The 57,671-nt window shown below is 63.3% G+C and carries 46 protein-coding genes and 1 pseudogene (2 of these 47 cut by a window edge); 15 read left to right on the plus strand and 32 right to left on the minus strand.

Features of this window, described 5'->3' with window-relative positions:
* From NFG57_RS12005 to NFG57_RS12015, 3 genes are all read right to left on the minus strand, one after another.
* A protein-coding gene (locus tag NFG57_RS12005; protein ID WP_348814403.1) for a hypothetical protein crosses the window boundary here: on the minus strand, nucleotides 1-241 show its 5' portion. Its footprint begins 218 nt before the window's first position; only the first 241 of its 459 coding nucleotides appear in the window; the start codon lies at nucleotides 239-241; its stop codon lies off the left edge, out of view.
* An 82-nt stretch (nucleotides 242-323) separates the two neighbouring features.
* Nucleotides 324-842, minus strand: coding sequence for a hypothetical protein (locus tag NFG57_RS12010; protein WP_348814404.1), 519 nt, complete (start codon nucleotides 840-842; stop codon nucleotides 324-326).
* 117 nt (nucleotides 843-959) lie between these two features.
* Nucleotides 960-1,436 (minus strand): hypothetical protein, encoded by a 477-nt coding sequence (locus tag NFG57_RS12015; RefSeq protein WP_348814405.1) that lies wholly within the window; start codon nucleotides 1,434-1,436, stop codon nucleotides 960-962.
* A gap of 314 nt (nucleotides 1,437-1,750) precedes the next feature.
* Here NFG57_RS12015 and NFG57_RS12020 point away from each other — a divergent pair, with 314 nt between their 5' ends.
* Both NFG57_RS12020 and NFG57_RS12025 read left to right on the plus strand, forming a co-directional pair.
* A complete protein-coding gene (locus NFG57_RS12020; RefSeq protein ID WP_348814406.1) occupies nucleotides 1,751-1,990 on the plus strand; it encodes a site-specific integrase in 240 nt (79 codons plus the stop codon).
* Nucleotides 1,991-2,131: 141 nt separating this feature from the next.
* Nucleotides 2,132-2,740: pseudogene (locus NFG57_RS12025) on the plus strand (tyrosine-type recombinase/integrase).
* 445 nt (nucleotides 2,741-3,185) lie between these two features.
* Here the strand turns inward: NFG57_RS12025 and NFG57_RS12030 are convergent.
* The 14 genes from NFG57_RS12030 to truA all read right to left on the minus strand — a co-directional run bounded on the left by NFG57_RS12030 (nucleotide 3,186) and on the right by truA (nucleotide 18,135).
* Entirely contained in the window at nucleotides 3,186-4,445 is a 1,260-nt protein-coding gene (locus NFG57_RS12030) for a D-amino acid dehydrogenase (RefSeq protein WP_253028817.1), read from the minus strand.
* Nucleotides 4,446-4,663: 218 nt separating this feature from the next.
* A complete protein-coding gene (locus tag NFG57_RS12035; RefSeq protein WP_348816179.1) occupies nucleotides 4,664-5,962 on the minus strand; it encodes an MATE family efflux transporter in 1,299 nt (432 codons plus the stop codon).
* Nucleotides 5,963-6,145: 183 nt separating this feature from the next.
* Nucleotides 6,146-6,727, minus strand: a complete 582-nt coding sequence (locus NFG57_RS12040) for a YceI family protein (RefSeq protein ID WP_108448841.1) — start codon at nucleotides 6,725-6,727, stop codon at nucleotides 6,146-6,148.
* A gap of 142 nt (nucleotides 6,728-6,869) precedes the next feature.
* On the minus strand, nucleotides 6,870-7,454 hold the full coding sequence (locus tag NFG57_RS12045; RefSeq protein ID WP_045992461.1) for a cytochrome b: 585 nt from the start codon (nucleotides 7,452-7,454) through the stop codon (nucleotides 6,870-6,872).
* 235 nt (nucleotides 7,455-7,689) lie between these two features.
* A complete protein-coding gene (locus NFG57_RS12050; protein ID WP_260425408.1) occupies nucleotides 7,690-8,880 on the minus strand; it encodes an O-succinylhomoserine sulfhydrylase in 1,191 nt (396 codons plus the stop codon).
* A 110-nt stretch (nucleotides 8,881-8,990) separates the two neighbouring features.
* On the minus strand, nucleotides 8,991-10,508 hold the full coding sequence (gene purF, locus NFG57_RS12055) for an amidophosphoribosyltransferase (RefSeq protein WP_045992459.1): 1,518 nt from the start codon (nucleotides 10,506-10,508) through the stop codon (nucleotides 8,991-8,993).
* Nucleotides 10,509-10,577: 69 nt separating this feature from the next.
* Nucleotides 10,578-11,180 (minus strand): CvpA family protein, encoded by a 603-nt coding sequence (locus tag NFG57_RS12060; protein ID WP_071211105.1) that lies wholly within the window; start codon nucleotides 11,178-11,180, stop codon nucleotides 10,578-10,580.
* Entirely contained in the window at nucleotides 11,180-11,857 is a 678-nt protein-coding gene (locus tag NFG57_RS12065) for an SPOR domain-containing protein (RefSeq protein ID WP_348814407.1), read from the minus strand. The genes NFG57_RS12060 and NFG57_RS12065 overlap by 1 nt, the downstream gene beginning before the upstream one ends.
* Nucleotides 11,854-13,227 carry a bifunctional tetrahydrofolate synthase/dihydrofolate synthase gene (gene folC, locus NFG57_RS12070; RefSeq protein ID WP_348814408.1) on the minus strand — a complete coding sequence of 458 codons (1,374 nt, stop codon included), beginning with the start codon at nucleotides 13,225-13,227 and terminating at the stop codon, nucleotides 11,854-11,856. The genes NFG57_RS12065 and folC overlap by 4 nt, the downstream gene beginning before the upstream one ends.
* 3 nt (nucleotides 13,228-13,230) lie before the next feature.
* Complete coding sequence (gene accD / locus NFG57_RS12075) at nucleotides 13,231-14,298, minus strand: acetyl-CoA carboxylase, carboxyltransferase subunit beta (protein WP_348814409.1); 1,068 nt, start codon at nucleotides 14,296-14,298, stop codon at nucleotides 13,231-13,233.
* A gap of 73 nt (nucleotides 14,299-14,371) precedes the next feature.
* Nucleotides 14,372-15,175 carry a tryptophan synthase subunit alpha gene (gene trpA, locus NFG57_RS12080; protein ID WP_108133029.1) on the minus strand — a complete coding sequence of 268 codons (804 nt, stop codon included), beginning with the start codon at nucleotides 15,173-15,175 and terminating at the stop codon, nucleotides 14,372-14,374.
* A gap of 15 nt (nucleotides 15,176-15,190) precedes the next feature.
* On the minus strand, nucleotides 15,191-16,405 hold the full coding sequence (gene trpB / locus NFG57_RS12085) for a tryptophan synthase subunit beta (protein WP_181248630.1): 1,215 nt from the start codon (nucleotides 16,403-16,405) through the stop codon (nucleotides 15,191-15,193).
* Between the two features lie 81 nt (nucleotides 16,406-16,486).
* On the minus strand, nucleotides 16,487-17,125 hold the full coding sequence (locus tag NFG57_RS12090; RefSeq protein WP_348814410.1) for a phosphoribosylanthranilate isomerase: 639 nt from the start codon (nucleotides 17,123-17,125) through the stop codon (nucleotides 16,487-16,489).
* Nucleotides 17,125-18,135 (minus strand): tRNA pseudouridine(38-40) synthase TruA, encoded by a 1,011-nt coding sequence (gene truA, locus NFG57_RS12095; protein WP_348814411.1) that lies wholly within the window; start codon nucleotides 18,133-18,135, stop codon nucleotides 17,125-17,127. The genes NFG57_RS12090 and truA overlap by 1 nt, the downstream gene beginning before the upstream one ends.
* A 441-nt stretch (nucleotides 18,136-18,576) precedes the next feature.
* On the opposite strand from truA, the gene NFG57_RS12100 reads away from it, so the two are divergent.
* Both NFG57_RS12100 and NFG57_RS12105 read left to right on the plus strand, forming a co-directional pair.
* Nucleotides 18,577-25,206 (plus strand): tandem-95 repeat protein, encoded by a 6,630-nt coding sequence (locus NFG57_RS12100; protein WP_348814412.1) that lies wholly within the window; start codon nucleotides 18,577-18,579, stop codon nucleotides 25,204-25,206.
* Between the two features lie 742 nt (nucleotides 25,207-25,948).
* On the plus strand, nucleotides 25,949-27,499 hold the full coding sequence (locus NFG57_RS12105; protein ID WP_348814413.1) for a hypothetical protein: 1,551 nt from the start codon (nucleotides 25,949-25,951) through the stop codon (nucleotides 27,497-27,499).
* Nucleotides 27,500-27,610: 111 nt separating this feature from the next.
* On the opposite strand, the gene NFG57_RS12110 is transcribed toward NFG57_RS12105, so the two are convergent.
* From NFG57_RS12110 to leuC, 5 genes are all read right to left on the minus strand, one after another.
* On the minus strand, nucleotides 27,611-28,198 hold the full coding sequence (locus NFG57_RS12110) for a uracil-DNA glycosylase (protein ID WP_348814414.1): 588 nt from the start codon (nucleotides 28,196-28,198) through the stop codon (nucleotides 27,611-27,613).
* Nucleotides 28,199-28,405: 207 nt separating this feature from the next.
* Nucleotides 28,406-29,518, minus strand: coding sequence for an aspartate-semialdehyde dehydrogenase (gene asd, locus NFG57_RS12115; protein WP_348814415.1), 1,113 nt, complete (start codon nucleotides 29,516-29,518; stop codon nucleotides 28,406-28,408).
* 127 nt (nucleotides 29,519-29,645) lie between these two features.
* The gene (leuB, locus tag NFG57_RS12120) at nucleotides 29,646-30,716 is read right to left on the minus strand and encodes a 3-isopropylmalate dehydrogenase (RefSeq protein WP_045992649.1); all 1,071 of its coding nucleotides are present in this window, start codon (nucleotides 30,714-30,716) and stop codon (nucleotides 29,646-29,648) included.
* Nucleotides 30,717-30,810: 94 nt separating this feature from the next.
* Nucleotides 30,811-31,464: a 3-isopropylmalate dehydratase small subunit gene (gene leuD / locus NFG57_RS12125; RefSeq protein WP_045992650.1), complete on the minus strand. Its 654-nt coding sequence runs from the start codon at nucleotides 31,462-31,464 to the stop codon at nucleotides 30,811-30,813.
* Nucleotides 31,465-31,467: 3 nt separating this feature from the next.
* Nucleotides 31,468-32,913 carry a 3-isopropylmalate dehydratase large subunit gene (gene leuC / locus NFG57_RS12130; protein WP_045992651.1) on the minus strand — a complete coding sequence of 482 codons (1,446 nt, stop codon included), beginning with the start codon at nucleotides 32,911-32,913 and terminating at the stop codon, nucleotides 31,468-31,470.
* A 265-nt stretch (nucleotides 32,914-33,178) separates the two neighbouring features.
* Here leuC and NFG57_RS12135 point away from each other — a divergent pair, with 265 nt between their 5' ends.
* The gene (locus tag NFG57_RS12135; RefSeq protein WP_348814416.1) at nucleotides 33,179-34,084 is read left to right on the plus strand and encodes a LysR family transcriptional regulator; all 906 of its coding nucleotides are present in this window, start codon (nucleotides 33,179-33,181) and stop codon (nucleotides 34,082-34,084) included.
* A 33-nt stretch (nucleotides 34,085-34,117) separates the two neighbouring features.
* On the plus strand, nucleotides 34,118-35,434 hold the full coding sequence (locus NFG57_RS12140; RefSeq protein ID WP_348816180.1) for a hypothetical protein: 1,317 nt from the start codon (nucleotides 34,118-34,120) through the stop codon (nucleotides 35,432-35,434).
* 56 nt (nucleotides 35,435-35,490) lie between these two features.
* Here the strand turns inward: NFG57_RS12140 and NFG57_RS12145 are convergent, their stop codons facing one another.
* Nucleotides 35,491-36,003, minus strand: a complete 513-nt coding sequence (locus tag NFG57_RS12145; RefSeq protein ID WP_045992653.1) for a zinc ribbon-containing protein — start codon at nucleotides 36,001-36,003, stop codon at nucleotides 35,491-35,493.
* Nucleotides 36,004-36,234: 231 nt separating this feature from the next.
* On the opposite strand from NFG57_RS12145, the gene leuS reads away from it, so the two are divergent.
* The 7 genes from leuS (at nucleotide 36,235) to NFG57_RS12180 (ending at nucleotide 43,672) form a co-directional block, all read left to right on the plus strand.
* A complete protein-coding gene (gene leuS / locus NFG57_RS12150) occupies nucleotides 36,235-38,811 on the plus strand; it encodes a leucine--tRNA ligase (RefSeq protein WP_348814417.1) in 2,577 nt (858 codons plus the stop codon).
* A 109-nt stretch (nucleotides 38,812-38,920) separates the two neighbouring features.
* Complete coding sequence (gene lptE / locus NFG57_RS12155; protein ID WP_124803682.1) at nucleotides 38,921-39,412, plus strand: LPS assembly lipoprotein LptE; 492 nt, start codon at nucleotides 38,921-38,923, stop codon at nucleotides 39,410-39,412.
* Between the two features lie 7 nt (nucleotides 39,413-39,419).
* Nucleotides 39,420-40,481: a DNA polymerase III subunit delta gene (gene holA / locus NFG57_RS12160; protein ID WP_045992656.1), complete on the plus strand. Its 1,062-nt coding sequence runs from the start codon at nucleotides 39,420-39,422 to the stop codon at nucleotides 40,479-40,481.
* A gap of 199 nt (nucleotides 40,482-40,680) precedes the next feature.
* A complete protein-coding gene (locus NFG57_RS12165) occupies nucleotides 40,681-41,757 on the plus strand; it encodes a GGDEF domain-containing protein (RefSeq protein WP_348814418.1) in 1,077 nt (358 codons plus the stop codon).
* Between the two features lie 148 nt (nucleotides 41,758-41,905).
* On the plus strand, nucleotides 41,906-42,295 hold the full coding sequence (locus tag NFG57_RS12170; RefSeq protein ID WP_045992681.1) for a PA2779 family protein: 390 nt from the start codon (nucleotides 41,906-41,908) through the stop codon (nucleotides 42,293-42,295).
* A 13-nt stretch (nucleotides 42,296-42,308) separates the two neighbouring features.
* A complete protein-coding gene (locus NFG57_RS12175) occupies nucleotides 42,309-43,253 on the plus strand; it encodes a PA2778 family cysteine peptidase (protein ID WP_348814419.1) in 945 nt (314 codons plus the stop codon).
* Nucleotides 43,250-43,672, plus strand: coding sequence for a DUF488 family protein (locus NFG57_RS12180; protein WP_108132829.1), 423 nt, complete (start codon nucleotides 43,250-43,252; stop codon nucleotides 43,670-43,672). Before NFG57_RS12175 ends, NFG57_RS12180 begins: the two co-directional genes overlap by 4 nt.
* 154 nt (nucleotides 43,673-43,826) lie before the next feature.
* Here the strand turns inward: NFG57_RS12180 and sthA are convergent, their stop codons facing one another.
* From sthA to NFG57_RS12225, 9 genes are all read right to left on the minus strand, one after another.
* A complete protein-coding gene (sthA, locus tag NFG57_RS12185) occupies nucleotides 43,827-45,218 on the minus strand; it encodes a Si-specific NAD(P)(+) transhydrogenase (RefSeq protein WP_348814420.1) in 1,392 nt (463 codons plus the stop codon).
* Nucleotides 45,219-45,331: 113 nt separating this feature from the next.
* Nucleotides 45,332-45,589 (minus strand): (Na+)-NQR maturation NqrM, encoded by a 258-nt coding sequence (gene nqrM, locus NFG57_RS12190; RefSeq protein ID WP_045992660.1) that lies wholly within the window; start codon nucleotides 45,587-45,589, stop codon nucleotides 45,332-45,334.
* A 327-nt stretch (nucleotides 45,590-45,916) separates the two neighbouring features.
* Nucleotides 45,917-47,149: an NADH:ubiquinone reductase (Na(+)-transporting) subunit F gene (gene nqrF / locus NFG57_RS12195; protein WP_045992661.1), complete on the minus strand. Its 1,233-nt coding sequence runs from the start codon at nucleotides 47,147-47,149 to the stop codon at nucleotides 45,917-45,919.
* Between the two features lie 63 nt (nucleotides 47,150-47,212).
* Nucleotides 47,213-47,830, minus strand: coding sequence for an NADH:ubiquinone reductase (Na(+)-transporting) subunit E (nqrE, locus tag NFG57_RS12200; RefSeq protein WP_045992662.1), 618 nt, complete (start codon nucleotides 47,828-47,830; stop codon nucleotides 47,213-47,215).
* Between the two features lies 1 nt (nucleotide 47,831).
* On the minus strand, nucleotides 47,832-48,500 hold the full coding sequence (locus NFG57_RS12205; RefSeq protein ID WP_045992663.1) for an NADH:ubiquinone reductase (Na(+)-transporting) subunit D: 669 nt from the start codon (nucleotides 48,498-48,500) through the stop codon (nucleotides 47,832-47,834).
* Between the two features lie 2 nt (nucleotides 48,501-48,502).
* Nucleotides 48,503-49,321, minus strand: coding sequence for a Na(+)-translocating NADH-quinone reductase subunit C (locus NFG57_RS12210; RefSeq protein WP_108132830.1), 819 nt, complete (start codon nucleotides 49,319-49,321; stop codon nucleotides 48,503-48,505).
* Nucleotides 49,321-50,547 (minus strand): NADH:ubiquinone reductase (Na(+)-transporting) subunit B, encoded by a 1,227-nt coding sequence (locus tag NFG57_RS12215; RefSeq protein WP_045992665.1) that lies wholly within the window; start codon nucleotides 50,545-50,547, stop codon nucleotides 49,321-49,323. The genes NFG57_RS12210 and NFG57_RS12215 overlap by 1 nt, the downstream gene beginning before the upstream one ends.
* Nucleotides 50,547-51,896, minus strand: coding sequence for a Na(+)-translocating NADH-quinone reductase subunit A (locus tag NFG57_RS12220; protein WP_108132831.1), 1,350 nt, complete (start codon nucleotides 51,894-51,896; stop codon nucleotides 50,547-50,549). The genes NFG57_RS12215 and NFG57_RS12220 overlap by 1 nt, the downstream gene beginning before the upstream one ends.
* A gap of 294 nt (nucleotides 51,897-52,190) precedes the next feature.
* The gene (locus NFG57_RS12225) at nucleotides 52,191-53,648 is read right to left on the minus strand and encodes a glyceraldehyde-3-phosphate dehydrogenase (protein ID WP_045992667.1); all 1,458 of its coding nucleotides are present in this window, start codon (nucleotides 53,646-53,648) and stop codon (nucleotides 52,191-52,193) included.
* A gap of 183 nt (nucleotides 53,649-53,831) precedes the next feature.
* On the opposite strand from NFG57_RS12225, the gene mfd reads away from it, so the two are divergent.
* Both mfd and NFG57_RS12235 read left to right on the plus strand, forming a co-directional pair.
* Nucleotides 53,832-57,281 (plus strand): transcription-repair coupling factor, encoded by a 3,450-nt coding sequence (gene mfd, locus NFG57_RS12230; protein ID WP_124803688.1) that lies wholly within the window; start codon nucleotides 53,832-53,834, stop codon nucleotides 57,279-57,281.
* Between the two features lie 117 nt (nucleotides 57,282-57,398).
* Nucleotides 57,399-57,671, plus strand: the start of a protein-coding gene (locus tag NFG57_RS12235) for a L,D-transpeptidase family protein (protein ID WP_108132833.1). Its footprint extends 783 nt past the window's final position; only the first 273 of its 1,056 coding nucleotides appear in the window; the start codon lies at nucleotides 57,399-57,401; its stop codon lies off the right edge, out of view.

A 57,671-nucleotide genomic window follows, 5' to 3' on the forward strand; every position in this document is an offset into this window, starting at 1 on the left:
GATTGCCCGTTGATATGCCAATGAACTGGTTAACACACACATTGCCAACATAAGTCTTGTTGCCATTGAACTGATTCTGGATATAACAAAGTTCTTTGATTGCCTGGCCACATGGACAATGATTCCAGTCTTCCTGTATCTCAATGCCAACAAGCTTCCACTCATTTTTGGCCGCAAAGAAATCTTGAGAATTAGAGAGCAGCAAAATATGTTCTTTTAGCCTCTCAAAATTATGCTCCATAGTTTCTCCTCAGCACGAGTACACGTAACGCCTAAAGCAGCGGCGCTGTTTTTTGCGTCCGTTGCCTTTACTTGTTAACTGGTTAAGGCCACCCATTCTCTTCAGAGTAGCCAGATTGTCTTTGCAGGTCTTCAATTAGGTTTTCTATGGCATCTAGATCAGTTGATCCCATCTTAACCCCGTGGATCAATCCATCTAAATCCGATTTCTTCAACGGAGCCTTGTACTTGGAACTCCATTGAACAGAAGTCGATAACCGTTCTAGAAGTACCGAGTGGTCTGGCTTTAAAGAAAGCCCTAACCGAGAAGCAACGTCATTGAGGTCGTGGGCTTTCTCATGAAAGTGTTTTGCACTAAGCCGCTCCTTCGACAAATCGGGGGCGTTTTTATATACATAAGCCCCCTTAAGTGCATTCTCCGCAGCCAGCCCCAACAAAAGCAATGCCCCCTTCAGTGATCCAGACTGTCGCTGCGTATCTCGCTCCGATAGTATCGGCTCCTTTTCCAGGAGACTTTCCCAAAGAACCGAGGCCGCCTCAAACATTTGCCATGATTGAGCAAACCAGTTTTCTGGATTAAGGACTCGCTCGAAATAATCCATCTCAATTTCCAGTTAACGCCGTTGTTCAGCGGCAGCCTTGGCAGAGCGGAGCGGCGACAAGGCTGTCCTGTGGAGGGCCCTCGGGCCCGGAACGAAATGCAACAATTTGTTAGAAAGCTATGAGCTGTGCGGATCTTTCCAGTGCCCTCTAGCCTGATACGCAAAGTCCGAAGTCGCACTTTCCAAGTCATTTGAATTCAAATCAACCACGAGTTCACTTGGCGTGGCATGTTTGGCTTTAACTCGATTTATTTCACCCGACAAATCGAGTGATGGCTCTGTGGTAAAAGCTGCAGGAAATGGAACTCTCACCTCATTTTCATTGCCCGCGGTAAACTGCCCTTTGCAGATTTGTTCACCATTACTGTACCTAAACCACTCTCCATCGGAATTACTGCCGCTTTCAACAAGGCTGTTGTTGACGACATAGTCTTGCACTAGCTTCGACAATTCCTCTTGCGAGGGTTCGGTTTCCGGCAGACTGTCAATCAGTGGCCTTGCCCACTCGGGCGCATTCTTTGACGAGTTGCGATGATAAATATGCGTAATCAACCACGACGCAAATGCACCGGCAAAAAATAGTACAAACTCCATACTTAAAACATCCTCCGGTCGGAATTTCTAACATTTTTAATCGTATGCGTGCTTAAATTGACGCCGCGCGGATCTGCACAAGGTGCTTCACATCTTCTTGATACTACCAAGAAATTCATCCTATGCCTTCTTCGCCCTTAGTCGCCAACACCCGCATGCTCGAATTCCTGCGAAAGTGTGCGCGACATTCCACCGGACTCTGCTCACATCTCTCTGATGTTCTGCCTTTTTTCTAGAATTTGTGCGGAGAAAACATGCGTTCTTCTGTTGCTTTCCAGGCGCGTCAGCTGGACGCTTCTCGATATACTGTATGAATGTATAGTTACCGTATTTTGGAGGTTGCACATGAGCAAGAGCCCGTTCCTGGAGTCCATCCGCCGAGATCTACGCTTGCGTGGCTACAGTATTCGAACAGAAAAACCTACCTGCACTGGATCAAGCGATTCATCTTGTTTCACCAACGCCGACATCCTGCTGAGATGGGTGCACCCGAGGTGCGCGTCTTCCTGACATCGCTCGCCAACGACAACGGTGTCTCGGTCAATACGCAATAGATTGCGTTGAATGCTCTCGCCTTTCTGTACCACAAGTTTCTTGGTGTCGAGTTGGGACCGCTCGACTTCAAGCATGCTCGCCAACATCGCAGGCTCCCCACCGTACTGACGCGTGCCGAGGTCGCAGCGATCCTGTCGTGCATGTCGGGACGAAACTGGCTGATCTTCTCTTTACTTTATGGCAGTGGGCTACGTATCGCGGAATGTCTGCGACTGCGTGTCAAAGACGTCGATTTCGATACAGGGGGCTTGACCGTCGTCAGCGGCAAGGGAGGCAAGGATCGCAAGACATTGCTGAGTACAACCCTGATGTCTGAACTGACTCGGCAGATGGATACTGCCTAGTCCCTTCAACGCGAAGATGTCGCACGGGGGGTAGGCCCTTCGCTGCCCTTCGCGCTGGGCAAGAAATACCCTGGCGCCTATCGCCAGCCTGCCTGGATGTTCGTTTTTCCTTCCACTGGCCTGTGTGCCCATCCTGTTTCGGGCATTCTGTGTCGACATCACCTCCACGACTCGGTCCCTCGCAAGGCGCTGAAGGTGGCGGTGAAACAAGCAGGTATCGTGGATAAACGGGTCGGCTGTCATACCTTCCGACATTCCTTTGCCACCCACCTGCTTGAGGCAGGTCAGGACATTCGTACGGTGCAGGAATTGCTGGGCCATACCGATGTCCGAACCACGCAGATCTATACCCATGTCATCGGCAAACGGTTTGCTGGCACATCCAGCCCGTTGGATCTGCTATAGCATCGACACAGGCCCTGGGTGGATATTCCGGCTGCCGATTACCCTTCAGGCAGGCTACCGCAGGAGAATGTCATGCAGACACGCCCCTCCCTTGGCGATTGATGCCACACCCTTCTATGAAATCAGCACTACCCCACCAGACTTGAATAAGGCGTCCTGGCTTCCACGCCCTGATGTATCTGGACTGTCTGTCATTCTGGCTAAGTTTAGTTGTTGCCTTTCAGCATATACCGACATATCCGGGGATTCGAGCTTTGCCTCGACGTCGCTGAGTGCGCCCCACCCTTTTCCTAGTTTGGCCACGATTTGACGACGCGCCGTGGTCGAATACCACAAACGACGACACCCCGGCGGGCAAGTCCCGTCGGGGTGTCGTTTGGTGGCGGCTGTGTCTTGGCGTTATGCCTCGGCGTTATGCCTTGTCTTCCCTCTACAGCCTCAGGCTTCAGGCGGCGTAGCGGGACACGGCCAGACCATCGGGGTTGATGGCGGGCGTACGACCGTCGATCAGGTCGGACAGCAGCTGAGCACTGCCACAGCTCATGGTCCAGCCCAGGGTGCCGTGGCCGGTATTGAGCCACAGGTTGTCGTACTTGGTAGCGCCGATGATCGGTGTGGAGTCCGGAGTCATCGGGCGCAGCCCGGTCCAGAATTCGGCCTTGGCCAGATCACCGCCTTCCGGGAACACATCGCGTACGACCATGGAAATGGTGGCACGACGCTTCTCGGCCAGGCTGAGGTCGTAGGATGCTAGCTCCGCGGTGCCGCCGACACGGATACGGTCGTCGAAGCGCGAAATCGCCACCTTGAAGGTTTCGTCCATGACGGTGGACTGGGGCGCGCCGCCGTCATCGACCACCGGCAGGGTCAGGCTGTAGCCCTTGACCGGGTAGATCGGCAGACGGATGTCCAGGTCACGTGCGAGGAACGGCGAGTAGCTGCCCAGCGCCATCACATAGGCATCGGCCGTCAGGGTGCCGGCACTGGTGTGCACCGCCTCTACCTTGCCGGAGACCCGCGTCAGCCGCTCGATGGTGGTGTTGAACATGAACTCGACGCCGAGCTTCTCGCGGCAGTAGTCGGCCAGGCGATTGGTGAACAGGTGGCAGTCACCGGTCTGATCGTCGGGCAGATGCAGGCCACCGACAAACTTGCCAGGCACACGGGCAAGCGCCGGCTCCACCTGGGCGATGCGGCTTGCGTCCAGCAGTTCATGACGCACGCCGCACTGCTCGAGGACCTTCATGTCCTTGCCCACCGCTTCGACCTGTTTGTCGGTGCGGAACAGCTGCAGCAGGCCACGCTGGCGATCTTCGTAGCGCAGCCCGGTCTCGTCACGCAGCGCATTGATGCAGGCGCGGCTGTGCTCGGCGACGCGGACCATGCGCTCCTTGTTGAGGGCGTAGCTGTCGGGATTGCAGTTGCTGAGCATCTGCATCATGAAGCGGCCCATGTTCGAGTCCATCTTGGGCTGGATCTTGAGCGGCGCATGCTCCTGGAACATCCACTTGACCGCCTTCTGGGGGATGCCCGGGGCGGCCCAGGGGGAGGAGAAGCCGAAGGATACCTGGCCGGCGTTGCCGTAGCTGGTCTCCATCGCCACGGAGGGCTGACGATCGACCACCTTTACCTCGTGTCCCTGACGGGCCAGATAATAGGCGGTGGTAACCCCTACGACACCCGCTCCCAGTACCAGTACCTTCATGTCGCCACTCCTCTGTTCTCGTTGTCGATGGCCCGTCCCGATCCCGGGCGTTGAGCATGAGATAGGCCGTGGCCAATGGCCACGGCCTGCAATAAGAGGAGTATAGGGTCGAGTACGAAGTGTTTTATTCTTTTTTACTCACCTTTTGCGAACGGTGACATCGAATTTGTCACCATCAGCAGGTTTTACGTTCTTCCGCCGACCGTAATATAGTTGATTCAACCACCCTGGATTTCGCCCTTGCCGCTACGCTTCGGACGCGACAGGGTCCGCCGCAGCAACAGGTAGGCGCCAATTCCCGCCAGCAGGTTGCCCACCCCTGCTCCAAGCCCAAGGCCGGTAACACCGCCCATCAGCGTTACACCGAGCCACAGGCACGGCAGGTAGAACACGAACAACCGCGCGGCAGACAGCAACATGGCGCGCATCGGCCAGCCGAGGGCATTGCCGGCCGACACCACCAGCATGCACACCCCGAGCGCGGCATAGCTCGGCAACATGAAGCGCATCAGCACCATCAGCGATTCGCTGACCTCCGGCGTGCCGGCCAGGGCACGGGCGACCCAGGGCGAAGCCAGTGCCAGCGACACACCCAGCATCAACTGCCACACCACCACCACCTTGAGGGCAAGGCGCATCAGGCGGTGCACCTGGGCCCAGTCGCCGGCGCCGTAGCAGCGGCCGAGCCAGGGTGGCAGCGACATGGTCAGCGCCAGCACCACCATCAGCGACACCGTCTCCAGACGGCTGGCAAGTCCCCAGGCCGCCACGGCGGATTCGCCCAGGCGTGACACCGTGGAAATCGCCAGCATCGCCGCCAGTGGCGGCATCAACTGGCTGACCATGGCGGGACAGGCGACCCCCGCAAACGACCGCCCCGATAGCCGCCATTCCTCCCGGAGGCCTTCGAACGCGAGCCATTGGCGCCCCTTCAACTGCCAGCCGAGCAAGGCAAGGCCGCTGCCAAAGGCAATCACCGTGGCCCAGGCGGCCCCGGGCAGGCCCAGCCCGTCCCAGTTGCCGATACCAAAGATCAGAATCGGATCGAGACACAGGTTCACCAGGCTGGTCAGCACCATCATGCTGCCGGGAAAGCTGGTGTTGCCGTGGGCACGAAATAGGCTGTAGCCGAAGTACACCACCGCCCCCAGCCAGGCGGCGACCAGCTGGGGTGCCCAGTAGGCGCGAATCAACTCCCGCGCGTGAGCGTCGGCCCCAAGGGCCCCGAAGATGGGACTCTGCAGGGCCCATAACACCAGCGCCAGCAGGCCGATGGCGACTGTCCCCATCATCAGCGACAGACTGCCAAGACGCTGGGCGCGGTCGTCTTCGCCCCTGCCCAGCGCCCGGGAAATCAAGGCGGCAATGGCGATCCCCATGCCCACCTGTACGCCGATGATCAGAAACGACAGCGGGAAGGTGTAGGACTGGGCCGCCAGGGGAGCGGTGCCCAGGCGCGCGACGAAGGCAGAGTCGACCAGCTGAAAGCCGAGCAGCGACAACACTCCGATCGCCATCGGCCAGGTCTTTTGCCACAGGGTGCGCCCCAGGGAGGTAGAGTCGGAACTTAGGTGCACGGTGTCTCCGGATGGTAGATAGGCCGCTTATGGTAAGCCATAACGAACCCTCGCTCAGCCTCCTTCAACGGCAAAAGCCCCGGGCACCTGTCCCGGGGCTTTCGTCATGTTGACCAAGGCGTGTTACTGACGAATGCCTTCGAAGGTCACGTACAGCTCAAGGTTGTGCATCGGCTCGGGGAACTTGCTCATGTCGATGTCGTAGTCGGACAGCGCCAGCTCGGTGGAACCTTCGAAGCCTGCGCGATAGCCGCCCCAGGGGTCGTCACCCTCGCCCAGCAGGGTCACCGGCATCTCGATGCTGTTGGTCACACCATGCAGAGTCAGGTCACCGCTCAGAACACCTTCGCCATCGCCGGTAGATTCAAAGCCGGTGGAGGTAAAGGTGGCGGTCGGGTACTCACCGGCGTCGAGGAAGTCACCGCTCAGGATGTGCTTGTCGCGCTCGGCGTGGTTGGTATTCAGACTGGTGACATCAACCTCGACCTCGGCGGACGCCGCCTCGACGTTTTCCGGGTCGTAGCTGAAGGTACCGTCGAAGGACTCGAAGCTACCCAGAATATAGGAATAGCCGAGGTGGCTGATCTTGAACTGGATAAAGGCGTGCTGGCCTTCAGAATCGATGGCGTAGTCGGCGGCCTGGGCCTGGGCCAGCGGCAGCAGCGAGGCGGCGGTCAGGGCGGCGATGGCGGTCTTCTTGAACATGTCACTCTCCTTGATGGTTACGCGGTGATTGCGTCAGCACTCTTTCTCTATACCGACCTTGGGTCATGCATCGGCCCCGGGGCGGTCGATTCTTGACGTCCGGACAACACTTGCCGGCGGTCTCAGGGTAACGTTGGCGTGCTCAGGCCTGCTCCCCGGTGGTCTTGTCAGGCTTGGCCCGACGCGCCAGGCGCGGGTCGACCATGCGAACCAGGGTATCCTGACGGTCCAGGTAGTGATGCTTGAAGGCCGCCAGGGCGTGGCCCGCCGACAGGATGATCAGCGCCAGCGCACTGTACCAGTGCACCACGCCTGCGCGGGAGGCCTGTTCCGGCAGGTCACTGATCAGCGCGGGCACGGTGAACAGGTCGAGCACGGCGATGCCCTTGCCGTCGGCGGTGGAGATGAGATACCCGCTGATCAGCACCGTGGTCATCAGCAGATAGAGCGCCAGATGGCCCAATGCCGCTCCGCGACGCTCAAGCGCTGAACCGTGTGCCTCGGGGGATGGCTGCACCAGCCGCCACAGGATACGGCCAGCCACAACGAACAGCAGCAACATGCCGACGCCACGGTGCCACCAGGGTGCCAGGTTGTACCAGTTGCTGTAGTAGTCGAGACCGGTCATCCACCAGCCCAGGGCGAACAGACCGAGAATCGCCAGCGCACTTGTCCAGTGCAGCAGGATGGCGAACAGGCCCCACCCCTGGCGTGAATTTCGCCACATGCCAACGTCCTTTGATTAATCGATGAAATCGAGCTTAACGCATCTTTAGACGGCAAACCGTGGAAAAATTTCGAACGATAGATACGATAAAACCGCGATATGGCGCGCCTGGCTGCTGCCCTTCCCCCGTAACGCAACGACCGCCGACGAGCGGACTCGTGCGGCGGTCGTGGTAAAGCAGCGCTTCAACACATCACTATGGGGAGGCTCCAGCATGGCAGCCTCGGGCGAACCTCTAGACCAGGGCGTCGAGCCCCCTGGCCAGGTCAGCCTTGATGTCGTCGAGATTCTCGAGCCCCACGGCGATGCGCAGCAGATTCTCGGAAATGCCGGCGGTCGCCTTCTGTTCGTCCGACAGACGCCCGTGGGTGGTGGTCGCCGGGTGGGTAATGGTGGTCTTGGCGTCTCCCAGGTTGCCGGTGATCGACAGCATGCGGGTGGCATCGACCACTGACCAGGCCTGCTCGCGCCCGCCCTTGACCTCGACCCCGACCACGGCGCCGAAGCCCTGCTGCTGGCGGCTCGCCACCTGGTGCTGGGGATGACTCTCGAGTCCGCTGTAGTGAACCATCTCTACCGCCGGGTGAGCGTCAAGCCAGCGCGCCAGTTCCAGCGCCGAGGCCGCGTGAGCCTTCATCCGCAGGTTCAGCGTCTCCAGTCCCTTGGTGAAGATCCAGGCATTGAAGGGACTGAGGCATGGGCCGCAGGTCCGCACCACCCCGAAGACTTCCTCGAGCTCCTTGTCACGCCCGACCACGGCCCCGCCGATGGCGCGCCCCTGGCCATCCAGGTACTTGGTGGCCGAATGGATCACCAGATCGGCGCCCAGTGACAGCGGCCGCTGCAGCGCCGGCGTCAAGAAGCAGTTGTCGATGGCGAGCAAGGCATCGTGGCGATGGGCCAGTTCGGCCAGCGCTTCGATATCGACGACCTCGGACAGCGGGTTGGAAGGCGTCTCGGCGAACAGCAGTCGGGTCGCCGGGGTCATCGCCGCTTCCCAGGCGTCCAGATCGGAAAGCTCCACATAGCGTGTGGTGATACCGAACTTGCCGAGATACTTGTCGAACAGGCTGACGGTGGAGCCGAACAACGAGCGCGAGGCGACGATCTCGTCACCGGCCTGAAGCAGTGCCAGCGCGGTGGACAGGATGGCGGCCATGCCGGAACTGGTGGCCACACAGCGCTCGCCCCCTTCCATCGCCGCCAGGCGACGTTCGAAGGTGCGTACCGTGGGGTTGGTGAAGCGCGAGTAGACGTTGCCCGGCTCATCACCGGAAAACTTGCGCGCCGCTTCGGCTGCGCTGCCGTAGACAAAGCTCGAGGTCGGAAAGATCGGCTCGGAGTGTTCCTGCTCCTGGGTGCGATCGTGCCCCGCCCGGATGGCCAGGGTCTCGAGGTTCCATTCGTCCTGCGTCGGGTCCAGCATATCCGTCTCCATCACTCGCCAGGGTGCCGTCGACTCGGACGGGTAGAGAGAGAGCGCCTTCGGGCACTCCCCCTGCCGACCGACGACGCCCTGCGGTTAGCTGTTGGGTATCAGTCGATATCGTCCTGATTGTGCATGCCGACCAGGGCGTGATCGCCAGCGCTCTGATCCTGCTTGGCGCCATCGTTGCGCGAAGCCTCGAGATCGGACAGGTAGGCCTCGTCGATGTCGCCGGTGATGTACTTGCCATCAAACACCGAACAGTCGAACTCGGCCAGCGCCGGATTGACCTCACGACAGGCCGCCTTCAAGTCCTCAAGGTCCTGGTAGACGATACGATCGGCGCCGATCAGCTCACCCACCTCGGCCTCGCTGCGGCCGTGGGCGATCAGCTCGCTGGCGGCGGGCATGTCGATGCCGTAGACGTTGGGATAACGCACGGGCGGCGCGGCAGAGGCAAAGTATACCTTGTTGGCGCCGGCGTCGCGGGCCATCTGGATGATCTGCTTGCAGGTGGTGCCGCGCACGATGGAGTCGTCCACCAGAAGCACGTTCTTGCCCTTGAACTCGATATCGATGGCGTTGAGCTTTTGGCGCACGGACTTCTTGCGCTGGGTCTGCCCGGGCATGATGAAGGTCCGCCCGATGTAGCGGTTCTTCATGAAGCCTTCGCGATAGGTAACCCCCAGGTGCTGGGCCATCTCGAGTGCCGAGGTACGCGAGGTGTCGGGAATCGGGATGACCACATCGATGTCGTGATCCGGCCATTCGCTCTTGATACGATCGGCGAGCTTGCGGCCCATCTGCAGACGAGTGCCGTACACGTAGGCACCGTCCAGCAGAGAATCGGGGCGCGCCAGGTAGACGTGCTCGAAGATGCAGGGGGCAAGCAGCGGACGATCGGCACAGGACTGAGTGTGGTAGTTGCCATCCATGTCGACGAAGATGGCCTCGCCCGGCGCCAGGTCGCGCACCAGCTCGAAACCACCGACGTCCAGCGCCACCGACTCGGAGGCGATCATCACTTCCTGCCCCTCGCCCTGATCGCGGGTGCCGAAGACCACCGGACGGATGCCCTGGGGATCACGGAAGGCGACCAGCCCAACACCGTTGATCACCGCCACCGCCGCGTAGCCGCCGCGGCAACGACGGTGCACCCGACGCACGGCGTCGAAGATGTCGCCCGGCAGCAGATGGGGCCCCTGCTTCCCCAGCTCGTGGGCGAAGACGTTGAGCAGCACCTCGGAGTCCGAGCTTGTGTTGATGTGGCGCAGATCCGAGGAGAACAGTTCCTTCTTGAGCTGCTCGGAATTGGTCAGGTTGCCGTTGTGCGCCAGCGCCAGACCGTACGGGGAGTTCACATAGAACGGCTGCGACTCGGCCTCGCTGGACGAGCCGGCGGTGGGATAGCGCACGTGGCCGATGCCCAGGTTGCCCTTCAGGCGCGCCATGTGGCGTGTGTGGAAGACGTCACGTACCAGACCGTTGCTCTTGCGCAGCAGGAAACGGCCCTCGTTCCAGGTCATCATGCCCGCCGCGTCCTGACCCCGGTGCTGTAGCACCGTCAGGGCGTCGTAGATTGCCTGGTTAACCGCCTGCTTGGCCATCAGGCCGACGATACCGCACATTCAACTTACCTCATTTACCGTGAAACGCCGCCCGGGGGCCAGCGCAAGAGTCGTCTGTCACTGGCGAAGTCAGAGCGTGCTTGTGGCACCTTGCTTCGCATCGTCGATGGCAGATCCCTCTGCCTCGCCACCGGTCGGCGGCGATGGTTCTGCCTGGGGCAGCTCGCGCAGGGACTCGGGAAAGTCCGGCAGGCTGCCCTCGAAATCACTCAGTTGGCCAAGGCCCCAGTCACGCAGCTGCTCGAAGTGGGGGCGCACGCTGGCATCCTGCCAGGCCGTCAGTTGGTCCAGCGGGGTAAAGCCGATCAGCAGCGTGACCAGGGTCAACACCGCTGCCGCCTTCACCCCACCGAACAAGGCGCCGGTCAGGCGGTTGAGAAAGCCGGCGCCGGCCCACTCCACCGCCGCCTGGATCATCCGTATCAAGATGCCGCCGAGCAGGATCGTGATCACGATGATCAGGATAAAGGCCACGATAAGCCGGCCATCGGGACTGTCGATCCAGTTGCCCAGCACCTCGGCCACCGGCTCGGCGAACATGCGTGCCGCCAAAAGTGCCACGATCCAGCTGGCCAGGCCCAGCGCCTCACGCACCAGGCCACGGACGAACCCCGCCGCCACGGCCAGCGCCAGCACGGCGACGAAGACCCAGTCCACCCATGTCACCAGCATCAGCTATCCACCTTGACCAGAAGCCCCTGCAGATTTTCCCGGGACTTGAGCTCGCTCATCACGCCCTCGGCGTCCTCGGACGCCCCGAAGGGACCCACGTAGACCGTGGTCAGCGAATTGTTGCGCTCACGCGAGTAGGCGGGGTAACCCTGGTCACGCAGCTTCTGCATCAGGCGCTGGGCGTTGCCGGCCTCGCCGAAGCTGCCCACCTGCACCGCCCACTCACCGCCTTCCGCCGCGGTGGGGCCGCTCGTCGTGCGCTGCTCGGCCTGGCGCGCCAGGGCGGCGATGGGATCTTCCCGCGGCTGGCTGGCCTCGGGTGCCGGTTCGGACTCGGCCTGGCGCTCGGAGGACGCCTGTTCGGCCACCTGCTGCGCCGGTTCGGAGTCCACCTGCTGTGGTTGGCTGGACTCGGAGGGTTCGCTCTGGCCCTGGTCGGCCTGCGAAGCATTGCCCTCGCCGGGGGCAACCGGTGCCTGAATCTGCCCAAGCCCTTCCGGCGGGGTGGGCTCAGGCACGTCGCGGCGCTCCACATCCACCGGCGGGTCGATGGTCAGCACCGGGTCCGGCCGCTGCTCGGGGGATTCGGGCTCATCAAACAACATCGGCACGAAGATGACGCCCAGCGCCACCACGATAATGATCCCGCTGATCCGCTCACGCATTCCGTATTTCATGTCGCTCCCTCGATGACGCCACCGCCACTGGACTGGCGGCTCCATCTCGCCAGTATGGCAGCCACGGTGAAGAAGGATCCCGTCACCAGTACACGATCTGCCGGCTCGACGCACGATTCGAGCCAGTCGGCGCCGTCATCGACGCTATCGGCGTGGTGAAGGATGGTGCCACCTTGATGTTCGATACGTGCCGCCAGGTCGGCTGCGCTACGTCCGCGATCGCCCTCGAGCGTCACCGGCAGCCAGGCGTCCACCACCGGCGACAGCGCGGCGATGACCCCCTCGGCGTCCTTGTCCTCGAGCATGCCGATCAGACACAGGGTCCGCCCCTGGACCTCCCTTTGCACTTCACGCCGTTCGGCCAGTCGCCCGGCCAGATAGTTGGCGGCGTGAGGGTTGTGGCCCACGTCAAGGCACCAGTTACCGCGCCACTGCATCCGCCCGGGAAGACGCACCTCGGCCAGTGCCTGGCGACAGGCGTCGGGATCGAGTTCACCAAGGGCCAGCCACAATGCCTGCAGCGCAGAAGCGGCGTTATCCAGCGGCAGCCCGGGATCGCTTAGTCGTTCCAGGCCGACCGGCTGGCCTTGCGCGTCGCTGCCGCGCCACGACCAGCCGCCCTGTTCTCCATCAGGTCCTGCACAAGGTGCTGCTTGAGGGCCTGCATGTCTGCCCGAATGGGCGAAGGCCTCGCCGAGCGCAAAGATCGGCGCACCCAGCGAACGGGCATGGTCGGCAACGCTCGAGGGCAGGTCACGACTGCCCAGCACCGCCGGACGCCCGGTACGCATGATCCCGGCCTTCTCGCGGCCGATGATGGCAATATCGTTGCCCAGGAAGGCGGCGTGGTCCTGAGCCACGGTGGTCACCACGGCGACATCCGGATCCACCACATTGACCGCGTCCAGGCGACCACCGAGGCCGACCTCCAGCACCGCCAGCTCGGGCTGGCGCCTGGCGATGGTCCACAGCGCGGCCAGGGTACCGACCTCGAAGTAGGTGAGGCTGACAGGAGATGGCGCGAGCCTGGCCTGCTCCACCGCGACGAAGCCTTCGATCAGCACCTCGTCGCTGGCCTCGCTGGCGTCCAGCCGAAGGCGCTCGTTGTAACGCACCAGATGGGGCGAGGTGTAGGCCGCCGTGGACAGCCCATGGGCCCGTCCCAGCGCCTCGAGCATGGCCACCGTGGACCCCTTGCCGTTGGTGCCGGCGACGGTGATCACCCGGCGTGCAATCGGCCGCTCGCTCAGACCGAGACGCTGTGCCACACAGGCGACCCGCTCGAGGCCCAGATCGATGCCGACGGGGTGGGCGGCCTCGAGTCGGGCGAGCCAGCTATCCAGTGTGGTGGGCAGACCGTCGTTGTCCATGGGCTAGCGCGGTGTGTCCTGGGTGCGTTCGCCGTCCTTCGGCTCCTCGCCTTGGCCAGCATCGGCTTCGTCGCTGTGCGTCTGCTGCTCGGCCGTCTCCGGCGCGTGCTCGGCCTGGGCGCCTTCACTGTCTGCCATGGCCACCGCCAGGTCACGCTCGGCGGCTTCGGCGGCGTCCACCAGGTCGGGCTCACTGTCGTCGGCGATACCTACCGCAGGTTGATGGGTCAGCTTGCGCAGCACCCCACCCAGCCGCGAACGCATCTCGTGGCGATGGACGATCATGTCGACGGTGCCGTGCTCGAGCAGGAACTCGCTGCGCTGGAAGCCTTCAGGCAGCTTCTCGCGCACCGTCTGTTCGATGACCCGAGGACCGGCAAAGCCGATCAGGGCGTTGGGCTCGGCCACGTTGAGATCGCCGAGCATGGCCAGTGACGCCGACACGCCACCGAACACCGGATCGGTCAACACCGAGATATAGGGCACGCCGGCCTGCTTGAGGCGCTCAAGCGCGGCGGAGGTCTTGGCCATCTGCATCAGCGAGAACAGCGCTTCCTGCATGCGCGCACCGCCGGATGCCGAGAAGCACACCAACGGCTGGCCCTCTTCGAGAGCGATAGTGGCGGCACGCACGAACTTCTCGCCGACCACGGCTCCCATGGAGCCACCCATGAAGGTGAACTCGAAGGCCACCGCGACCACCGGCAGGCCATCGAGAGAACCGCGCATGGCGATCAGGGCATCGTTCTCGCCGGTGTCCTTCTGGGCCGCGGCCAGGCGGTCCTTGTACTTCTTGGAGTCACGAAACTTGAGACGATCCACCGGCTCGAGGTCGGCGGCGATCTCTTCGCGACCTTCCTTGTCGAGGAACCAGTCAAGGCGCTTGCGCGCAGTCAGGCGCAGATGGTGATCACACTTGGGGCACACGTTGTGGTGCTTTTCGAGTTCGGGCAGGTAAAGCACCGACTCGCACTTGGGGCACTTACGCCAGAGACCGTCCGGAACGCTCGCCCGGCGGTCCTTGCGCTGAATGCGGCCCACCGAGGGCACAATCTTGTCTAGCCAGCTCATGTCAGAAGTCTTCCGTTGCTACGGTCGCCGGCGGTGGCCGACGACAGGGTCGAATCTCTTCCCCGATCGCCTCTCAGGCGTCCAGGGCCTGGCGTATCTCTGTCATCACCGCCTTCAATTCGGCGATGGCCTCGCGGGGAGCGTCACAGTGCTCGGCGATACGTGAGACCAGGGCACTGCCGACGATGACGCCATCGGCAACCTTTGCCACTTCCGCGGCGGAAGCGCCGTCGCGGATACCGAAACCGACACACAGGGGCAGATCGGTCAACTCGCGCAGCGGCGCCAGATGGGCCGCCACATCGTCGGCGTTGAGGCTCGCCGAGCCGGTCACTCCCTTGAGCGACACATAGTAGAGATAGCCATGCGCGTGGGCGCATATTGTAGCGGCACGCTCTGGGGAAGTGGTAGGGGCGACAAGAAAGATTGGCGCCAAATCCTCGGCTTCCAGCAAGGGCCCCAGTTCATCGGCCTCTTCCGGCGGCATGTCCACCACCAGCACGCCATCGACGCCGGCCGCCCTCGCCTCCCGGGCGAAGCGCTCGATACCCAGGCGCTCGATGGGATTGAGATAGCCCATCAGCACCACCGGGGTGTCGTCGTCCTGACGCCGAAATTCGGCCACCATGGCCAACAGGTCGGTCAGGCGGGTGCCGTGCTTCAAGGCACGCTCACAGGCCTTCTGGATGACCGGGCCATCGGCCATGGGGTCGCTGAAGGGGACCCCGAGCTCGATGATGTCGGCGCCGGACTCTACCAGCGCGTGCATGTAGTCGACGGTCACCTCAGGGGTGGGGTCGCCCCCGGTGATGTAGGGAACCAGCGCCTTGCGACCCTGATCGGCGAGAGAACGAAAGCGTTTATCGATACGAGACATGAAATTCTCTAGCTCCTACAGGTCGATTCCGTCGATCTTGGCAACGGTGAGGATGTCCTTGTCGCCACGCCCGGACAGGTTGACCACGATGTTCTGGTCCGGCGACAGGGTCGGCGCCAGCACCTTGGCGTGGGCCAGGGCGTGGGCCGATTCCAGCGCCGGCATGATGCCCTCGACGTGGGTCAGCTCACGGAAGGCCTCGAGCACGGCGTCGTCGTTGGCGGCCACATAGTTGACCCGGCCGACGTCCTTCCACAGCGCGTGTTCGGGCCCGACACCGGGGTAGTCGAGGCCCGCCGAGATCGAGTGGGTATCGCTGACCTGGCCGCCCTCGTCGGACATCAGGTAGGTGCGGTTGCCGTGAAGCACGCCGCGGGGCGCGCCGGAGGCCAGGGGCGCGGCGTGACGGCCGGTCTCGACTCCGTCACCGCCGGCTTCGACGCCATACATCTCGACGCCGTCGTCTTCGACGAAGGGATAGAACAGCCCCATGGCGTTGGAGCCACCGCCGACGCAGGCGATCAGCGCGTCGGGCAGTTTGCCGAACTGCTCGAGCGACTGGCGACGCGCTTCGCGGCCGACCACCGCGTTGAAGTCACGCACCAGTTGCGGGTAGGGATGCGGCCCCGCCACGGTACCGATGATGTAGAAGGTATCGTCGACGTTGGTGACCCAGTCGCGCAGCGCCTCGTTCATGGCATCCTTGAGCGTGCGGGTGCCGGAAGTCACCGGAATGACGTTGGCCCCCAGCAGGCGCATGCGATAGACGTTGAGCTTCTGACGCTCGGTATCGGCCTCGCCCATATAGACGTCACAGCGCAGGCCCAGCCGCGCCGCCACGGTGGCGGTCGCCACGCCATGCTGGCCGGCGCCAGTTTCGGCGATCACCCGGGGCTTGCCACTCTTCTTGGCCAGCAGCGCCTGGCCGATGGTGTTGTTCACCTTGTGGGCGCCGGTGTGATTGAGATCCTCGCGCTTCAGCCAGATCTGGGCACCGCCAAGCTGCGCAGACCAGCGCCGGGCGTGATAGAGCGGCGACGGCCGACCGACGTAGTGCGCCAGGTCGTGGTCAAATTCGGCCTGAAAGTCAGGATCATCCTTGAGGCTTTCGTAGGTGCGGCTCAGATCGTCCAGCGCGAAGCTCAAGGTTTCCGAGACAAAGCGACCTCCGTAGGCCCCATAGTGCCCCCGAGCGTCAGGCCATTGGGTCAGTTCACTGAACTTGCTCACGTCGGACTCCTTGCGGATAAACTGGCTGAATGAAAGGTCGGTGATGGTCGCTCGCCACCGGGCGTGGGGCCTGCTGCCGCTTCAGCGGCGGACGTCGCCCTGCCCCACGGCGCGCATGAAGGCCTGCATGCGCTCTGGATCCTTGGCGCCCGGCGCGCTTTCGATGCCCCCGGAGACGTCGAGGGCGAAGGGCCTCACCCGGTCAATCGCCTCGGCGGCGTTGTCCGCCGACAGGCCACCGGCGAGGATAACAGGTTTTGCCAGCAACGACGGGATGCGCGACCAGTCGAAAGTGTCACCGGTGCCGCCGGGCACGCCTGGGCGATAGGCGTCCAGCAGCAGTGCCTGGGCGCCGGCGTAGGTGCGTTCGGCCTCGTGCAGATCGAGGCCGTCGCGCATTCTCAGCGCCTTTATATAAGGGCGCGCAAAGCGCTCGCAGGCCTCGGCGCTCTCGCTACCGTGAAACTGCAGCAGGTCGAGACACGGCAGTGCCCTTTCGATGGTCTCGTCGTCGGCATCGACGAACAGCCCCACCCGGGTGACGAAGGCCGGCACCCGCGCCGCGAGTTCTGCCAGCCGCTCCAGGCTGACCGCCCTCTTGCTGCCGGGCCACAGCACAAAGCCCAAGGCATCGGCGCCCAACGCCACGGCGGCGTCAATATCCTCTTCGCGGGTAAAGCCGCAGAACTTGACGCGGGTACGGTGCGCGGAAGCGATCATCAGGACTCCTTGTCCGCGACGTGTGCCGCCGAAGCGCCGGCAGGTCCTTCAGCGGAACCGTCGCCGAGCCCGTCGGCGAGCTCTTCGGCACGCACCGCCCTGCGCGTCTCGGCGATCGGACGTCCGCGGCGAAACTCCACCATGGGGCAGTCCGGCAGCGGGCGCTCACCCGTCCACTCCCCCAGGAAGGCCAGCAGATTCGGCCCCAGTGGTTCGGCGGGCAGTTGCCACTCGGGGTCGTACAGGGTGTCGACGAAGTGCAACCCGCAGCCTGGCGCCGTCACATCGCTCTGCTTGCGATCCTTCAGCGCCATCAGCCGCGGGATGTAGTCGGTGCCCTGCTCGCCCCGCCCCACCGTCACCAGCGCGCCGACGATGTTGCGCACCATATGGTGCAGGAAGGCGTTGGCCTGAAGGTCCACCACCACCAGCGGGCCGTGGCGGTGTACCTCGATGAAGTGCAGGTGGCGCCAGGGCGTCTTCGACTGACAGCCGGCGGCACGAAAACTCGAGAAATCGTGCTCGCCGACCAGCGCCTGGGCGGCCTCGTGCATGGCGTCGGCATCCAGCGGGTCGCGGCACCAGGTGGCGTTGGCACGCTCCAGCACCGGGCGGCTCGGCTGGTTGAGGATGACGTAGCGATAGCGCCGGCCCAACGCCTTGAAGCGGGCGTGGAATTCGTCGGGCACCTCGCGAATCCAGCGGATCGCCACATCCCGGGGGAGGTTGGCGTTGCCGCCGAACACCCAGGCCTTCTCGGAACGCTCCACCGGCGGGTCGAAGTGGGCGATCTGGCGGGTCGCGTGCACGCCTGAGTCGGTGCGTCCGCTGCAATGCAACGTGATCGGCACACCCGCCACCTTGGCCAGCGCCTTCTCCACCGCCCCCTGCACCGACGGGGCGTGCTTGAGCCGCTGCCAACCGCAATAGTGAGTACCGTCGTACTCGACGCTGAGCGCCAGACGACCCTTGAGGGGGGTACGTTCATCGAGATGGTGAAAGAAGGACATACGACCTGCTGAATACAAGATAATCAATAGAGGCAACCAGATCCGCGCTCCACAGCCGAATCTGCACCGCTGGCGCTAGTCGGCCATTATCGCCTATCCGCGTCGCGGCAGCCAGCCGTGCGCACAACTGGCGTTTTTCGCGTACAAACCAGGACCGGCTCATTACCATTTTTACCCCCCAGCCATGGCAGCGAACCCCGCATCACGACATCGTCTCAAATACCGCCCGATATCCAATGTAAGGAAAAACCCTTTTAGGCAAAAAAAAGACGAAAAGGTCTTTAAAAACCATCCCACATTTCGGGCATTCAGCCCCCCTCTGCCACCCTCTGCTCTGAATCCCTTGCACCCGCCCATGAGTACAATGTCGCCATCTTTTTTCCTTGCATACGTTTAACAAGCCCCGCCTTCCCTAACGGCATCCATGCAAGGAATTACCCAATGAACTTCAACACCGATTCATCATTGAATCAGTCCACTGCCGCCACACTGCTGGCGCAGGACAGCACCACCCAGGTCACCGCCCTGGCGCTGCTGGATGAAGATGGCTTGCCCAATGGCATTCCTGGCGGCCCACAGGATGCGGCTGGCCAGGACACCGTGGCAACCGGCACCCTGGGCTATAACTTCGGTGCCAACGGCCCAGCCGCGACCCACCCCTTTCGCTGGGAAACCACCGGCCTTCCTTCACTGACATCTGGCGGCGAGGCCCTTTCCTATCAGGTTTCCGCAAGCGGCCGGACCTTGTCCGCCTCCACCAGCGATGGCACCACCCTGCTTCAGGTCAGGCTGACCGATCTTGCCTCAGGCAGCTACAGCGTCTCGCTGCTCGGCCCGATCGATCATCCCGACGCAACCATCGAGAACAACCTGATCTTTTCGGTCTACTACACCATCACCGATGGTGATGGTGATAGCGCCACTGCACGCCTGGGCGTGGATATCGACGATGACTCGCCGACCACCACCGTTATCGCGCCCTCGAGCCTGGAAGCCGGCGATACCGTCACCGGTACCTGGTCACAGCAAGGCGGGGCCGACGGCGTCGCCGATACCGTCGTCAACCTCCAGGCCGACGACAACGAGTATCCGCTCGGCACCCCGATCGATACCGGCAAGGGCATCTTGACCGTCAACCCCAACGGCACCTGGAGTTTCAGCGCCGACAACGATGCCAGTGGCGCACTCGACTTCAACATCACCACCAAGGACGGCGACGGTGACAGCTTCAGCTCCAGTGCCCACATCGTCATTTCCGGCGGCAATGGGATAGGCCCCACCACCCCCGAGACGGATGGCAATTCTGCCACCGTATCGCCCAAGGCGGTGGTCGATGAAGATGGCCTTCCCGGCGGCATCGCCGGTGGCATCAATGACTACCCGGGCGAACGCACCATCGCCACCGGCCGGCTACGCTATGACTTCGGCGATGACGGCCCTGGCGGCTTCACCTGGAGCACCGCCGGCCTGCCGGTACTGACCTCCCAGGGAAGCCTGGTCAGCTGGGCACTCAGCGCAGACGGACGCTCTCTTCTTGGCACCAGCGCCAGCGGACAGCAGGTCCTCTCGATTGAACTGAGCGATCTTGCCGCCGGCACCTACCGGGTCGACCTGTTCAAGCCGCTGGATCACCCCCGAGCCGATGTCGAGAGCGACATCAACTTCAGCGTCGGCTACACCATCACCGACGCCGACGGCGACAGTGCGCAGGGCATCCTCCGCGTTACCGTGGATGACGACATGCCAGTGCCGGGCGACGATACCGCCGCAGGCGACAACAGCGGGCCCATCACGGTTGACGTACTGGACAACGACAACTTTGGCGCCGATGGCCCCGGCGAGCTCACCAGTGTCACCGTCCAGGGCGGCCCGGATGTTGGTACCGCCACCATCAACCCTGACGGCACCCTGACCTTTGTTCCCAACCCTGGCTTTACCGGAAACGCCACGATTGACTACACCGCCACCGATGGCGATGGCAGCACCGTTACCGGCAATCTCAGTGTCGGGGTCACGGACGGCGGCGGCACAGGCACAGGCCCCACCACGCCGGAAACCGATGGCAATCCCGACACCACGCCCCCCAAGGCGGTACTCGACGAAGACGGCTTGCCTGGCGGCATCGCCGGTGGCATCAATGACGTGGCTGGCGAACGGCTCGCGGCGATCGGCTCGCTGGGCTACGACTTTGGCAGCGACGGCCGCGGCAGCTTTACCTGGAATACCGCCGGCCTCCCCGTGCTGACCTCCGGCGGCAGCCCGGTCACCTGGTCGCTGAGCGGCAATGGTCGTTCGCTGGTCGGCTTCAACAACGCGGGTGAGCGTGTCATTTCCGTCCAGCTCACCGACGTTGCCAACGGCATCTACAAGGTGGTGCTGGCCAAACCGCTGGATCATTCCAACCCCAGTGTCGAGAGCGACATCAACTTCAGCGTCGGCTACACCATCACCGACGGCGTCGGTGACAGCGCCTCGGGCACTATCGGCATTACCATCGATGACGACACGCCAGTGACCAACGCCGACGTCGCCACCACCGACAACGACGGCTCCGTCACCGTCGATGTGCTCGGCAACGACCAGTTCGGCGCCGATGGCCCCGGCGGCATCACCAACGCCACCGTCCAGGGCGGCGCGGGTGTCGGTACCGTCACCGTCAACCCCGACGGCACCCTGACGTTCGTCCCCCACCCGAACTTCGTCGGCAATGCCAACATCAACTATACCGCCACCGACGGTGACGGCAGCGCTGTCAACGGCAGCCTCAGCGTCCAGGTGAATGATGGCGGCACTGGCCCCACCACGCCGGAGACCGATGGCAATCCCCACACCACGCCCCCCAAGGCGATACTCGACGAAGACGGCCTGCCTGGCGGCATCGCCGGCGGCATCAATGACGTGGCTGGCGAACGGACTGCGGCGGTCGGCTCACTGGGCTACGACTTTGGCAGCGATGGCCCCGGCAGCTTTAGCTGGAACACCGCCGGCCTCCCCGTCCTGACCTCCGGCGGCAGCCCGGTCATCTGGTCGCTGAGCGGCAATGGTCGTTCGCTGGTCGGCTTTGACAACACAGGTAACCGTGTCATCTCCGTCCAGCTCACCGACGTTGCCAACGGCATCTACAAGGTGGTGCTGGCCAAGCCGCTGGATCATTCCAACCCCAGCGTCGAGAGCGACATCAACTTCAGCGTCGGCTACACCATCACCGACAGCGTCGGTGACAGCGCCTCGGGCACTATCGGCATTACCGTCGATGACGACACGCCGGTGGCCAACGCCGACATCGCCACTACCGACAACGACGGTTCCGTCACCGTCGATGTGCTCGGCAACGACCAGTTCGGCGCCGATGGCCCCGGCGGCATCACCAACGCCACCGTCCAGGGCGGCGCGGGCGTCGGTACCGTCGCGGTGAACCCCGACGGCACCCTGACCTTCACCCCCAACCCCGGCTTCATCGGCAACGCCACCATCGACTATACCGCCACCGACGGTGACGGCAGCGCGGTCGGCGGTAGCCTCAATGTCGCAGTCGCCGATGGCGGCACCGGCCCCTCCACGCCGGAGACCGACGGAGATCCGAATACGGCGCCTCCCAAGGCGGTACTCGACGAAGACGGCCTGCCTGGCGGCATCGCCGGTGGCATCAATGACGTGGCCGGCGAACGGACTGCGGCCACCGGCTCACTGGGCTACGATTTTGGCAGCGACGGCCCTGGCAGCTTTAGCTGGAACACCACTGGCCTCCCCGCCCTGACCTCCGGCGGCAGCCCGGTCACCTGGTCGCTGAGCGGCAATGGTCGTTCGCTGGTCGGCTTTGACAACACGGGTAACCGTGTCATCTCCGTCCAGCTCACCGACGTTGCCAACGGCAACTACAAGGTGGTGCTGGCCAAGCCACTGGATCATTCCCACCCCGGTGTCGAGAGCGACATCAACTTCAGCGTCGGCTACACCATCACCGACAGCGTCGGTGACAGCGCCTCCGGCAGTATCGATATCACGGTCGATGACGACACGCCGGTGGCCAACGCTGACAGCGCCACCACCGACAACGATGGCACCGTCACCGTCGATGTGCTCGGTAACGACCAGTTCGGCGCCGATGGTCAAGGCGCGCTAACCGGTGCCACCGTTCAGGGTGGCGCGACCGTCGGTACCGTCGCAGTCAACCCGGACGGAAGCCTGACCTTCACGCCCAATCCCGGCTTCGTCGGCAACGCCACTATCGACTATACCGCCACCGACGGCGACGGCAGCACGGTCGGCGGTAGCCTCAATGTCGCAGTCGCCGATGGCGGCACTGGTCCCACCACCCCCGATAGCGATGGTGACCCAACCACCACCAACCCCACTGCTGTCGTTGATGAAGATGGCCTGCCTGGCGGCATCGCCGGTGGCGTCGGTGATGTCTCGGGAGAGCGTACCGTGGCGACTGGCTCACTGGGCTACAGCTTTGGCAGCGACGGCCCCGGCAGCTTTGCCTGGAACGCAGCCGGACTGCCTGCCCTGACCTCCGGCGGAAGCCCGGTCACCTGGTCGATAAGCGCCAACGGGCTTTCCCTGTTTGGCACGGACAGCAACGGCAATAGTGTCATTTCGGTGCAAGTGACCAACGTCGCCAACGGTAGCTACCGGGTAGTACTGAGCCGACCGCTGGATCACTCCAGTCCCAACGTCGAGAGCGATATCGACTTCAGTGTTGGCTACACCATCACCGACAGCGTTGGCAACAGCGCCTCGGGCAGCATCGACGTCACGATCGATGACGACATGCCGGTGGCCAACGCTGACAGCGCCACCACCGACAACGACGGCTCCGTCACCGTCGATGTGCTCGGCAATGACCAGTTCGGCGCCGATGGCCTCGGCGACATTACCAACGCCACCGTCCAGGGCGGCGCGGCAGTCGGCACCGTTGCAGTGAACCCGGACGGCACCCTGACCTTTACGCCTAACGCCGGTTTCACCGGCAACGCCACCATCGACTATACCGCCACTGACGGTGACGGCAGCGCTGTCAGCGGTAGCCTGTTCGTGACTAGACAGGATGATGACCAGCTACTCGTCGGCGGCAGCGGCGATGACAGCATCGCCGGTGGTAATGGTGACGACGCCATTCTCGGCGATGCTGGCGGTACCCATACCGTGCTCGAACCTGCGCAGAACTACAATGTGTCCTTTATTCTCGACGTTTCACCAAGCATGGGAGAAATGTTGGAAAACGGGCAATCACGCTTCAAGGTGGCTATCGAAGCGCTACGAGCCCAGCTTACCGAACTGGCTTCTTTCGAAGGAACGATCAATGCCCAGATCGTGACGTTTGGTGGAAAGTTTTCTCCTTCGATAGATTTTAATGATCTATCAGTAGAGGACTTGGATGACGTCAATGAATTTCTCGATAGTCGAGTGGTTATTAGTTCAACCAATTATGAGCAAGCGTTTAATGTCGCTAACGACTGGATGACGACTGTTAGTCAAGAAGGTTTCAACAACGTTGCCTACTTCATGACAGATGGAGACCCTGTATCTCATAATGATAATGGTAATATTGGTGTATCTGATGCAGGGAATATCACCACTCTGAAAGATATTGTCAATTCAATCGAAGGATACCAGCCGTTGGCAGCCATCAGTCGGGTGGAGGCGATCGGGGTAGGCGACGACACCAATCTTGAGGTGCTGAAGGTTTTCGACAACACCTCGAATGATGAGTTGAAAATGGTGCCCATTCCCCTGGATGCTGGCACATCGGTAGGCAGTGCGGAATTTCTTGCGTCATTCGATACAGGAGATACAGGAAGGCTCGCATCCATCGATAATTGGGCGTTGCAGACTGCCGATGGTGGAGTAACCATCGAAAGCACCTCGATCGGCACCTATCTACGCATTCGGGACAATGGCACAGGTGATGGCAGCACGATCGTCACCAGTGACGCTTTCGTCGTGAATGAACCTGCCGGTGTCAACCAGTTCTATAGCGTGTCATTTAACTTCGTGACCGACACCGCAAACGACCTGGAACAGGAAGGAAATATAAACGACAACTTCTCCTGGGCGCTGCAGACGCAAAATGATGAGGGAGGCTGGGATGCCGTTGCCACGGGGTTAAGATTTCGCTCGGGTAATATCAACAATAGCACTACTCAGATTGTGGCCAACGGGCTGGAAGGAGGCACCTATAGGCTACAGTTCGAGGTGGAGAACGCTAGAGGGGAGTTCTTCACCTTGTACGTGCAGGATATCTCACTCGATCTTCAAAGCTACACAGACGACCAGCTTGTGCCGGCCGGTGAGGTATCCATAATCAACACCGCCGAGGAGTTTGCAACGGCGCTGGACGGTGGCTCATCCTTCGATCAGCCTGCAGATCTCGGCGATGACGTTCTGGCCGGCGGTGCCGGCGACGACGTAATTTTTGGCGATGAGATCAACCCGGCGGGTGTCGGAGGAGAGAGCGGAAGTGGCTTTGCCGGACTGGTCGATTACCTGACCACGCAGAATGGCGCCGAGCCCACCAAGGATGAGACGGCCGCCTTTATTCGGGACAATGTCGATGCCTTGGCCAGCGGATCGCGCAGCGATGGTGGTGACGATCAGCTATCCGGTGGAGCGGGCGACGACATTCTGATCGGCGGCGGCGGAAACGATGTGCTACTCGGTGGTAGTGATAGCGATCTGCTGATCGGTGGTGGCGACAACGATCAGTTGACCGGCGGTGCCGGAGCCGATGTCTTTGCCTGGGGATTGGATGATGCCGGTAGCTCGGCCACGCCGGCACGGGATACCGTGACCGACTTCACCGTCGGTGAGTTTGGCGTCGATGCCGATGCCGATCGGCTCGATCTTGCCGACCTTCTCCAGGGTGCCGACGAGACCAACCTCGCAGACTATCTGCAGGCCAGCCAGGACGGAGACGACACCGTGCTGTCCATCAGCAGCGAGGGTAACCTCGCCGCCGGAGGCGGCAACGCTGACCAGGTGGTCGTTCTGGTCGGCGTTCAGATGGGAGCAGATGGGGACACCTTCCTGCAGAACCTGCTCGACGATGGCCAGTTGAAGGTCGACTAGGGTAACGCAGGCCAAACGGGGTGGGCGGCCCGCCGCCCACCCATTGACAACAACCTGATGGCAAGCATGAGAAAGAACTGAAAAGAGCGTCGACAAGTATGACCAGACCCACAATGGCTGGCCATTCCGTTCAGCCGACGCTTAAAGCCTGAGTCCTGTATTGTACAGGGTTCAGGCTTTTCGTTTCCGCCTGAGCCGTTCGTGGTTGCCACCATGGGTGCACTGGAGACGACTCTGCTGCGACGCTTCCGCCGTGGCGAACGGATTCAGGTGAATAACCTCGGTCTTCAGGATTCAGACGTAGCTCTCCAATTCGCACCCCCAGAGCTGAAGCAACCTCCGCTTCTTCGACACTGCCGCAATCGATTTCTCCTCGGGTCTGGGCATGACCGCGTTGAATGTAGCCAGCAGCCTCCGGCTTTCGGTCTTCAAGACAAGGCGCGATGTACGAGATCAATGCTTTTCCCACTAGTACATTGCCACACCCGTCGCTATCGATCCCTCTTACGACAATGACATAAAAACCTCTCATTCTTGACATTTTTGCTTCTGACGTCTGCCTATACCACTGATTGTATTACTACCAAAGCATCCCTCCCCGAACCAATAGCCACCCCTTCCCATGAGGATAGAAGCAGACGACTGGGTGCGGGGATTCTTCCTTCAGCATACTCTTCATATTCGCCAGAGCGTCGGATTCCCTGCAAACACCCTTCATCACTTACCGGCAAGGAGTTTTACCATGAAATCTGGCTTGGATAGTTTCGTTGCCGCGACCATCCAGTCGCCCCCGTTAGAGGAAGGCGACGATATCAGTACGGTCGCCAGCGTGGATGAGGATGGGCTTCCTGGCGGTAATCTCGAAGGCCCGAGCGACCTTGGCGGGTCTGCGACGGTGATCACCGGCACCATCCCCTACAGCTTTGGCAGTCTGGGAGCGGCAGATTTTGCGCCCTTCTCGTGGTCATCCAGCGGCCTGCCGAGCCTGTCGTCCCAGGGCGAAGCGCTACACTATGTCGTTTCGCCCAGCGGCAAGACCCTGGCAGCCAGGACCCTGGACGGCCAGACCGTCTTGCACCTGACCGTTACCGACATCGATACCGGGGCCTATCGCCTTGCCCTGCGCGCGCCACTGGATCATCCCATCACAGGTAACGAGGATGATCTGGCCTTTTCGGTCAAGTACACCATTCGCGACAGCCAGAACAATCAGGCATCTGCCAGGGTAGGCATCGTGATTGACGATGACTCCCCGACAAATACCATCGATTCACCCGTCGCCGTGGACGCTGGCGACAATGTGACCGGCTTCTGGCGCCAGCGCGGCGGCGCCGATGGCGTCGATTCCACCAAGGTGACCCTGTCCGGCAGCACCACCGAGTTCGAGCTGGATCAACGCATCTTTACTCCACAGGGAAGCCTGACGGTCAACTCGGACGGCAGTTTCACCCTGAACGCGAGCCCCAACATCACCTCAGACACAGAGCTGGTCTTTCAGATTGTCACCACCGATGGTGATGGCGATAGCGTGGCAAGCGAGGGTCGCATCAGCGTCAATGCAGCACTACTGTCTGACGATCGCCCAACGACGCCCTTGAGTGATGGTGACCTTGCAACCTCATCGCCACTTGCCTTGCTCGATGAGGATGGCCTGCCGGGGGGTGAGCCCGGCGGAATCGGTGACATACCCGGCGAGGCAACCGTCGCCATGGGCAACCTCGGCTACGACTTTGGAGACGACGGCGCCGGAGACGTTGTCTGGGAAACCCACAACCTTCCTGATATCCGTTCCGGTGGCACACGGATCGACTGGCAGCCAAGCGCTGAGGGCAAGCAGCTGTCCGGTCTCGACGCCGATGGCAGGACAGCACTTCACGTCGAGCTGCTGGACGTGGAGGATGGCACCTACCGCGTCACCCTGGCTCGCCCGCTGGATCATGGTGGGGTCAACATCGAGGACAATCTGGATCTGAGCTTTGGCTACCGGATCACCGACAGCGACGGCGACAGCGCCCTGGGTGAGCTGCTCGTGCGCATCAACGACGACTCGCCGGTGAAGGGACGATCAAACCAGGACACTCCCGCAGCCGAGCCACTCGATATCGCCGAGCTACTCGATGACAGCGAGAGCGCTGGCAAACTCACTGACCCCGCCATCACTCCCATCTTGGCCGATGATCCGAGTCCCTCGCCGATAACGGCGCAGACCTCTCTCGATAGCGAAATGGCGCCAACGATCAACGAGGATTTGCGCACTCTGCTGGAGGATACGACGATCCCTGCCGATATCTAAGGCGTGCACCAAAAGTGCCTTGGCTCATCGACCTTTCGAATTGTGACTGACACACAGTCAGACCGCGCCCTGCAAGCAGGTCAATCGAGCGGTCCGCTTCGGGAGCGCTTTCTAGCGAGCAGGGTCGGCAGTATCCAGCCGACTCATCAACTGCCTGAGGCCGCGCTCGAATTCGGCCTTGCCGCCGTAGGAAGGGTGACGCAGGGCGAGGACCTCGCGCTCGGGAAAGGCAACCTGGGCCGCCAGGGTGCCCTTGCGCCCCACCCCAGCCACCATCATCGGCGTCGAGTGGGCAGCGACCAGCTGATCCAGCCGCCTGAGCCAGTCGATGCCTTCGCTCAGCTCTGCTGCGCGTGGCGCGCGGTTGCTGTGCGTCCGCGCTATCTGATGGGGGTGAAAGGGAAAGGCGTTCCACACCAGCGGGGTCATCCCAAGACGTGCGAAGCACTCCCAGGCGATGGTGGCGGTGGCTTCGCTGCCGCCCTCCGGCACCAGGGCGAGGTGCGGTCTCAGCGTCTCGATAAAGGGATGCTTACAAGAACGCAGTAGTGCTGGACTCGACAACGGGATTCCCGTCTCGCCACCACCCTTGAAGCCCAGTGCTTCGGCCACCAGCAGCAGTCTGGGCCGGCCAGCGGCGGTCGTTTCCCTGGCGTGTTCCAGCATCAGCTCGAGATAGGCCGTCAGGTTGTCGGCCAATGGTTTCTTGCGCCAGGGGTTGGCAACGTCCGGCCCATCTGGCCGCCTGCGTAATCGCCTGACGAATGAACGAACGGTGGTCTGGCCCAAGCGCCCTGCTCCGGTGCTGATCGATCATGTAAAAAACGCGATGGGCCCGCACATCAGAGGCCCTGAACGACGTCGGGGCGCCCAAAAGGCGCCCCGACGAACCGATAGTGCTTTGCCTTAGCGCTCGCGCAGTACCTTGAGCATGCGCTTGAGCGGCTCGGCGGCGCCCCACAAAAGCTGGTCACCGACGCTGAAGGCACTGAGGTACTCACCACCCATGTTCAGCTTGCGCAGACGACCCACCGGGATGCTCAGGGTGCCGGTGGCGGCAGTCGGCGTCAGCCCATCGATGGTGGCGTCCTTGTCATTGGGGATGACCTTGACCCACTCGTTGTGGCTGGCGATACGCTCCTCGATCTCGTCGAGCGGCACATCCTGCTTGAGCTTGATGGTGAACGCCTGACTATGAGAGCGCATGGCGCCGATACGCACGCACAGGCCGTCGATGGGGACCGGGCTTTCCTGGCGGCCGAGAATCTTGTTGGTCTCGACGTAGCCCTTCCATTCCTCGCGGCTCTGACCGTTATCCAGCTTGGAATCGATCCACGGCAGCAGGCTGCCGGCGAGCGGCGCACCGAAGTTGTCGGTGGGGATGGCGCCAGTACGCATCGCCTCGGTGACCTTGCGGTCGATGTCGAGGATGGCACTGGCCGGATCCTTGAGCTCGCTTGCCACGCTGTCACGCAGGCCGCCCATCTGGTTGAGCAGCTCGCGCATGTGCTTGGCGCCGGAGCCGGATGCGGCCTGATACGTCATGGAGGTCATCCACTCGATCATGTCCGCCTCGAACAACCCGCCGAGGCCCATCAGCATCAGGCTGACGGTGCAGTTGCCGCCAACGAAGGTGCGCGCACCGGCGTCGAGCTGGGCGTCGATCACCTTGCGGTTGACCGGGTCGAGCACGATGGTGGCGTCATCGCTCATGCGCAGGGTGCTGGCAGCGTCGATCCAGTAGCCCTTCCAGCCGGCACCGCGCAGGTCTTCATAGACCTTCTTGGTGTAGTCGCCGCCCTGGCAGGTGATGATCACGTCCAGCGCCTTGAGCGCCTCGATGTCGAAGGCGTCCTTCAGCGGAGGCACGTCCACACCCACGTCGGGGCCGGCCTGACCGACCTGGGAGGTGGTGAAGAAGACCGGCTCGATGCCGTTGAAATCTCCATCTTCCACCATCCGCTGCATGAGCACGGAACCCACCATGCCACGCCAACCGACGAAACCGACTTTCAACATGTGAAGTCCTCCAGAAATCGAGTGAGGCAATCATTATACAGAAACCGGCAGCACCTTTCAGATGCCACCGGCACAGTCAGGATGGGCGACGCCCGATTGCCGGGCGCCAGCACCATTAACAAAGGCGTTAAAGCGCCGCCAGCACCGCATCCCCCATCTCACTGGTGGACACCTGGCGGGTGCCCGGATAGGCGATGTCGGCGGTGCGCAGGCCCTGATCCAGCACCTTGCCCACCGCAGCCTCGATGCGCTCGGCCATGGCCGGCTCGTTGAGCGAATAGCGCAGCATCATCGCCACCGAGAGGATGGTGGCCAGCGGATTGGCCACACCCTGGCCAGCGATATCCGGGGCGCTGCCGTGGCAAGGCTCGTACATGCCCTGGCCGCTTTCATTGAGCGAGGCCGACGGCAGCATGCCGATGGAGCCGGTCAGCATGGCGGCGGCGTCGGACAGGATGTCGCCGAACATGTTGCCGGTCACTACCACGTCGAACTGCTTGGGCGCGCGCACCAGCTGCATGGCGGCGTTGTCCACGTACATGTGCGACAGTTCCACGTCCGGGTACTCGGCGGACAGGCGCTCCATCACCTCGCGCCACAGGATGGTGACCTCCAGCACGTTGGCCTTGTCGACGCTGCAAAGCTTCTTGTCACGCTTGCGCGCCATCTCGAAGGCTACCCGGCCGATACGCTCGATCTCGCTCTCGCTGTAGACGTAGGTGTTGAAGCCGACGCGCTCACCGTCACGCTCCTCGACGCCGCGGGGCTGGCCGAAGTAGATACCGCCGGTCAGCTCGCGCACGATCATGATATCGAGCCCGGACACCACCTCGGGCTTGAGGGTCGAGGCCTCCGCCAGCTGCGGATACAGGATGGCCGGGCGCAGGTTGCCAAACAGCCCCAGCTCCTTGCGCAGCCCCAGAAGCCCCTTCTCGGGTCGCTTGGAAAGGTCCTCGATGGTGTCCCACTGGGGGCCGCCTACGGCCCCCAGCAGGATGGCGTCCGCCGCACGCGCCTTGGCCAGGGTCTCCTCGGGCAAGGGCACGCCGTGGACGTCATAGGCGCCGCCGCCTACGAGCGCTTCCTCCACGTCCACGTCGAGCCCCTTGGCCTTGAGCGCCTCGAGCACGCGGCTGGCCTGGGCGGTGATCTCGGGGCCGATGCCGTCACCGGGAAGGACAAGAATCTTGCGGGTCATGAGATGGGGTTCCTGAAAGCTGGCAGAAAGATGAAGATCGAGAGAATCGTAGGCCCCGCCATCGGGCGGGGCCAGCTGTCGATGAGAGACAGGTCTACGCCTTGGCCGGCTCGCGGAACAGCCAGGGGCGAGCGGTGCGATGACGCGCCTCGAAATCGGCGATGGCGGCCTCGTCCTTGAGGGTGATGCCGATATCGTCGAGGCCTTCAAGCAGGCAGTGCTTGCGGAAAGCGTCCACCTCGAACTCGAGGATCTCGCCGCCAGGGGTCACCACACGCTGGTGCTCGAGATCGATATCGAGACGGTAGCCCTCGTTGGCCTCGACCTCGGCGAACAGCCGGTCGACCTGCTCTTCGGGGAGAGTAATCAGCAGGATGCCGTTCTTGAAGGCATTGTTGTAGAAGATATCGGCGAAACTCGGCGCGATGACGGCGCGGAAGCCGAAGTCCTCCAGCGCCCAGGGCGCGTGCTCACGAGAACTGCCGCAGCCGAAGTTGCGCCGTGCCAGCAGCACCTGGGCCCCCTGATAACGCGGCTGATTGAGTACGAAATCCGGGTTCAGCGGGCGCTGACTGACGTCCTGACCGGGCTGGCCCTCGTCGAGATAGCGCAGTTCATCGAACAGGTTGACGCCGAAGCCGGTACGCTTGATCGACTTCAGAAACTGCTTGGGGATGATCAGGTCGGTGTCGACGTTGGCCCGATCCATCGGCGCGACCAGACCCTCGAGGCGTTCGAACTTTTGCATGGCTCAGGCCTCCTGGCGAGCGGTGGTGGAATCAAACTGGCGCACATCGACGAAGTGGCCGGCGATGGCGGCAGCGGCGGCCATGGCAGGGCTGACCAGGTGGGTGCGACCACCGTAACCCTGACGCCCCTCGAAGTTGCGGTTGGAGGTGGAGGCGCAGTGCTCGCCGGCACCGAGCTTGTCGGCGTTCATCGCCAGACACATGGAGCAGCCGGGCTCACGCCACTCGAAGCCGGCCTCGATGAACACCTTGTGGAGCCCTTCCTCCTCGGCCTGACGCTTCACCAGACCGGAGCCCGGGACGACCATCGCCAGCTGGATGCTGTCGGCGACCTTGCGACCACGGGCCACCTTGGCCGCCTCACGCAGATCTTCGATGCGTGAGTTGGTGCAGGACCCGATGAACACCTTGTCGAGGCGGATATCGGTGATCTTCTGGCGCGGTGACAGCCCCATGTACTCAAGCGCCCGGGTGATGCCGGTGCGCGCGGTGTCGTCATCGGCCTCGGCGGGATCCGGGACCTCACCGCTGACACCGGTAACCATCTCGGGGCTGGTGCCCCAGCTGACCTGAGGCTCGATGGACGCAGCGTCCAGCGTCACCACCTTGTCGAACACGGCGTCCGCATCGGAGACCAGCTCGCGCCAGTCGGCCACGGCGGCGTCCCACTGCTCGCCGCTGGGAGCAAAGGGGCGCTCGGCCAGATACTCGATGGTGGTGTCGTCCACCGCGATCAGGCCGACCCGGGCTCCGGCCTCGATGGCCATGTTGCACACCGTCATGCGACCTTCCATCGACAGGCTCTCGATGGCGCTGCCGGCAAACTCGATGGCGTAGCCGGTGCCACCGGCGGTACCGATCTCGCCGATGATCGCCAGCACCACGTCCTTGGCGGTGACGCCCTCGCCCAGCTCGCCTTCGACGCGCACCTGCATGTTCTTCATCTTCTGCGCCAGCAGACACTGGGTGGCCAGCACGTGCTCGACCTCGGAGGTGCCGATGCCATGGGCCAAGGCGGCAAAGGCGCCGTGGGTAGCGGTATGGGAGTCACCACACACCACGGTCATGCCCGGCAGCGTCGCACCCTGCTCGGGGCCGACCACGTGGACGATGCCCTGGCGCGGGTCATTGATGCGAAACTCCTCGATACCGAAGGCCTCGCAGTTATCATCAAGCGTCTGCACCTGGATCAGTGATACCGGATCCTTGATCCCGCTGTTGCCCTCGGAACGTTCCTTCACGGTGGTCGGTACGTTGTGGTCCGGCGTCGCCAGGTTGGCGTCCAGCCGCCACGGCTTGCGCCCGGCCAGACGCAGACCTTCAAAGGCCTGGGGCGAGGTCACCTCGTGCAGCAGTTGACGATCGATATAGATCAGCGCGGTGCCATCGTCGCGCTCCTTGACCAGGTGCTGTCGCCACAACTTGTCGTAGAGTGTCTGGCCTGCCATGCGGTGTCTCCTCCGGGGGCTTGGCTCCAGGCGCCACGCTGGCGGTGGGCCTGTCGGTCGTTCTGAAGCCGCCCCTCTCGATTGATCGAAAACGGTCGTTTGCCGGTCCCGCGGGCCTTGCCCGGGGATGGGATAGGTCGAGTGTCGCGCCACTCGCCAATAAAATCAATTCATGTTATTTATTCAAACGATTCCCAAGTGGAATACATCATTACCCGGCAAATCGTCGCCACTTTCCCTCGTCATCCGCCCCGGGAGCACTGCCATGGATACCCAGAGCCTGCAGGCCTTTCTCGCAGTGGCCGACAGCGGCAGCTTCTCCCGCGCCGCAGAGCAGCTGCACCTCACCCAGCCGGCCGTCAGCAAGCGTATCGCCAGCCTGGAGGCGCTGACACGGGCCCGCCTGTTCGACCGTATCGGCCGCCGCGTCAGTCTGACCGAAGCCGGACGACTGCTGCTGCCGCGGGCACGCCAGATCCTGGTCATGGTCGACGACAGCCGCCGGGCCCTGAGCAACCTGAGCGACGAGGTCAGCGGCGAGTTGACCCTGGCCACCAGCCATCATATCGGACTGCACCGGCTGCCGCCGGTGCTGGGCAGCTACGTCAAGCGCTACCCGGAGGTGCGCCTCGACCTGCGCTTTCTCGACTCCGAGCAGGCCTACCAGGGCGTGCTGGACGGCGATATCGAGGTGGCCCTGGTGACCCTGTCGGCCCACCCCGACCCTCAGCTTCGCGCTACCAGAGTGTGGGTCGACGACATGACCTTCGTTGCCGCCCCGGAGCATCCGCTCGCCCGGGAGAGCCGCGTAACCCTGGCGACCCTGTGCGAGCATGACGCCCTGTTGCCGGGGCCACTGACCTTCACCCGCCAGCTGATCCTCGAGCGGCTGGCCAGGCACGGTCTGACGCCGCGGGTGGGACAGTCGACCAACTATCTGGAAACCCTCAAGATGATGGCCTCGGCCGGGCTTGGCTGGAGTCTGTTGCCCGACCCCATGGTCGAGCGGGACATCGCCAGCCAAAGACTGGTCCGGCTGGCCCTCGAGGAGCCTGCGATACAGCGCCCGCTCGGCTACCTGGTGCACCGCGACCGCACCCTGTCCAACGCCGCCCGCTCGCTGCTCGAATGCCTCGACCAGGAAGCCGTGGCAGACCCCGCCTCGCCTTGAGCGCACGACCACAGGGACGTCTGAATGACTCGCATGCCTCTCCCTCCACCGCGACACCGTCTGGCCGGCGCACTGACGTTGGCGGGCCTGCTGACGCAGATCGCGGGCCTGGGCCTCGACGGGCTGCCGAGCTGGAGCGTCAGCCTGCCCTTGTGGGCCGCCAGCCTGCTGATGTGGCCGGACATTCCCCGGCGCAATCAGTGGCAGGCCGGCGTGCTGGCGGTGCTGGGGCTTGCCTTTCTGGCGTTGGCGGTGGTGGGCTTCGACGCCACCCCCGACATCACCACCTTGCTCGATGGCAACGCCTTCGTGGTGGCCATGCTGGTAGGGGTGAGCTTTATCGCCTTGATCGGGCGCCCCTCGGAGGGGCCACCGAACAGCGAACCGGTGACCGGGCGCCGAGGTCTGGCCGGGACCTGGCTGGGGGTGCAGCTGCTCGGGGCCATCCTCAACCTGTCCGCGGTCTTCATGGTCGGCGATCGCCTGGAGCGCCGCGGTCGTCTGCTCGAGGTTCAACTACTGGGGCTCAACCGAGGGCTTTCCAGCGCCGCCATGTGGTCGCCGTTCTTCGCCGCCATGGGCGTGGCGGTCTCCCTGGCTCCATCGCTTGAATACACCACGGTGCTGGCCGCCGGACTGCCGCTGGCCTTTGCCGGCGGACTCTACAGCGTGTTCGAACTGTCACGCCGCTTCGACGTCAGCGAGGTCCCCGGCTTTTCACTGTCCCCCCGCAGTCTGCTGATGCCGGCCAGCGTGGCCGGACTGGTGATGGTGTTTCACTACGTCATCACACCGTCTCTGACCATCGTCAGCATCATCACCTTCCTGATGCCGACACTGGCGCTGGCCGCCAACCTGGCCAGGGGCGCTGCAGCGACCCGAGAACGCCTTATTCGCCACCTTCACTACCGACTGCCGGGCATGCGCGGCGAAATCACCCTGTTTCTGTGTGCGGGACTTCTGACCAAGGGACTCTCGATCCTGGTCGCCGCCGCCACCAACGGTGACTGGACGCTGTTTGCCGACTTTGGCGTGGGGCCTGCCATGCTGAGTTATGTGGCCATCGTTGCCAGCGCCATTGCCGGGTTGCACCCGATCATCGGCATCTCGGTGCTGGCCTCGATGCTGGATCTGGATGGCCCCCACCAGACCCTGTTCGGTTTCGTCGCCCTGGCATCCTGGGGCGTGGGCACCGCCGTCGGCCCGCTGTCGGGCATCAACCTGTCACTGCAGGGGCGCTACGGGATCAGTGGCTATCGCATGATGAAGCACAATCTACACTACGCTCTGGTCATGTCGGCGCTGGTGCTGGTGGCAATCGCCTGCCTGGCCCAGGCCGTCTCGGTCTGAGCCGCACGCCAGACGATAGCCACCTGATATTGCGCCGACGGCGCGGTCGGCAGACGTCAGCCGACACGCCCAAAGTAGCGATGGCCGCATTGATGGCAGGGCTCGATACGCTTGACCCCGTGCAGTTCGACCACGGCGTCGCAGTGCACGCAGGACATGCGTCCCGGCGCCGCCAGTTCGCCGGCGGTGTAGTCGGCACGGGAGGCCTCAAGGTCGTCCTCGAGCTGCTCGCGCTCGATCACGCTGCGATCGGCGATCGACAAAAGTGAGTCGACCACCTTGCGCGACAGGATGGTCAGGTCGATGCCGAGCCAGCTGGCCACGCCCTCGCCGCCGGCAGCCAGGTAGCGCCGCATGTCCTTGAGATCACGCTCGACCCAGGCCCTGAGCAGCGCCAGTTCGTCCTTGGTGTACTCCTCGAGCTCCGCCTCGAACTCCACGGCGTCATCGAGATCCTTCTGCAGGTTGTCCCAGGTGAGGTCCTCGGCCCCTTCCTTGAGCCGGGCCAGTACCCGCTCATAGCCGTCGCGCAGACGATGTTCGCCGGACGAAGAATGTTGATCACTCATGACGGTGTCCTCCTTGATGCAGACAAGGACCGCTCGGGGTAACCCGAACGGAACACTGGCGGCCCACCATAGCCGGACCCCGGGCTGCTGGGGTATCCTTGCGGGCATCATTGCCGCGCCGGTGACAGGGCCGCATCAACCTTGATTCTGCACAACCCTGCCGCCGGACGATACCCATACCCTGCGCGCCGCCTTGGGCGCGCCTTGATTGCAAGGTACTCGAAGACCGCGATGGACGCCCAGTACAAGCCCCACGAAATCGAACACGACGCCCAGCAGTTCTGGAATGAAAACCAGTGTTTCAAGGCGATCGAGGATCAGGATCGCGAGAAATTCTACTGCCTGTCGATGTTCCCCTACCCCAGCGGCAAGCTGCACATGGGGCATGTACGCAACTACACCATCGGCGACGTGGTCAGCCGCTTCCAGCGCATGCAGGGCAAGAACGTGATGCAGCCGATGGGCTGGGACGCTTTCGGCATGCCGGCGGAAAACGCCGCGATCAAGAACCAGGTACCGCCGGCCAAGTGGACCTACGAGAACATCGACTACATGCGTGCCCAGCTCAAGGCGCTGGGCTTTGCCTATGACTGGGATCGTGAGTTCGCCACCTGCGACAGCGACTATTACCGCTGGGAGCAGTGGTTCTTCACCAAGCTGGTGGAAAAAGGCCTGGTCTACAAGAAGATGTCCACCGTCAACTGGGACCCGGTGGATCAGACCGTACTGGCCAACGAGCAGGTCATCGACGGCTGTGGCTGGCGCTCCGGTGCGCCGGTGGAGCGCAAGGAAATCCCGCTGTGGTTCTTGAAGATCACCGACTACGCCGATGAGCTGCTGGCGGATCTGGACAAGGTCGAGTGGCCCGAGCAGGTCAAGACCATGCAGCGCAACTGGATCGGCAAGTCCAAGGGGGTCGAGCTGGCCTTCGACGTCGATGGCGACGAGCCGCTTAGAGTCTACACCACCCGCCCCGACACCCTGATGGGGGTGACCTACGTGGCGGTGGCCGCCGGCCACCCGCTGGCGATCAAGGCCGCCGAGGGCAAGCCCGAACTCGCCGCCTTCCTCGAGGAGTGCTCCCACGGCGGCACCTCGGAAGCCGAGCTTGCGACCATGGAAAAACGCGGCATGGCCACCGGCTTCGAGGCCATCCACCCGCTGACCGGCGACCGTGTGCCGGTATATGTCGCCAACTTCGTGCTGATGGAATACGGCACCGGTGCGGTGATGGCGGTGCCCGGCCACGATCAGCGTGACTGGGAGTTCGCCACCAAGTATGAACTCCCGATCCGCGCGGTGATCGCCGACGCCGATGGCCAGGCCCCGGACCTGTCCCAGGGCGCCTGGGTCGAGCACGGCAGCCTGATCAACTCCGGCGAGTTTGACGGCCTCGACTTCCAGGCGGCCTTCGACGCCATCGCCAGCCGCCTCGAGCGCGACGGCCACGGCGAGGTCAAGACCAACTACCGCCTGCGCGACTGGGGCGTGGCCCGCCAGCGCTACTGGGGCGCGCCGATTCCGGTCAAGTACGGCCCCGAGGGCCAGACCGTGCCGCTCACCGACGACGAGCTGCCGGTGGCGCTGCCGCTGGAGGTCACCGTGGACGCTTCCGGCTCGCCGCTCAAGAAGATGCCGGCGTTCAGCGATCTGGGCGATGGCTGGACCCGCGAGACCGACACCTTCGATACCTTCATGGAGTCCTCCTGGTACTACGCACGCTTCTGCTGCGCCGACAACCCGGAGGCCATGCTGGACGAGCGCGCCAACTACTGGCTGCCGGTGGATCTGTACATCGGTGGCATCGAGCACGCCATCCTCCACCTGCTCTACGCCCGCTTCTTCCACAAGCTGATGCGCGACTTCGGTCTGGTCGACTCCGACGAGCCGTTCCAGCGCCTGCTGACCCAGGGCATGGTGATCGCCGAGACCTTCTACCGCCCCGAGGCCAACGGCGGCAAGGAGTGGTTCAACCCCGCCGACGTCGAGGTCAAGCGTGACGACAAGGGACGCCCGCTCAGCGCCACCCTGATCAGCGATGGCCAGCCGGTGGAGATGGGCGGCATCGAGAAGATGTCGAAGTCCAAGAACAACGGCGTCGACCCCCAGGCCATGATCGATCGCTTCGGTGCCGACACCGTGCGCCTGTTCATGATGTTCGCCGCGCCCCCGGAGCAGTCACTGGAGTGGTCCGACTCCGGCGTCGAGGGCGCCCACCGCTTCCTCAAGCGGCTGTGGCGTCTGGTCGCGGAGCATCTGGAGGCCGGTACGCCGGCAGCGCTGGATGCCGCCGCCATCGCCTCGCTCGACGACGCCCAGCGCGAACTGCGCCGCAAGACCCACGAGACGATCAAGAAGGCCGGCGACGACATCGGCCGCCGCACCACCTTCAATACCGCGATCGCCGCGGTGATGGAGCTGACCAACGCAATCGCCAAGTTCGGCGATACCAGCCCTCAGGGCCTGGCGGTCAGCCGCGAGGCGATCGAGGCCTGCGTGCTGCTGCTGTCACCGATCACGCCCCACGCCTGCCACGCACTGTGGCGCTCACTGGGCCATGACGGCGCGGTCATCGATGCCACCTGGCCGGCGTTCGACGAAAGCGCCCTGGCGCGCGACAGCATCGAGCTGGTGGTGCAGGTCAACGGCAAGCTGCGCGCGCGCCTCGAGGTGCCCGCCGACGCCGACAAGGCCGCCGTCGAAGCGCTGGCACTGGCCAACGACAACGTCCAGCGCCATACCGACGGCAAGACCCTGCGCAAGGTGATCGTGGTGCCGGGCAAGCTGGTCAACATCGTCGCCAACTGACAGCTCGCGGCGGGCGTCTCACCCGCCGCTTCAGTCTGTCGGTGATACCAGGACATGATGCCGAAGGCTGTGCCTTCGGTTTTTCCCTCACGCTGGACAAGGAGTTCCCATGCAGCGTCGTCACTTCCTTGGTCTGACCCTGGCCTCCGGCGCCGCCCTGCTGCTCGCGGGCTGCGGCTTCCACCTGCGCGGCGTCGGCGGCGAGGTGCTGTCCCTGGACAGCCTGGCGCTCGACGGTGCCGACACCCCCTTCGCCGAGCAGTTGACCAAGCGTCTGGAAAGCCTCGGCACCCGCGTCGACGAGACGGCGTCGCTGCGTCTCAACCTGGGTGGCGAAGACGTCAGCATCCGTCAGGTCGGCGTGCTCGATACCGGCTCTCAGGACCAGCAACTGGTGCTGCGGATTCCCTACTCGATCCAGCGCGCAAGCGATGGCGCCTACCTGGCCGATCGCCAGGCGGTGGAGGTGCTCGAAGAGTTCTCGATCACCGACGACAACCTGCTGTCCCAGGATGAGCTACGCGCCGATGCCCTGGAAAACGCCCGCCGCGAGGCCGTACGCCAGATGATCGACCGACTGCGCGCCATCGAGGAAGTCTGATTCACCCATGAAGGTCTTTGCCGACAAGCTGCCGGACGCGCTTTCGAAGTCCGTGCCCCCTGTCATCATCGTCGCCGGTGATGAGCCTCTGCAGCACATGGAGGCCTGCGACCAGGTCCGGGCACGTGCGCGCGAGTCGGGCGTCGAGGAACGAGAGGTGCTCCACGTCGAGGCCAACTTCGCCTGGGGCCGCCTCACCGAGTCCGCGGCGAGCCTGTCGCTTTTCGCCTCGCGCAAGTTGATCGAGCTGCGTCTGGGCAGCGCCAAGCCGGGCCAGGAAGGCGGCAAGGCGCTCAAGGAGTACGCCGAACAGGCACAGGGCAGCGACAACATCCTGCTGGTCAGCTGCGCCAAGCTCGACGCCCGCGAGCAGAAGAGCGCCTGGTTCAAGGCGCTCGACAAGCTGGGGCTGTTCGTTCCGGTGTGGCCGGTCGACCCTTCCCGCCTGGGTTTCTGGCTGAGGGACCGCGCCCAGCGCCACGGTCTGTCGATGTCGCTGGACGCCGCCCGGCTGCTGGGTGAGCGCACCGAGGGCAACCTTCTGGCCGCCGACCAGGAACTGCAGAAGCTGGCCTTGATGCTCCCTCCCGGCGCCCAGGTATCCCCCCGTGACGTCGCCGGCGGGGTCGAGAACAGTGCCCGCTACGACGTCTTCACCCTGGTCGATGCCTGCCTGAAAGCCGAGCGCGAGCGCGTCCTACGTATCCTGGCGGGACTGGCCGCCGAGGGTACCGAGCCACCGATCATCCTGTGGGCCCTGACCCGCGAGATTCGCACCCTGCTGTCGCTGCATCAGCACCTGGACCAGGGCCAGAGCTTCGAGCACGCCTGCAAAGCCCAGAAGCCTCCGATCTTCGACCGTCGGCGCCCCGCCTACCAGGAAGCCATCCGTCGCCTGCCACTCAAGCGTCTGCACAAGCTTCTGATGTTCGCCCAACGCCTGGACCTGTCGATCAAGGGCGCAGCGGACCTGCCGCTGGAACAGGGCATTCAGGACCTGGCATTGACCCTCGCTGGTGGTCGTGGACTGCTGGCAGAAATGGCCTGGTCCTATCGCGTGGCGCCGTAGCCGACGATTCGTCTTCCTTGCTCTCACATGACGTGTCCTGGCGCCCCCCGTGACGCCAGGATGGGATAGGTCAGCCCGGCCAATGGGGGTATGACCCCGCACTGTGGGTACTCTGCGCATAGAATAGGGCAAGCACCTGCATCATTACCCCTTGGGCGCCCAGCGCGTCTGGTCGCCAGCGACCGCGAGTGCCCCCATCATGACCCGTGTCTTCCCGCTGGTTCTGGCCGCCGGCGTCACCTTGCTTTCGACCGCCAGCGCCCTGCTGTTGCTCGGCTACCTGAGCCAGGTGCGCCAGCCCATGGGCGTTGTCCGCGACGCCCTCATCATCGAAACGGCACGGTCTCAGGAAAATGTGGCGAGCATCGCTTCACTCAAGCAGTTTGCCGGCATCGACAACTCGCCCCGGGCTCACGAGCTCACGCAAGTGGCCGATACCCTCCAACACCGTCTGCGGACGCTGGCGGGCACCGCCACGCGACTGCCCGCCTCCCAGCGGGACAGCGTGGTCGGCTACCTGCAACGCGCCGAGCACTCGATCAACCTGATCGCTCCTTCGCCTCTCTCTGGCACCTCCGCAGACATCGACGGCACCTTGCCGGGGCTCGCCTCGACCATCGATGAGCTGGCCATCTATCTGATGGAGACCGAGTCGCACCAGCGCAAGCTCGACCGACGCCTGGCATTGGTGGCCACCGTACTGACGGCGCTGGTACTGATGGTCGGCATAGTGCTGTTCGTCGCCCTGCTGCGTCTGGAACGCCACAGCAACGCCCTGCACTATCTGGCGATGACCGACGACCTCACTCAGCTCTACAATCGTCGCCAGTGGCTCGACCAGGCCCCCCACCTGCTGGCCCTTCGGCGCCCAGCGGACAGCCCAGTGGCGCTGATGCTGCTGGATCTGGACAACTTCAAACGCATCAATGACGGCTACGGCCACCCCACCGGCGACAAGGTATTGAAGTCCTTCGGCGAGATGCTCAAGCGCGTGGCCAGGCGCAGTGATCTGGCGGCGCGTCTGGGGGGCGACGAGTTCGCCCTGCTGATGCCCCAGGCGGACGCCCGCAACGCCGAAACCGTCGGCGAACGAATTCGCCACGAAACCGAGCACTTCGACCTGACCCAGCCGGCGGCCGGCGCCAACCTTACGGTCAGTATCGGCATCGCCGTCTCAAGCCACGCCGATGACGACTTCTCCACCCTGTACCGACGAGCCGACCAGGCGCTCTACCAGGCCAAGCATCAAGGACGCAATTGCATCCGCCTGGGCTAGAGAAACCAACAACCTGCATGAAATTCCTGTACCACCTTCGTTATACTCCTGTTGTCGCCAACGCATCCGGCCGGCAGGATGCCACTGGATGCATGTCGCCATCACCAAGGATCGAACAATTCCCGACACCATCAACAAGGAAGCCCCCATGACTTCACGACTGCGCCGCTTGCTGTGTACTGTTCTGATGCTGTGCCTGACCCTGGGCGCCGCCAGCGCCGGGGCCGCCACCTCGGTCCCGCTGGCCTCGACCAACGACGTGCTGGCCTCCCAGCAGAGCCAGGACGCCCGAGAACGCATCCATCAGGTGCTGGCCCGCGATGACGTACGCCAGCAACTCGAACTCCAGGGCGTCGATCCCGGTGAGGTCGAGGACCGCGTAGCCGCCCTGTCCGACGCCGAAGCTCAGCAGATGGCCGACCAGCTCGACCAGATGCCCGCCGGCGCCAGCGTCATTGGCGTGCTGTTCGCGGTCTTCGTCATCCTGCTGGTCACCGACATCCTGGGTCTGACCGACGTCTACCCGTTCACCCGCTAAGGACATGCGCGTGATGCGCTCATTCGTCTCGAGCGCCCGCCTGGCGGGCGCTCTTTCGTTGGTGATGTGGCTCACGGCCTGTGCCAGCGCCCCCGAACTGGACCACAGCGTCACCGCTACGCTGCCCCAACGCCAGCTCCTCGAAGACGTCCCCTTTCACCCCCAGCGTGACTACCAGTGCGGCCCGGCCACACTGGCCATGGTGCTCAACCATGCAGGGGTCGAAGTCGGCGTCGATCAACTGATCCCCGAAATCTACGTGCCCAGCCGCAAGGGCAGCTTCCAGCCCGAGATGCTGGCCGCCAGTCGACGGCACGGGCGAATCCCGTTCACTCTGGCGCCGCGCTTCGCCTCGCTGCTCGAAGAGGTCGATGCCGGCCGCGCGGTGGTGGTACTGCAGAACCTGTCGCTGCCGGCCTTCCCGCTGTGGCACTTCGCGGTGGTCAACGGCTACGATCTCGAGAGCGAAGAGGTATTGCTGCGCACCGGCGTCACCCGTCAGGATGCCACCGATTTCGGGCGTTTCGACGCCACCTGGCAACGTTCCGAGCGCTGGGCCTTCGTGGCACTGACGCCAGGAGAGCTGCCGGTGACGATTGCACCGGAGGCGGCCATCCAGGCCACCTCGGACTTCGAACGGGTCCAGGGACCAGAGCAAAGCCTGCCGGCCTGGCAAGCCCTGGTCGATCGCTTTCCCGAGGAGGCCATGGGGCATTTCGCGCTGGCCAACGCCTACCATGCGGCGGGCCAGCCTGCCGCGGCCATCGACGCCTGGCGCAGCGCTGTCGCAAACGATCCGTCTCTGGCGCCGGCCTGGTTGAACCTGGGGCTCACCCTGGCGTCCCAAGGCGATGACAAAAGGGCTCGAGAAGCGCTCAGGCGTGCGGCTTCGCTTGACGGGCCCTGGCAGCAGGGCGCCAGGGAGGCGCTGAACGAACAGCAAGGAGGAGCTCGATGAGCTACGACATCGTGTTCAAGGGCGTCTACCAGGCGCCCGAGCCCGACGACGGCGCCAGAGTACTGGTCGACCGCCTGTGGCCCAGAGGACGCAGCCGCGAGTCCCTGGCGCTTACCGAGTGGTACCGGGAGGCCTCACCCAGCAATGCCCTGCGACGCCAGTATCAGCTCGAGGAGATCAGTTCCAGGGTCTTCGAGATTCGCTATCGCGGCGAGCTACGCGACCACCCCGACCGGCTGTATCCGCTGATGCGCCTGGCCCGGCGTGGCCGCTTGACGCTGGTGACCGCGGCGCGCGATGTCGACAGCACCCATCTGCCCGAGCTGCGCCAGCGCCTGCTCGAGGCACTGCACCAGGAAGATCAGGAAGACGCCCTGCCCTCCTCGCCGCCTTGCTTTGCCCACGAGAGCGGGCACTAGCGCTCAGGCACCGGATCGAGCAGGCGCCCCGATATCGGATATCGTAGAGCGTCGATCCCAGCGCTACCGAGGCTCCCACAGCAGGCGCCAATAGTCCGACCCCAGACAAAAAAGGTGCCCAAGGGCACCTTTCTTGTCGGTCGTGCTGGTCGGCTCAGAACACCCGGTTGAGGCCATTCTGGGCGGCCACCCGGTAGGCCTCGGCCATGGTCGGATAGTTGAAGGTGGTGTTGACGAAGTACTTCAGCGTATTCGCCTCCCCTTCCTGCTGCATGATCGCCTGGCCGATATGGACGATCTCCGAGGCCTGGTCGCCGAAGCAGTGGATGCCGTAGATCTCCAGGGTATCCTGATCGAACAGGATCTTGAGCATGCCGACGGTATCGCCGGTGATCTGGGCGCGGGCGGTGTCCTTGAAGAAGGCATGGCCGACCTCGTAAGGCACCTTGGCCTCGGTCAACTCGCGCTCGGTGCGACCGAAGGAGCTGATCTCGGGAATGGTGTAGATCCCGGTGGGCACCTCGGTGACGTAGCGGAATTCCCGGTCCAGCAGCTCGTCGCAGGCGTTCAGTCCCTGATCGTAGGCGGCGCTGGCGAGACTCGGCCAGCCGACCACGTCTCCGGCGGCGTAAATGTGGGGCAGCACCGTGCGATAGTGCTCGTCGACCTGCAGCTGCCCGCGGCCGTTGGCGGTGAGACCGATGTTCTCGAGGCCCAGCTGGTCGGTATTGCCGGTGCGGCCGTTGGCCCACAGGAAGGCGTCGGCGCGCAGCCGCTTGCCCGACTTCAGATGCACCGTGACGCCGTTTTCGTCGCCCTCGACGCGCTCGTACTCCTCGTTGTGGCGGATCAACACACCATGCTTGCGCAGATGGTAGGACAGCGCATCGCTGATCTCGTCATCGAGGAAGGACAAGAGGCTGCCGCGGTTGTTGATCAGATCCACCTTGAGTCCGAGCCCGGAGAAGATCGAGGCGTACTCACAGCCGATAACGCCGGCGCCGAAGATGATCAGGGTACGCGGGGTGTGCTGCAGACCAAGAATGGTATCGGAGCAGTAGATACGAGGGTGGCGAAAATCGATGTCCGCAGGACGGTAGGGCCGTGACCCCGTGGCGATGATCACCTTGTCCGCTACCAGCTCTTCCTGGTTTTCACCACTGCCCCTTACCATCAGGGTGTGTTCGTCCTTGAAGCGTGCGATCCCGTGATACAGGTCGATGCGATTGCGCGCGTAGAAGTTGGTGCGCATGGACACCTGCTGATCGATGGTCACCCGGGAGCGTTCACGCACCTTGGGGAACGAGAACCAGCGCGGCTCGCCGATATCCCGGAACATGCTGTTGGTGTTGAACGACATGATCTGGCGGACCTGATGACGCAGCGCCTTGGAAGGGATGGTGCCCCAGTGGGTGCAATTGCCGCCGACCCGCGCCTGCTTTTCGACCACCGCGACCCGCTTGCCATGCTTGGCCGCATTGATCGCTGCGCTCTCGCCGGCGGGCCCGGTGCCGATCACCACCACGTCATAGTTGTGGACTGCCATCGTGTCTTCCTTCTCCTGGAAACCGACCCGGATGTGAGATGCCGGGCACTGCTTATCATGAGGACGGCGCCTCGAGAGGCGCCGTCATGGTCAGGGGGCGTCGATGCTGCCGCTCAGCGACGAGTCGCGTCGTAGCCCAGGTCCAGTCCGCGATTCTCGTCGGATTGGCGACGCTGACTGGTGGCGCGCTTCTTCGATTCTTCCTCGCACACCTCATCCTTGCCGCCGCAGATCTCGCAGCCGTCCTTCAGGCCAAGCTGGTTGAGCCCGCCGCAGGAGCCGGCGATGGGCTTGCGGCCAAGAATGACACCGATCGCCATGGCGCCGATGATCAGCAGCATGGCACCGAAAACGATAAGGTAGATGGTCATGATGGACTCCTCGCTGGATGGGGCAGGATAGCTCTGGTCACTTTCTCGCGAACACCATCGCCTGCCTTTCTCCCATTGGACAGCGGTTGGACAAGAGATATCCCTGGGCGGAACAACGAATGGCCGTCGCCATACGCCCGAGGCGTTGAAGGTACCGACTCGACAAGGTCCCGTGTCCTCCCAGGAGAGTCCGCGGGGCATTCTCGAGTCGGCGCGACAATTATGCCAGAACTCCTCTCGCGGCAAAATCACAAGGCGCACAAACCAACGAGCCCCGCACGGGGCGGGGCTCGCAAGGTGCCCTTGGGCACACGGACAGGCGCGTGATCAGCCGCCGAAGTCATCCAGCATGATGTTCTCGGGCTCGACGCCGAGATCCAGCAGCATCTTGATGACGGAGGCGTTCATCATGGGCGGCCCGCACATGTAGTACTCGCAGTCCTCGGGAGCCGGATGGTCCTTGAGGTACATGTCGTAGAGCACGTTGTGGATGAACCCGGTCGGCCCTTCCCAGTTGTCTTCCGGCTGGGGGTCGGACAGTGCCAGGTGCCAGTCGAAGTTCTCATGCTCCTCGGCCAGCTTGTCGTACTCTTCGTTGTAGAAGGTCTCGCGCCAGGAGCGTGCGCCGTACCAGAAGGTCATCTTGCGCTCGCTGTTCAGACGCTTCAGCTGGTCGAAGATGTGGCTGCGCATCGGCGCCATGCCGGCACCACCACCGATGAAGACCATCTCGGCGTCGGTGTCCTTGGCGAAGAACTCACCGAAGGGCCCCATCACCGTGACCTTGTCACCCGGCTTCAGGCTGAAGACGTAGGTGGACATCAGGCCAGGCGGGTGGCTGGAGTTGGGCGGAGGCGTCGCGATCCGGATGTTGAACTTGAGAATACCCTTCTCTTCCGGATAGTTGGCCATGGAGTAGGCACGAATGACCTCTTCGGTGTTCTTGTGCGAGACGTCGAACAGACCGAATTTCTCCCAGTCGCCGCGGTACTCTTCCTCGATATCGAAGTCGGAGAACTTGATGTCGTAGGCCGGTGCCACCAGCTGCACATAGCCGCCGGCACGGAAGGCCACTTCCTCGCCTTCCGGCAGCTTCAGGTTCAGCTCCTTGATGAAGGTGGCGACGTTGGGGTTCTCGATGACCTCGCATTCCCACTTCTTGACGCCGAACACTTCCTCGGGGACCTGGATCTTCATGTCCTGCTTGACCGGTACCTGACAGGACAGACGCCAGCCGACCTTCTTCTCGCGCAGGGTGAAGTGGCTTTCCTCGGTGGGCAGGATCGAGCCGCCGCCCTCCTCGACCCGGCACTTGCACTGGGCGCAGGAGCCGCCGCCGCCACAGGCGGAGGACAGGAAGATGCCATTGGCCGCCAGGGTGTTGAGCAGCTTGCCGCCGGCCTGGGTGGTCAGGGTGTTCTCGGGATCGTCATTGATCTCGATGGTCACATCGCCCGAGCTCACGAGCTTGGAGCGGGCCGCCAGGATCACCGCCGTCAGACTGATGACGATGATGGTGAACATGACGACGCCGAGCACGATGACTGTTGTATCAACCATGTCGGTTTCCTATTGCTAGGGTTAGGGCCTGCACCGAGGGCCAGAGCCCCCGGTGCAGGGCACTCAGAGCTGGATGCCGGAGAAGGACATGAAGCCCAGGGACATCAGACCCACGGTGATGAAGGTGATGCCCAGTCCCTGCAGGGAAGCGGGCACATCGCTGTACTTCAGTTTCTCGCGGATACCGGCCAGGGCGGTGATCGCCAGCGCCCAGCCGACACCGGCGCCCAGGCCATAGACCACGGACTCACCGAAGTTGTAGCTGCGCTCGACCATGAACAGGGTGCCACCGAGGATGGCGCAGTTCACGGTGATCAGCGGCAGGAACACGCCGAGGGCGTTGTAGAGCGCCGGCACGAACTTGTCGAGGAACATCTCGAGGATCTGCACCAGTGCGGCGATGACGCCGATGTAGGACAGCAGACCCAGGAACGACAGGTCGATGTTCTCGGCGCCGGCGATGCCGGTCCAGGACAGCGCGCCTTCCGCCAGCAGATACTCGAGGATCAGGTTGTTCACCGGCACGGTGATGGTCAGTACCGCTACCACCGCGATGCCCAGACCGATGGCCGAGGATACCTTCTTGGACACGGCCATGAAGGTACACATGCCCAGGAAGAACGCCAGTGCCATGTTCTCCACGAACACCGAGGCAACGAAAAGGCTCAGATAGTGTTCCATGTTACACGGCCTCCTTCGGCTGGGTGTTTTCCTTCATCACGAACTCGTTGTCCTCGACCTGCTCCGGGTTGAGGCTGCGCAGCACCCAGATGATCAGACCGATGATGAAGAAGGCGGACGGCGGCAGCAGCAGCAGGCCGTTGGGCACGTACCAGCCACCGTTCTGCACGGTTTCCAGGATGGTCACGCCGAACAGGCTGCCGGAGCCGAACAGCTCGCGGAAGAAGCCGACGGTCATCAGGATGAAGCCGTAGCCCAGACCGTTGCCGACACCGTCGAGGAACGACAGCGTCGGGGTGTTGGTCATGGCAAAGCCTTCGGCGCGGCCCATCACGATGCAGTTGGTGATGATCAGACCGACGAATACCGACAGCTGCTTGGACATCTCATAGGCAAAGGCCTTGAGGATCTGGTCCACCACGATCACCAACGAGGCGATGATGGTCATCTGCACGATGATACGGATGGAGGACGGAATGTGATTGCGGATCAGCGAGACGAACATGCTCGAGAACGCCGTCACGAAGATCACGGCCAGACTCATGACCAGCGAGACGCTGAGGCTCGAGGTCACCGCCAGCGCCGAACAGATACCGAGGATCTGCAGGGCGATGGGGTTGTTCTTGAAGATCGGCGTCAGGATGACGCCCTTGGGAGTCGGTGCAGACATCGTCAGGCTCCTTCGCTGTCGTCAGAGGGGCTGGCGTCGGCGCTAGCCTGGCTGTCCACGCCATCGCGGAAGCGCGCCAGGTAGTGACCGAAGCCTTCCTCGCTCAGCCAGAATTGCACCAGCTTGGTCACGCCGCGGCTGGTCAGAGACGCGCCGGACAGGGCGTCGACCTCGGTGGACTCGCTGGCACCACCCTTCACCAGCTGGATGGCCGGCTCCATGGTGTCGCTCGAGGCGTAGATTTCCTTGCCTTCCCACTGCGCCTTCCAGCGCGGGTTGTCGACCTCGCCACCCAGGCCAGGTGTCTCGGCGTGGGAATAGAAGGTGATCCCGCCGATGGTGTTGCCGTCACCCTGCACAGACAGGTAGCCGCGCATCAGGCCCCACAGGCCCTGGCCACGAATCGGCAGCACGATCTGCTCGGGGTTGTTCTCGTCACCGACCAGATAGATGGTGGAGAACTGCTCCTGACGGCCGAGACCGGCGATATCCTTCTCCCCGGACAGGGTGCGCGACTGGGCCGGATCCTTGGCGGCCTGGAAGCCGTCATAGGTCTCGGGATCGACCTCATCGGTGTACTCCCCGGTGTCGAGATCGACGACCTTGGCGGTCACCGCCTGGGAGAACTCCTTGCCGACGTCCATGCCCGGTTCGTACAGGTCGGCCACGGCCAGGATGTTGGACTTGCGGTCCAGCTCCTGGTTGCGCTCCTGGCGCGCCTTGAGTCCCACCGCCGCCGTCGACACGATGATCGAGCAGACGATACACAGGGAGAAGGCGACCGTCAGGATCTTCTTGATGGAGTTGTTACCTTGTGCCATCAGGCGGTCTCCTCGGCCACGACAGCGGTGCGCTTGGCGCGACGCTTGATGTTGGCCTGAACAAAGAAGTGATCGATGAGCGGCGCGAACAGGTTGGCGAACAGGATCGCCAGCATGATGCCCTCGGGGAAGGCCGGGTTGACCACACGGATCAGAACCGTCATCACACCGATCAGGGCGCCGAAGATGAAGCGACCCGGGTTGGTCATGGACGCCGATACGGGATCGGTGGCCATGAACACCATGCCGAAGGCGAAGCCACCCACCACCAGGTGCCAGTACCAGGGCATGGCGAACATGGCGTTGGTGTCGGAGCCGATCAGGTTGAGAATGGAGCTCATCGCTACCATGCCGAGGAACACGCCGGCAACGATCCGCCACGAGGCGATCTTCATGCCGATCAGCACCACCGCCCCGATCAGGATGGCAAGCGTCGAGGTCTCACCCACGGAGCCGGGAATGAAGCCAAGGAAGGCGTCCCACCAGCTGTACTGGTCCTGCAGTGCGGCCATACCGCTCTGGTAGGCGGTAGACAGCGGCGTCGCGCCGGTGAAGCCGTCGGCGGCGACCCATACGGCATCACCGGAGATCTGCGCCGGATAGGCGAAGTACAGGAAGGCACGACCGGTCAGCGCCGGGTTGAGGAAGTTCTTGCCGGTACCACCGAAGATTTCCTTGCCGATCACCACACCGAAGGTGATGCCGAGCGCCACCTGCCACAGCGGGATGGTAGCCGGCAGGATCAGGGCGTAGAGCACGGAGGTGACGAAGAAGCCTTCGTTGACCTCGTGGCCGCGCTTGATCGCGAACAGCACTTCCCAGAAGCCACCAATGACGAAGGTCACCAGGTAGATCGGGAGGAAGTAGGTAGCGCCCAGCACGAAGTTGGACCACAGGCTGCCGGCATCGTGGCCACCGGCGAAGGTCAGCAGGATCATCTCGCGCCAGCCGCCCATGGAGTCGTAACCCGCGGCGATGGCCTCGTTGGCCTGCCAGCCAGCGTTCCACATGCCGAAGAACATGGCCGGGAAGGTGCAGAACCACACCGTGATCATCATGCGCTTGAGGTCGATGCCGTCACGCACGTGAGCCGTGGTCTTGGTCACGCTGGGAGGCGCATAGAAGATAGTGTCCACCGCCTCGTACAGCGGATAGAACTTCTCGTACTTGCCACCCTTGTGAAAGTGCGGCTCGAGATTGTCGAGTGTCTGTCGAATACCCATCATCAGGCCTCTTTCTCGATCATGGTGAGGTTGTCACGCAGGATGGGACCGTACTCATACTTGCCCGGGCACACATAGGTGCACAGCGCCAGGTCTTCTTCATCCAGCTCGAGGCAGCCGAGCTCCATCGCCGACTCGATGTCGCCGACGATCAGCGAACGCAAGAGCTGCGTGGGCATGATGTCCAGCGGCATCACCTTTTCATACGCACCCACCGGCACCATGGCGCGCTCGGAGCCATTGGTCGAGGTGGTCGGCGCATAGTTGCGCAGGCCCTTCAGGCTCGACAGGTAGATACCCAGTACCGAGTGACGATTGGCACCCGGCGACAACCAGCCCATGAAGGCACGCTTGTTGCCCTCTTCCAGCAGGGTGATCTGGTTGTGGAAGCGGCCCAGGTAGCGCAGGCTGCCTTCGGCGGTGAAGCCGGAGAACACGCCTCCGCTGATGACGCGGGTGTCATCGGCAGACTTGATCTCGTGATCCAGCAGCTCGTCAGTGCTGGCACCCACACGGGTACGCACCAGACGCGGACGCTCGGCACGCGGGCCGCCCACGGCGACCACTCGGCTCAGGTCCAGCTTGCCTTCACTGAACAGCTTGCCGAAGGCGATCACGTCCTGATAGCCGATGTGCCAGACGCGACGCTGCAGCGACACCGGGGACAGGAAGTGAATGTGGGTACCGACCAGGCCCGCAGGATGGGGGCCGGCGAAGCTCTCGTGGTGGACGCCCTTGACCTTGGTGCCCGGAATCTGGGCATCGGTGGCGGTGCACAAGAACACCTTGCCCTCGGTCAGTCGTCCCAGCACCTTGAGGCCGTCCTCGAACGCCTCGGCCTGCTCGTTGATGACCAGCGACGGATCGGCGGCCAGCGGCTGGGTGTCGATGGCGGTGACGAAGATGTCGGTGGGTACGGCGTCGGGCGCCGGGGTACGCGAGAACGGGCGAGTGCGCAGCGCGGTCCACAGACCGGACTCCACCAGTTGGTCGACCACGGTCTGACGTTCGAGGGACTCGAGCGCATCGCGGCCATGAGCCGTGAAGGACTCGGCCTCGGCGCTGTCGTCGACCTCGATCACCACCGACAGGAGCCTGCGCTTTTCCCCGCGATTGATCGCCACTACTTCACCCGAGGCCGGCGAGGTAAAGCGCACGCCCTCGATCTTCTTGTCGGTGAACAGTAATTGGCCCAGCTTGACCTTGTCCCCCTCCTTGACCTCCATGGTCGGCTTCATGCCGATATAGTCGGTCCCCAGGAGCGCCACGTGGCGCACCGGTCGCGCATCCTCGATACGCTGCTCCGGCGCTCCCGTGATGGGGAGATCCAGGCCTTTCTTGACTTCGATCATAGACTCGCCCAGTTGATGGATCGTAGATAATGGACGGAGGTTCGGTGGAAATGAGAGGAATTCTTGTTATAAGCCACGCATCACCAGTCACGCCGAGGCGACATCGAACCACCCCGAAAAATCCCCAGCATTATAAAGACAAGCCAGTGGATTGACCACATGATCGAACGTCGCAGAACTGCGTGATTCTGCAAAACCGCTTCCATCCCAAACAGAAAAACCCCTTGCCAAACAAGGTTGGCAAGGGGTATTCGAACTACCTCAACGCGAGACTCTCGCCCCGCTCGGCACGGACTAGGCGTGACGCGGCAGCTTACAGAAGGCCACGTTGGAGATCTGCTGCAGGATACGAATCACCTGGCAGCTGTAGCCGAACTCGTTGTCGTACCACACATAGACCACCGCGTGGCGGCCCTGGGCGATGGTCGCCTTGGCGTCGACGATGCCGGCGTGACGGTTGCCGACGAAGTCGGTGGAGACCACCTCCGGCGAGTCGACGAAGTCGATCTGCTTCTGGAAGGCCGAGTCGATGGACATGCGGCGCAGGTAGTCGTTGAGCGACTCGGCGTCGGTCTCGCGCTCGAGCGACAGGTTGAGGATCGCCATCGACACATTGGGCGTCGGCACGCGGATGGCGTTGCCGGTCAGCTTGCCACCCAGCTCCGGCAGTGCCTTGGAAACCGCCTTGGCGGCACCGGTCTCGGTCAGCACCATGTTCAGCGGTGCGCTGCGTCCGCGACGGTCACCCTTGTGGTAGTTGTCGATCAGGTTCTGATCGTTGGTGTAGGAGTGAACGGTCTCGACGTGGCCATGCTCGATGCCGTATTCGTCGTTCATCACCTTCAATACCGGCACGATGGCGTTGGTGGTGCAGGACGCCGCGGAGATGATGCGATCATCCTGGGTGATGTCGCCATGATTGATGCCATAGACGATGTTTTTCAGGTCGCCCTTGCCCGGGGCGGTCAGCAGCGCCTTGGACACGCCCTTGCACTCCAGGTGCTGACCGAGGCCAGCCTCGTCGCGCCAGATACCGGTGTTGTCGACCACCACGGCGTTGTTGATGCCGTAGGCGGTGTAGTCGACATCGCTCGGCGAATCGGCGTAGATGACCTGGATCACGTTGCCGTTGGCGGTCAGGGTGCGGGTCTCCGGGCACACGCTGATGGTGCCGTCGAAGGGACCGTGAACGCTGTCACGACGCAGCAGGCTGGCGCGCTTTTCCAGATCCTTGGCGATATCGCCACGACCGCGCACCACGATGGCCTTGAGGCGCAGCAGGTTGCCGCCACCGGCCTTCTCGATCAGCACGCGGGCCAGGATCCGGCCGATCCGGCCGAAGCCGTAGAGCACAACGTCCTTGGGCTCGCCATTGCCGGCGTCAGGATCGTGACAGTCGACGATCTCGGCCAGCTGCTCGCGCATGAACGCCAGCGCATCGCCACCGCCCTGCTTCTTGAATGCCACACCCAGCTTGCCCACATCGACGTGAGCCGGCCCCAGATTCAGCTGGGTCATCGCCTGCACCAGCGGGAAGGTATCCTGCACCGACAACTCGGTACCTTCGATCTTCCTGACGAAACGATGGTCCTTGAGGATGCGGATGACGCTGCGGTTGAACAGCGAACGTCCGAACATGGTGGTGACCACGTTATTGCGACGATACAGGCTGCCGATCAGCGGGATCATCTGCTCGGCCACGGCCTGGTTGTCGTGCCATTGCTGGAAGACGATATCGGGTTGCTGGCTCACGAGAGACCTCTAAGTCTGATGGGGAAACGAGCGTATTATCAGCCCCCCCCTTGAAAGGGGCAATGACTGTATGGTCGCACCTCCTGTAGGCCCGTTACACAAATCGCGGTTTGACTACATGAGCGAGATCGGGCTGGTATGATGCCTGCTCGACCTCTGAACGCCAGCGAAACGACATCCTCTATGCCTACCTTTTCGCCGCTCGATCCGCCGCATCCCCAGGGCGCCCGTGACACCCTGTACCTCACCACGCCCGCCGGCAGCGCCAGCGCCCTGGCGCTTTCGCGCCTGGCTGCCGACGCGCCACTGCTGGTGATTACCCAGGATACCGCCGAAGCACTGAGGCTCGAGAACGAACTGGCCTTCTATGCCGACGTGCCGGTACTGCCCTTCCCCGACTGGGAGACGCTGCCCTACGACAGCTTTTCGCCCCATCAGGACATCGTCTCGTCGCGGCTGCGCACCCTCCGGCATCTGCAGGATGGTGTGCACGGCATCGTGCTGGTACCGATCAATACCCTGATGCAGCGTCTGCCGCCCGTGGACTATATCGCCGGACGGGTGCTGACCCTGGAGGTCGGCGCCACCCTGCAACGGGAGACCTTCCGCGAACAGCTGTCACGGGCGGGCTACCGGGCGGTGGAGACCGTCTTCGAGCCGGGTGAATACGCCCTGCGTGGCGCCCTGATCGATCTCTTTCCCATGGGCAGCGACCATCCGCTTCGCATCGACCTGTTCGACGACGAGATCGACACCCTCAGGAGCTTCGACCCCGACACCCAGCGCAGCCTCGACAAGGTCGAGCGGATCGACCTGCTGCCGGCGCACGAGTATTCGCTGTCACGCTCGGCCATCGCCTGCTTTCGTGAAGGCTTCGAGACCCTGTTCGACGTCGACCCACGCCAGTGCCCGCTTTATGTCGATGCGCTGAAGGGCATCCCCTCACCCGGACTCGAGCAGTATCTGCCGTTGTTCTTCGAGGCCACCGCTTCACTGTTCGACCATCTTCCCGCGGATACCCGCGTCGCCCTGATGTCCGGCTGCCGCGAAGCCGCCGAGCACCACTGGCAGGCGATCACCAGCCGCTACGAAAATCTCGGCGTCGATCCGACCCGCCCCCTGCTGCCGCCCCACCGTGCCTTCATCCCGGAAGCGGAACTGTTCGGGCTGATCAAGACCCACCCCAGGGTCGAGCTGACGGCAGACAGCGAGCATCCCCACGCCCATCCCTCGGATGCCAGCGACGCCCCCCAGGTGGCGATCAATGCCAGGGCAAAGGATCCGCTGGCGGCGCTCAGAGGCTTTCTGAACGAGCACGCAGAGCGCCGGGTGCTGTTCGTGGCCGAGTCCCGTGGGCGTCGGGAAGCGCTGGAGGAGACCCTGGCCCCCGCTACCGGTGCACTGGACGCCGCGGACGGATTTTCCGACTTCCTCGCCGGCAGCTCTCGCCTGGCCATCGCCGAGGGGCAGCTCTCCAGCGGCCTGTCGCTCGGCTCCCCCGCGGTCAGTGTGATCACCGAGACGGAACTGTTCGGCGAGATCGTGCGCCAGACCCGCCGCCAGGCCAAGGCCACCGACGACAACGAACTCGCCGTACGCCATCTTTCCGAACTCAAGGTCGGCGCCCCGGTGGTCCACCAGTCCCACGGCGTCGGCCGCTACCGCGGGCTGGAAACGCTGGAAGCCGGCGGCCAGGCGGCCGAATTCGTCAGCCTCGAGTACGCCGACGGCGCCAAGCTCTACGTGCCGGTGGACAGCCTGCACCTTATTTCCCGCTACGCCGGTGCCGACGATGAACTGGCACCGCTGCATCGACTGGGCTCGGAACAGTGGGAAAAGGCCAAGCGCAAGGCCGCCGAGAAGATCCGCGATACCGCCGCCGAGCTGCTCGACATCTATGCCCGCCGCGAGGCCCGGGAAGGCTTCGCCTGTGCCGCCCCGGATGAAGAGTACGCTCGCTTCGTCGCCAACTTCCCGTTCGAGGAGACGCCGGATCAGCGGGTCACCATCCAGGCGGTGATCCAGGACATGACCGCACCGCGCCCGATGGACCGTGTCGTCTGCGGCGACGTCGGCTTCGGCAAGACCGAGGTCGCCATGCGTGCCGCCTTTCTTGCGGTACAGTCCGGGCGCCAGGTGGTGGTGCTGGTGCCGACCACCCTGCTCGCCCGCCAGCATTTCGAGAACTTCCGCGACCGCTTCGCCGATACCGCAGTGGATATCGAGCTGTTGTCCCGCTTCACCAGCAGCGGTAGCCAGACAGACACCCTCAAGCGCGTTCGCGAAGGCAAGGTCGATATCGTCATCGGCACCCACAAGCTGTTGTCTCGGAAACTCGACTTCCCCGAGCTGGGGCTGGTCATCATCGATGAAGAGCATCGCTTCGGCGTGTCCCAGAAGGAAAGACTCAAGACCCTGCGTGCCGAGGTCGACGTACTGACCATGACCGCCACACCGATCCCGCGCACGCTCAACATGGCCATGAGCGGTATCCGCGACCTGTCGATCATCGCCACCCCACCGGCCAGACGCCTGTCGGTGAAGACCTTCGTCCAGCAGCGCGAAGAAGCCGTGATAAAGGAGGCGATCCTGCGCGAGATCCTGCGTGGCGGCCAGGTCTACTACCTGCACAACGAGGTCAAGACCATCGAGAGCGCCGCCGAGAAGGTCCGCGAACTGGTGCCCGACGCCCGCGTCGCGGTGGCCCATGGGCAGCTGCCCGAGCGCTCGCTGGAACGGGTGATGTCCGACTTCTATCACAAGCGCTTCAACGTGCTGGTGTGCTCGACCATCATCGAGACCGGCATCGACGTGCCCAGCGCCAACACCATCATCATCGAGCGTGCCGACAAGTTCGGACTGGCCCAGCTCCACCAGCTGCGCGGCCGGGTAGGCCGCAGCCACCACCAGGCCTACGCCTACCTGCTGGCGCCGCCGCCTCGCTCGATCACCCGAGATGCGGTCAAGCGCCTCGAGGCGATCGGCCAGGCCGAGGACCTGGGCGCTGGTTTCACCCTGGCCAGCCACGACATGGAAATCCGCGGCGCCGGCGAACTGCTGGGCGACGAACAGAGCGGCCAGATGGAAGCGGTGGGCTACAGCCTCTATATGGAGATGCTCGACCGGGCGGTGAAGGCCATCCGTGAAGGCCGCACTCCGAATATCGAGGCGCCGCTGCAGGAAGGCGTCGAGATCAGCCTCAACCTGCCGGCGCTGATTCCCGACGACTATCTCCCCGATGTCCAGCAGCGTCTGGTGATGTACAAGCGCATCGCCAACGCCGACAACGAGGCCGAGCTCAAGGAACTGCGCGTGGAGATGATCGATCGCTTCGGGCTGCTGCCCGCCCCGGTCAAGACGCTGCTGCGCCAGACCCGCCTCAGGCAGCGTGCCGAAAGGCTCGGTATCGTGCGCCTGGAAGCGGGCGCCGAGCGCGGGCGCGTCCTGTTCGGCGGCCAGACCGCGGTGGATCCACTGACGCTGGTGGGGCTGATCCAGGGGGCGCCGGAACGCTATCGACTGGAGGGCGCCGACACCCTGCGCTTCCAGGCCGACATGGCCGTCGAGGAGACCCGCTTCGAGGCCGTCGAGGCGCTGCTGGACCAACTCAATCGAAAGACTCAGGCGGCCTGAGCCATCCCTTGCAAGGGACTGGCGCAACGCCGCATTAGCGGGCAATCTATGTACATAGGACACCGCAAATTCCGGCCGGGTGATCCCCGGCTTTCACCCATTATCGAGACTGCTGCAATGACTTCGACTTCACTTCGCCGGCCACTCGTCCGCCTCGCCACCCTGTGTGGCGTTGTGGGCGCGCTGGCGGCACCTCTGGCGGCGGCCGACGACCTGCCCCGGGGCCACTACCTGCTGCCCGAAGAAGGCGACCTGATCGGTGAGGTCTACACCGTCGAAGCCGACGAGGAAGACACCCTCATCGATATCGGACACGAGCACGGCATCGGCTTCAACGCCATCACCCGCGCCAACCCCGACATCAGCATCTGGTATCCCGGCGAGGGTACC

The sequence above is a fragment of the Halomonas sp. H10-59 genome (assembly GCF_040070555.1).
Taxonomy (GTDB): domain Bacteria; phylum Pseudomonadota; class Gammaproteobacteria; order Pseudomonadales; family Halomonadaceae; genus Halomonas; species Halomonas litopenaei.

What these genes read in the sequence shown, in the direction of transcription:
- leuS (WP_348814417.1), top strand. Translation starts at nt 36,235, where the DNA reads ATGGACGCCCAGTACAAGCCCCACGAAATCGAACACGACGCCCAGCAG.
- NFG57_RS12090 (WP_348814410.1), bottom strand. Translation starts at nt 17,125, where the DNA reads ATGATCGCTTCCGCGCACCGTACCCGCGTCAAGTTCTGCGGCTTTACC.
- truA (WP_348814411.1), bottom strand. Translation starts at nt 18,135, where the DNA reads ATGTCCTTCTTTCACCATCTCGATGAACGTACCCCCCTCAAGGGTCGT.
- NFG57_RS12205 (WP_045992663.1), bottom strand. Translation starts at nt 48,500, where the DNA reads ATGTCTGCACCGACTCCCAAGGGCGTCATCCTGACGCCGATCTTCAAG.
- NFG57_RS12035 (WP_348816179.1), bottom strand. Translation starts at nt 5,962, where the DNA reads ATGGCGATCGGAGTGTTGTCGCTGCTCGGCTTTCAGCTGGTCGACTCT.
- leuC (WP_045992651.1), bottom strand. Translation starts at nt 32,913, where the DNA reads ATGGCAGGCCAGACACTCTACGACAAGTTGTGGCGACAGCACCTGGTC.
- NFG57_RS12060 (WP_071211105.1), bottom strand. Translation starts at nt 11,180, where the DNA reads ATGCTGGTGACATGGGTGGACTGGGTCTTCGTCGCCGTGCTGGCGCTG.
- NFG57_RS12105 (WP_348814413.1), top strand. Translation starts at nt 25,949, where the DNA reads ATGAAATCTGGCTTGGATAGTTTCGTTGCCGCGACCATCCAGTCGCCC.
- NFG57_RS12180 (WP_108132829.1), top strand. Translation starts at nt 43,250, where the DNA reads ATGAGCTACGACATCGTGTTCAAGGGCGTCTACCAGGCGCCCGAGCCC.
- NFG57_RS12030 (WP_253028817.1), bottom strand. Translation starts at nt 4,445, where the DNA reads ATGAAGGTACTGGTACTGGGAGCGGGTGTCGTAGGGGTTACCACCGCC.
- trpA (WP_108133029.1), bottom strand. Translation starts at nt 15,175, where the DNA reads ATGTCTCGTATCGATAAACGCTTTCGTTCTCTCGCCGATCAGGGTCGC.
- NFG57_RS12065 (WP_348814407.1), bottom strand. Translation starts at nt 11,857, where the DNA reads ATGAAATACGGAATGCGTGAGCGGATCAGCGGGATCATTATCGTGGTG.
- NFG57_RS12140 (WP_348816180.1), top strand. Translation starts at nt 34,118, where the DNA reads ATGCCTCTCCCTCCACCGCGACACCGTCTGGCCGGCGCACTGACGTTG.
- folC (WP_348814408.1), bottom strand. Translation starts at nt 13,227, where the DNA reads ATGGACAACGACGGTCTGCCCACCACACTGGATAGCTGGCTCGCCCGA.
- NFG57_RS12010 (WP_348814404.1), bottom strand. Translation starts at nt 842, where the DNA reads ATGGATTATTTCGAGCGAGTCCTTAATCCAGAAAACTGGTTTGCTCAA.
- NFG57_RS12220 (WP_108132831.1), bottom strand. Translation starts at nt 51,896, where the DNA reads ATGATCGAAGTCAAGAAAGGCCTGGATCTCCCCATCACGGGAGCGCCG.
- NFG57_RS12135 (WP_348814416.1), top strand. Translation starts at nt 33,179, where the DNA reads ATGGATACCCAGAGCCTGCAGGCCTTTCTCGCAGTGGCCGACAGCGGC.
- NFG57_RS12040 (WP_108448841.1), bottom strand. Translation starts at nt 6,727, where the DNA reads ATGTTCAAGAAGACCGCCATCGCCGCCCTGACCGCCGCCTCGCTGCTG.
- NFG57_RS12215 (WP_045992665.1), bottom strand. Translation starts at nt 50,547, where the DNA reads ATGATGGGTATTCGACAGACACTCGACAATCTCGAGCCGCACTTTCAC.
- accD (WP_348814409.1), bottom strand. Translation starts at nt 14,298, where the DNA reads ATGAGCTGGCTAGACAAGATTGTGCCCTCGGTGGGCCGCATTCAGCGC.
- nqrE (WP_045992662.1), bottom strand. Translation starts at nt 47,830, where the DNA reads ATGGAACACTATCTGAGCCTTTTCGTTGCCTCGGTGTTCGTGGAGAAC.
- NFG57_RS12145 (WP_045992653.1), bottom strand. Translation starts at nt 36,003, where the DNA reads ATGAGTGATCAACATTCTTCGTCCGGCGAACATCGTCTGCGCGACGGC.
- holA (WP_045992656.1), top strand. Translation starts at nt 39,420, where the DNA reads ATGAAGGTCTTTGCCGACAAGCTGCCGGACGCGCTTTCGAAGTCCGTG.
- NFG57_RS12175 (WP_348814419.1), top strand. Translation starts at nt 42,309, where the DNA reads ATGCGCTCATTCGTCTCGAGCGCCCGCCTGGCGGGCGCTCTTTCGTTG.
- leuD (WP_045992650.1), bottom strand. Translation starts at nt 31,464, where the DNA reads ATGCAAAAGTTCGAACGCCTCGAGGGTCTGGTCGCGCCGATGGATCGG.
- leuB (WP_045992649.1), bottom strand. Translation starts at nt 30,716, where the DNA reads ATGACCCGCAAGATTCTTGTCCTTCCCGGTGACGGCATCGGCCCCGAG.
- NFG57_RS12100 (WP_348814412.1), top strand. Translation starts at nt 18,577, where the DNA reads ATGAACTTCAACACCGATTCATCATTGAATCAGTCCACTGCCGCCACA.
- nqrF (WP_045992661.1), bottom strand. Translation starts at nt 47,149, where the DNA reads ATGGTTGATACAACAGTCATCGTGCTCGGCGTCGTCATGTTCACCATC.
- asd (WP_348814415.1), bottom strand. Translation starts at nt 29,518, where the DNA reads ATGTTGAAAGTCGGTTTCGTCGGTTGGCGTGGCATGGTGGGTTCCGTG.
- sthA (WP_348814420.1), bottom strand. Translation starts at nt 45,218, where the DNA reads ATGGCAGTCCACAACTATGACGTGGTGGTGATCGGCACCGGGCCCGCC.
- NFG57_RS12170 (WP_045992681.1), top strand. Translation starts at nt 41,906, where the DNA reads ATGACTTCACGACTGCGCCGCTTGCTGTGTACTGTTCTGATGCTGTGC.
- NFG57_RS12050 (WP_260425408.1), bottom strand. Translation starts at nt 8,880, where the DNA reads ATGCTGGACCCGACGCAGGACGAATGGAACCTCGAGACCCTGGCCATC.
- purF (WP_045992459.1), bottom strand. Translation starts at nt 10,508, where the DNA reads ATGTGCGGTATCGTCGGCCTGATGGCCAAGCAGGCGGTTAACCAGGCA.
- NFG57_RS12210 (WP_108132830.1), bottom strand. Translation starts at nt 49,321, where the DNA reads ATGGCACAAGGTAACAACTCCATCAAGAAGATCCTGACGGTCGCCTTC.
- NFG57_RS12165 (WP_348814418.1), top strand. Translation starts at nt 40,681, where the DNA reads ATGACCCGTGTCTTCCCGCTGGTTCTGGCCGCCGGCGTCACCTTGCTT.
- mfd (WP_124803688.1), top strand. Translation starts at nt 53,832, where the DNA reads ATGCCTACCTTTTCGCCGCTCGATCCGCCGCATCCCCAGGGCGCCCGT.
- lptE (WP_124803682.1), top strand. Translation starts at nt 38,921, where the DNA reads ATGCAGCGTCGTCACTTCCTTGGTCTGACCCTGGCCTCCGGCGCCGCC.
- nqrM (WP_045992660.1), bottom strand. Translation starts at nt 45,589, where the DNA reads ATGACCATCTACCTTATCGTTTTCGGTGCCATGCTGCTGATCATCGGC.
- NFG57_RS12045 (WP_045992461.1), bottom strand. Translation starts at nt 7,454, where the DNA reads ATGTGGCGAAATTCACGCCAGGGGTGGGGCCTGTTCGCCATCCTGCTG.
- NFG57_RS12020 (WP_348814406.1), top strand. Translation starts at nt 1,751, where the DNA reads ATGTATAGTTACCGTATTTTGGAGGTTGCACATGAGCAAGAGCCCGTT.
- NFG57_RS12015 (WP_348814405.1), bottom strand. Translation starts at nt 1,436, where the DNA reads ATGGAGTTTGTACTATTTTTTGCCGGTGCATTTGCGTCGTGGTTGATT.